This window comes from Sulfuricella sp., from assembly GCF_035531155.1.
GTDB lineage: Bacteria > Pseudomonadota > Gammaproteobacteria > Burkholderiales > Sulfuricellaceae > Sulfuricella.
In genome coordinates this window covers 114,096-171,766 of record NZ_DATKTK010000056.1, presented here as the reverse complement: position 1 = coordinate 171,766, position 57,671 = coordinate 114,096, and the positions used below count along the sequence as shown (strand labels likewise).

Sequence of the window (57,671 nt, the reverse complement as noted above, 5' to 3'; positions counted from 1 at the left end):
GCGCGGCAGACTGGTCATCCCCGCCAACAGCACCAGCGTAAGAACGATCAGCGCCCCCCGCAACAAACCGAACAGCGCGCCCAGACCTTTGTCGTAGACGCCCAGTTTCAGGGTTTTTACCAGTTCCGCCAGAGCAATCGTCACCAGGCTCATCAGCAACAGCGCGCCGAGAAACAGCAGAACAAAAGCGGCGAAAAAGCGCACCGACTCGGTCGGAATCGCCTCCGGCAGCAAGGGGGCGATTTCCACCGTATAGGCATTGGCTACCCAGAATGCCGCCACCCACGCCAGCAGGTTGAGCGCTTCGCGCACCAGCCCGCGCAACACGCCGAGCAGGATGGAGATGCCGACAACCGCCAGCACCGTGTAATCAAAAACCATCATCTTGTAGTTCGGGGATGGGTAATGGGGGATGGGTAATGGGCAAAACCCATACCGCGCCGCTTTTGACTTTTCTCATCCCTCATCACCCTTAACCCATCACTTTTTTTCCGCAACCACGCCGTCCTGGATGCCCGCCGCCTTCAGTTTCGCCTGCACCCGCTCGGCTTCCTGGCGGGTGGCGTAAGGACCGGCGCGCACGCGCAGTTTGTCGCCGCTCGGCGTTTTCACCGTTTCCGTATAAAACTTGACCTTCAGCACCGCCAGCTTGGACTGGCGCTCTTTGGCGTTGGCCACGTTGGCGAATGCGCCCAGCTGAATCACGAATGGTACGCCTTCCTGCTTGGAGATAGCTGCAGCGGATTTCTCGTCCTTGTGTTTCGGCTGGGAAGCGGGTTCCTTGACCGCCGGGGCCGGCTCGGCGGAAGCTGCTGCAGCAGGCGCTTTGACGGGTTCTTCAGCCTTGGCTGGCGGGACCGGAGGCGCAACTTGCGGGGTTTGCGTTTCGGCCGGGATCTGCGCCTGCATGGCCTTCTCTGCTTGCGGATGAGGCGAAGCGGGAGCTGACTTCGGTTGCGCGGGGGCGGGCACGGCCCTGGAAGCAAAGTTCCCGCTCGAACCCGGTTCTGGAATGTTGATGGCGATATCCTGGCCGGACTGTCTGGACTCGCCGTCCAGCACCATAGGCAGGACGACCACCATCACCGTAACCAGGGTAACCGCCCCGATCAGGCGCCGTCTTGCCCGCCGCCTGAGTTGGACTTCTTCGTCGCTCATCGCATGCTGATTCGCCATAAACCCGTCATCCCCCAGCCATAGCAGCCTGTCGGACTTAAAGGAAATCGGCTGCAAAATGACCTGGCCGGTGCATATTTCCCCGCTTTCCTGCGCCAATATGAATAACTATTGGCTTGAAAATCGTGAAAATCTACCCTCGACCAGCTCATTTTTCGCATTGATTCTTTAAGTCCGACAGGCTGCTAGCCAATATCATCGCTTCCGCGACGGTGTAAAAAGAACCAAAGACGAGAATTTTATCATCTTCGGCCGCCTTGGCACAGGCATGGCGATAAGCTTCCGCCACCGACGGAAACGCCTCGGCATGTTTCACCAAGCCCTCCTGTTCCAGTACGCGCAGCAGCTCCTCGGCGCTCGCGCCGCGCGGTTGGCCGATCCCGGCTACCAGCCACAGGTCCACTTGTTCCTTCATCGCCCGCACGACGCCGGCGATATCCTTGTCGCGCAACATGGAAAAAACAGCAAAGGTCTTCCCCGTCGGCGGCATGGCACGAAGATTTTCGGCCAGTGCCTTAGCCGCATGGGGATTATGCGCCACATCGAAAATCCGCTGCGGTCGCCCCGGCAGCACCTGAAAACGGCCAGGAACTACCGCCTCCAGCAAGCCGCGTCGAATGTCGTCGTGAGCCACCGGCAGCCGCGATCTGAGCTGCTCCAGCGCGGCCAGGCAGGCCGAGGCATTGCCCAGTTGATAGGCGCCGCGCAAGGCGGGATAAGGCAGCATCAGGCGCAACCCGTCCCTGCTCGTAAAACGCCACTGGTTCGGCTCCAGGCCGTCATACCCGAAATCGGGACCGATCCGGCGCAGGTCCGCACCAATTTTCTCGGCATGGGCCAATACGCTGTACGGCACGTCAAACTCGCCACAAACAGCCGGCTTGCCGGCACGGAAAATTCCGGCCTTTTCATAACCGATCGCCAAGCGACTGTCACCGAGATAATCCATGTGGTCAAAGTCCACGCTGGTCAGCACCGCGCAGTCAGTATCGAAAGCATTAACCGCGTCCAGCCTGCCTCCCAGACCCACTTCGAGTATCACCGCATCCAGTCCGGCGCGGGCAAACAGCCATACTGCGGCCAGAGTACCGAACTCGAAATAGGTCAGCGAACCCTCTCCGCGTGCCTGCTCGACTGCGGCAAATGCTTCACACAAGGCTTCATCGCTCGCCTCTTCGCCATTAATCCGCACCCGCTCGTTGTAGCGCAACAGGTGCGGCGAAGTGTACAGGCCAACGCGGTACCCCGCAGCCAGCAAGACCGCCTCCAGCATGGCGCAGGTCGAGCCTTTGCCGTTGGTGCCGGCGACGGTGATGATGGGGAATGAGGGGTTAAGGTCGAGACGATGCCTGACCTCGGCCACCCGATCGAGGCTGAGATCGATGGTTTTGGGGTGCAGGCTTTCGAGGTGGCGCAGCCAGTTGGGTAGGTCGGGCACGCCGTGCCCGACGTTATTTGAGGTCATGCCGATTGCCATCATGTTGGGCTCGGGGAGCCCAACCTACGAAATATCAAGCCGCCGCCGGCGGCAGCCGCATCATCATGGTGATCAGGTTGGCCAACCGGTCGCGCAGTTCGCGCCGGTCCACGATCATGTCAACCGCACCATGCTCAAGCAGGAATTCGGAGCGCTGGAAGCCTTCCGGCAATGTTTCGCGCACCGTCTGCTCGATCACGCGCGGGCCGGCGAAACCGATCAGGGCATTGGGTTCGGCAATGATGGTATCGCCGAGCATGGCAAAGCTGGCGGAAACACCGCCCATGGTGGGATCCGTCAGCACCGAGATGAACGGCAGCTTGGCTTTGGCAAGCTGGGTCAGCGCAGCGCTGGTCTTGGCCATCTGCATCAGCGAGGTCAGACCTTCCTGCATGCGCGCACCGCCACTGGCGGCAAAGCACACGAACGGCAGATTCTGTTCGACGCAGACCTGAACGCCGCGCACGAAGCGTTCGCCCACCACCGACCCCATCGAGCCGCCCATGAACTTGAATTCGAACGCCGCCACCACCAGGGGCAAGGTTTTAACACTGCCCTGCATCACCACCAGCGCATCGGATTCGCAGGTATCGCGCTGCGCTTCAGTCAGGCGGTCGGTGTAGCGCTTGCTGTCCTTGAACTTGAGAAAATCCACCGGCTGCAGTTCCGCGCCGATTTCGAAACGGCCTTCCGGGTCGAGCAGCAAATCGAGCCGAGTCCGTGCCGACAGGCGGTTGTGATAGCTGCACTTTGGGCACACCTCCATGTTTTTTTCGAGGTCGGCGCGGTACAGCACTGCCTCGCAGGAAGGGCATTTGCTCCACAAGCCCTCGGGCATGCTTTTCTTGGTGCCCTCTACCTTGCGCTTGATCTTGGGGGGTAATAGTTTCTGGAACCAGCTCATTTTCTATTCCTCATTTGTTGCCATCCATGGCGTCCCGGAAGCTCTTCACCAGGTTGTAAACATTATCCAGCAACGATTCAGCCGTCGAATTCTCGATTTCCTCCACGATGCGGCTGCCGATCACTACCGCATCGGCCATTTGCGACATGGTTCTTGCCGTCTGACCATCCCGAATGCCGAAACCGATACCCACAGGCAGGTTTGCGGCCGCCCGGATCTGCGGGATTTTCCTCGCCACTTCGGCGCTGTCGAGAGTAGCCGCACCCGTCACTCCCTTGAGCGAAACGTAATAGATGAAGCCACGTGCCAGTTTGCCAACCTGCGCCATGCGCGCTTCCGGCGTAGTCGGCGACAGCAGGAAGATCGGATCGATGCCATGGTGGCCAAGGTGCGCCACGAACGCAGCACTCTCCTCTGGAGGATAGTCCACCGTCAGAACACCGTCCACTCCGGCCACTGCCGCAGCGGCTGCGAACTGCGCATAGCCCATCGCCTCGATCGGATTGGCATAGCCCATCAGCACTACTGGCGTAAGCGCGTCCTTCTTGCGAAACTCGACCACCATGCCGAGCACATCGCGAAGGCTGACGCCATGCTTGAGCGCCCGCTCGGACGCGCGCTGGATGGTCGGGCCATCCGCCATCGGGTCGGAAAACGGCACCCCCAACTCGATGATATTCGCCCCCGCCTCCACCAACCGGTGCATCAGCGGCACCGTCCTGTCCGGCTGAGGATCGCCGGCGGTAATGAAGGGGATCAGGGCTTTTTTGCCCTGCGTTTTAAGTGTGCTGAAAGTGGCTGCAATGCGTGACATAGCTTTCCTAGAACTTGATTCCCGACAACTCCGCCACCGTATTCATGTCCTTGTCGCCGCGGCCGGACAGGTTGACCAGCAGAATCTGGTCGCGCGGCAGGGTGGGGGCGAGTTTGGCGGCGTAGGCCAGCGCATGGCTCGATTCCAGCGCCGGGATGATGCCCTCGAAGCGGCACAGGTCGTGGAAGGCCTGCAATGCCTCGGCGTCGGTCACCGCGACGTACTCGGCACGGCCGCTATCCTTGAGCCAGCAATGTTCGGGGCCAACGCCGGGATAATCCAGCCCGGCCGAGATGGAATGGGTTTCGATGATCTGACCGTTGGCATCCTGCATCAAATAGACCCGGTTGCCGTGCAGCACGCCGGGCGTTCCGGCATTCAGCGGTGCGGCGTGCTTGCCGGTTTCCAGACCGAGTCCGGCCGCTTCGACGCCGATCAGCTTGACGCTGTCGTCGGTGATATAGGGGTAGAACAGGCCGATGGCGTTCGAACCTCCGCCGACGCAGGCAATCACCGCATCCGGCTGGCGCCCGGTCATTTCCGGCATCTGTTTCCTGGCTTCCTCGCCGATGACCGACTGGAAATCGCGCACCATCATGGGATAGGGATGCGGTCCCGCAGCGGTGCCGAAAATGTAGAAAGTGCTTTCGACGTTGGTGACCCAGTCGCGAATCGCCTCGTTGCAGGCGTCCTTGAGGGTCTTCGAGCCGGATTCGACCGGCACCACGGTGGCGCCCAGCAGCTTCATGCGGTAGACGTTGGGCGCCTGGCGCTTGATGTCCTCGCTACCCATGTAGACCACGCATTCCAGTCCGTAGCGTGCGGCTACGGTGGCGGTCGCGACGCCGTGCATGCCGGCGCCGGTCTCCGCAATGACGCGCTTCTTGCCCATGCGGCGGGCGAGCAGGGCCTGGCCGATGGCGTTGTTGATCTTGTGCGCGCCGGTGTGGTTGAGATCCTCGCGCTTGAGGTAGATTTGCGCGCCGCCGAGGCGTTCCGTCCAGTTTTTTGCATGATAGATCGCGCTGGGGCGGCCGACATAGTGCTTGAGCTCGTAGGCGAATTCAGCCTTGAATTCCGGATCGTCGCGATAACGCAGGTATTGCTGGCGCAACTCCTCGACAGCCGTCATCAGCGTTTCCGCCATGAAAATCCCGCCGTAAGGCCCGAAATGGCCGGTCTGATCCGGCAAATCATACATCTGCACTGCGTACTCCTTCGATGAACGCGGCGATCTTCGCCGCATCCTTGATTCCTTTTGACGCTTCCACACCGCTCGACACATCCACCGCCCACGGCCTCACCCGGCGAATCGCAGCCACGATATTGGCAGGCCGCAATCCCCCGGACAAAATCACCGGCAGCGACAATCCAGACGGTATCAGTTCCCAGTCAAAGGACTGGCCGGTGCCGCCCGGCGTACCTTCGACATAGGCATCCAGCAGCAGGCCTTGGGCTGCCTGATAACGAATTGCACATTGTACCAAATCCACCCCGGCTTTGACGCGAATTGCCTTTAGATAAGGAACACCGAAGCCGGCGCAGAATTCCGGCGGCTCGTCACCGTGGAATTGCAGCACATCGAGATGCACCTCGCTAAGCACTGCTTCCACCTGCTCCACCGCAGGATTGACGAACAGGCCGACGGTGGTGATGAAAGGCGGCAGGGCACGGGCAATCGCCGCGGCCTGTGCCGCCAGAACGTGGCGCGGGCTGGACGGGTAGAACACCAGTCCGATGGCATCAGCGCCAGCCTGGGCGCAGACCAGCGCATCCTCGCTCCGGGTGATGCCGCATATCTTGATTCGGGTCATGCTTGTTTTCAACCTATAAAAAGCTTGAACCACTGAGAGTATCGTCTCGTTGGAAACAATATTACATTAATTCGGATAATCCATTAGCGTAAAACTTGCGATTCTAGGCGCGCCTTCAGCATCCACATTCCCTCCCCTTTTTAGGGGGAGGGCTAGGGTGGGGGTTGGATGTTTCGCCAGAGAGTCAGCATGTTAACCCCCATCCCAACCTTCCCCCTGCGAGGGGGAAGGGGCAATAGCGAAAGGCGCTTGTTTATATTTGCAGCTCAGCCAAACGCAAAATTTGGCATTCTCGAAACATTGGGAATAGCCCATTTCGGATCGTAACCGATGCCCGCCAGGTACAAACCATCCGGCGCGAAAGTGGGCGCAGAGTGTGTACGGTTCCGGTTTTCCAATAGCTCCAGCATCCAGGCCGGCGAATGCTTGCCCTTGCCGACATAAACCAGGCTGCCGACCAGATTACGCACCATGTGGTGAAGAAAGGCATTGGCGGTGAAATCAAATAAAATATAGTCGCCGCTTGGTTCAATCCCGATTTTCTGCAGATCTTTGATCGGCGACTTGGCTTGGCACTGGGCGGCGCGAAAAGCGGAGAAGTCATGCTCGCCCAAAAGAAACTGAGCCCCCTGCCGCATCGCCTCCATATCCAGTGGCTGGTGAAACCAGCCCACCTTGCCGGAAAGCAGCGCGGGACGCACCGGGTGGTTGAGCAGAAGGTAGCGGTAACTTCTGGATACCGCGCTGAAACGGGCATGGAACTCCTCGCTCACCGGGTGCGCCCACTGTACGCCAACACTGTCCGGCAGCAGGGCATTAACACCGCGAACCCAGGCGCTGTCCGGCCTGGCTACGTCAGTGTCGAAATGCACGACCTGGTGCAGCGCATGCACGCCGGCGTCGGTGCGCCCCGCCGTCACAACCCGGATCGGTTCCCCGGCGATGCCAGAGAGCGCACGCTCCAGGATATCCTGCACGCCACAGCCGGAAAGCTGGCTCTGCCAGCCACAGAAACGGCTGCCATCGTATTCCACGCCGAGTGCGATTCTCAAGTCACCCCCCGCGCCAGCAGCAGCCCGAATGCCAGGGCAGAGCAGAATAATGCCGCGTAATCCGGCCGGGATAAGCGCCCGACTTCCAGTTCGATCCTAACCATTTCATGCCCCGAGCCATGCAGCGCCGCTTGCAATCGTTCGCGCCATTCGCCGGAGCGGCGCGGCCCGGCCTGCTCGCCCTTCTCCGCATAGTGCAGGGTTAGCCAGATGCGCGCGGCAACCCGGTCGATATCCACCCCGATCAAGACGAAAGGCCGCAGCAGAAAATACAAGCCCGCCAATATCCGGTCGCGGGAAGTCGTCGCCAGCAATAGTGCCAGCGTAGCCAGCAGCGAAATCAAGCGCAGCGCCTGGAGGCCGCCCGACAGCAAGCCCTCCCGGCTGGGGCTATAAGCACCCAGGACGGCAATCGCCGCCGCGCCGGGTGTAACGAAGGCATACACCAGAATCAGGGAAATCAACAGCCAACGGCTGCGACGCAACAACCTGAGGTACTGGGCGGAGTGCCGCAGCAGCAGCGGCAGGGAAAACAGGAAAACAATCGCTGACAGTTCGGCGGGTCGCAGCCAGGGAATGCAAAAAGCAAAGGCCAGCCAGATCAGGATCAGGCTGGCCGGATGCAGGAACTCACCGCCTGCCTGCGGTGATTTTTCTACAGACACATCACCCCAGTTCAGCGAGCAGCTTCCGTGCTTCTTCCTGTTGCTCGGCTGCGCCTTCTTTCAGCACTTCCTGCAGGATATCCCGCGCACCTTCCACGTCGCCCATGTCGACATAAGCTCTCGCCAGATCCAGCTTGGTCGAAACTTCCTGATTGCCGAAATCATCCGGAAAATCGGTGGGCGCCGCCTTTGCCGAACCAGGCTCGCTCATATCCAGGCTGATACCGGAAAGGTCGAGATCTGGAACAGCCACTCCTTTTGATTCGGCGGGCGCAGGGGTTTCTTCCTGATCCAGGTTGAAATCGAAATCCAGCGGAGCCTCTTCAACGGGAAGCGCGGCAAGCTCGATGGATTCCATCTCTTCACCCGCAGATGCAGCTTCTTCGCCAACAGAGAAATCGGGCATAGCCAGTTTGTCCCCGACTTTCGCCATCTCATCCTCGGCGCCGGGTGCCATTGTCAATCCGCCGACAGCGAGCCCCATCACTTCATCTTTCCAGCTCTCGGCGCTAATCAATTCCTCGGCAGGTATGGCAGGAGCCGCCTGAGTCAGCGCGAACTCCATCGCGCTCTCATCCGACTCCATGGTTGCCGCAGCCGGTCCTGGCGCAGCTTCAACCACAGTGGGAGCACCCAGATCCAGATTAAAATCCAGCCCCATGTCGGCAACCGACGCTTCTGTCTCGACAACCGGCGCAGCCGCAGGTTGCTTAGCTTGAGTACCCGCTCCAGCAAGCGCACCCAGATCGAGGTCGAACCCAAGATCGGTAGCGGCTTTCTCAACAGGCAGGTGCTCCTCGGCCGGCTCCGGCAACAGAACATCAGGAGCGGCTTCGGCCGCCGGCGCTGCGATGTCGAGATTAAAATCCAGGTCCGACCCGGCGACTTCCGTAATCTCCGGGCCACCCAGATCTAGGGTGACACTATGCTCTGCCGCCGCGACCAGACCCGCGGTGCCACCCGCCGCAATCATGGTCTTTTCGAATACATTCTCATCACCGCGGGCGGCAGGCTCGGTCGCAACCGCAGCTTTCGGTTTCTCACCATAGAGCGGGTTCTGCGGATCCAGCGCACGACCCATTTCGGCCGCCTTGTCCCAGACCGGGCTGGCTTGCCCGCCAAGCGCGGCATAAATTTCTCCTGCCACGGCTTCAAAGGCATTCAGATTCTTGCGCCCGGCATAGATTTCCAGCAGCTTGAGGCGAATCTCGTGACGGTTGGGATCCTTGCTCAGCGCTTCCTTGAGGATTTCCTCCGCCTGTGCATCGCGACCGTAGGCCATGTAGACCTCAGCCTCGGCGATGGGATCAACTTCGTTGGTATCGATCGACCCCAGTCCGGATTGACTGAAATCGGTCAAAAACGAGGTATCGCTGGTGTCGATCTTGCCGCCGCTGGTACCGCCCATGATCGTGTTGGCCTTGAGATCGCCATGGGTCATGATGCTGTCTTCGAAGCTGGCGACGTTTTTTCTGCGTCTAGCCACAACCGCTTTCGCACCCAGCAGGCCTAGCAGCAGGATTGCCGCTGCGCCGCCACCCAGATAGAGCGGATTATCCATCGCTTCATCGAGGAAGGATGCTTCCTGCTCCTTCTGCTCAACGAGCACCGGTTGGGGTTTCTTCGGCTTGGCCGCCGGTTTTTCGTCAACCGCGAGCGCTTTCTCAGCGACCGCAGCGGGAACGGCAGGCTTTTCTTCAGGCTTGGCCGTTGCTGGCACAGCTGGCGCGGGGGCGGGCGAAACCGACGGCGCCGTCTTGGTTGCGGCAGCTTGTTTCTGCAGATCCGCCAGGTTCTGATTTTTCAGCTCCAGCAGCTTCTGCATTTCCTTGATATTCTTTTCCAGGTCAGAGATGCGCTGGTTAGCCTCCTTGATCGCCTTTTCCTTGGCCGTGGCTTCTTCCTGCATGGCCTGGATCTGCCCCTTCATCGCCTGCATGTCCTTGCCGCCGCCAACTGCTGCAGCCGGCTTTGCGCCACCCAGGCCTTCACTCCTGGACAGCTTGAGAACATCCGTGGCGGATTCTTTCGCTGCGGCTGCCTTGTCTTCCACCGCGGTGGTGATCTTGCCGCTCACCACCTGCCTGGCCGCGTCTTCCTGTTCCGGCTTAGCCTCGGCCACGGCCGCCGCCAGCTTCTGACGGTAGGCATGCCAGTCGGCGGAATGGGCTTTCACCTGCTTGGCTGCCTCGTTCGTTTTCACCTCTTCGGCTTGTCCGGCCTCAGGCACACGCAGAATCTGGCCCGCCTTCAACCGGTTCATGTTGTTGCCAGCAAACGCCTGTTTGTTGGACTGGAACAATGCGACCAGCATCTGCTCCAGGCTGACACCCTCCGGTTTCAGAGCAGAGGCGATACCCGCCAGATTCTCACCTTTCCTGACCGGACCATAGGTCTCCCGGGCAGGTTTACTCTCTCCAACAACTTTCGCTTCTTCTTTTGCCTGCAGCTCCTTGTCCAAGGGAATATTCGCCCTGATTTCCGGCTTTACAGCACCATTCGACGTATCGGCCGGCTGAGCCGAAACCGCCGCCTGTGCGGGTACAGCTGAAACAGGTTTGACCGCCGGGGCGACTTCTGTCGGCTGCTCACCATAACCGGGAGGGTCAAGCAGGACGGTGTATTCACGTACCAGACGACCGGCGGGCCAATCGAGCTCGATCAGCATGTCCAGGAAGGGTTCGTCTACAGGTTTTGAGGAGGTAATCTTGAGATAGGGATCGCCGTTCTTTTTCTGTTCCACACTCAAGCGCATGGCAGAAAGGACTGGGGAGCGCTCTATTTTCGCTTCCTTAAAAGCCTCGAAGGAGGCGAAACGGGCATGGATTGAGCTGAGATCTTTCTTGTCCACCGCAAATAGGTCAATTTCCCCCCTGAACGGTTGCCCCAAGGTCGACGTCACCGTCAGCTTGCCAAGTCCGGCCGCAAAAGCGGGAAGAGATGCCATCAGCATCAAGCCGGCAGTCAACCAAGCCGTTTTTTTATAATATTTTCGATCCATGCCACCCTCAATAGATTTTTTTGGCTAGGTTAACTAAATTAACATCATGGAGTTAGTGATGCAAGCCAATCTTGCATGTTAAATTGGGTTGTAAGTGAGTAGATTAATTACAAGTTTGTAACCTCGCCACAGCGAAATCGAGAGGAAAAAGCGAAGCCCCGGCCGGCACGAGGATACCCGTACCGGCCGGGGCTTAAATATCGCCAATTTCAGTCTTCGATCAGGATACGCAGCATGCGGCGCAACGGCTCGGCAGCCCCCCACAGCAGCTGGTCGCCGACGGTGAAAGCCGACAGGTACTGCGGCCCCATATTGAGCTTGCGCATGCGGCCTACGGGCACGGTCAGCGTGCCGGTCACTGCCGCAGGGGTGAGCTCCTTCATGGTAATCTCACGGTCGTTGGGCACCACTTTCACCCAGTCGTTGTGCGCCGCGATGATGCCGTGAATTTCGTCCAGCGGCACATCCCCGGTCATCTTGATGGTCAGCGCCTGGCTGTGGCAGCGCATCGCGCCGATGCGCACGCACAGGCCGTCGATCGGAATCTGGCTGTCGGAACGACCCAGTATCTTGTTGCACTCCACCTGTGCCTTCCACTCTTCCTTGCTCTGGCCTGATTCGAGCGCCACGTCGATCCACGGAATCAACGAACCGGCCAAGGGCACCGGCCAGGCGTCCACGGGATAGCGGTCGGAGCGGATGAAATCGGCCACTTTCCGGTCGATCTCCAGAATCGCCGAGGCCGGGTCGCTCACCAGCGCCTTCACTTCATTGTCGATCGCGCCCATCTGCTGGATCAGCTCGCGCATGTTGCGCGCGCCGGCACCAGAGGCAGCCTGATAGGTCATCGGGCTGATCCACTCGATCAGGCCCTTGTCGAACAGGCCGCCGATCGCCATCAGCATCAGCGAGACCGTGCAGTTGCCGCCGACGTAAGTCTTCACTCCCTTGGCCAGACCTTCCTTGATCACGTTCCTGTTGACCGGGTCGAGAATGATGATGGCATCGTCTTTCATGCGCAGCGTGGAAGCCGCGTCGATCCAGTAGCCGTGCCAGCCGGCTGCGCGCAAATCACCATACACTTCCTTGGTGTAGTCACCGCCCTGGCAGGAAATGATCGCGTCCATCACCTTGAGTTCGGCGATATCCTTGGCATCCTTCAGCGGCGGAACGTCCTTGCCGATATCCGGCCCCTTGCCGCCCGCATTGGAGGTGGTGAAGAACACCGGTTCGAAATGGTCGAAATCCTTTTCCTCGCGCATCCGCTGCATCAGCACCGAACCCACCATGCCGCGCCAGCCAACCAAACCTACTTTCAACATCATTCAATTCCTCTAATAAAAACCAATATTCACCGCAGAGACGCAGAGGCGCAGAGATTATTTCGAATTTCTCCGCGCCTCTGCGTCTCTGCGGTTCAATCCAGAATCACAATGCCGCAACCACCGCGTCGCCCATCTCGCTGCACGACACCTTGCGCGTCCCTTCGGTCCAGATGTCGGCGGTGCGCAAACCGTTAGCCAGCACCTTTTTCACCGCGCCTTCGATGCGCTGTGCGACTTCCTCCCGGCCGAAGGTATAGCGCATCATCATCGCCGCCGAAAGGATGGTGGCCAGCGGATTGGCGACATTCTGGCCGGCGATGTCCGGCGCGGAGCCGTGGCTGGGCTCGTACATGCCCTTGTTGTTGCTGTCCAGGGAAGCCGAAGGCAGCATGCCGATGGAGCCGGTCAGCATCGACGCCTCGTCGGACAGGATGTCGCCGAAAATATTGCCGGTCACGATCACATCGAACTGCTTGGGCGCGCGCACCAGCTGCATCGCCGCGTTGTCCACATACATATGGGACAGCTCGACATCCGGGTAGTACTGTGCCACCTCGATCATGACTTGGCGCCACAGTTCGGTGGTTTCCAGCACGTTGGCCTTGTCCACCGAGCAAACCTTGCAATTGCGCTTGCTGGCAATGCCGAAGGCGACATGCCCGATGCGGCGGATTTCCGACTCCGAATAGCGCATCGTGTTGAAGCCCTCGCGCTCGCCCTTTTCATTGACATGGATGCCGCGCGGCTGGCCGAAGTAGATATCGCCGGTAAGCTCACGCACGATCATGATGTCGAGGCCCGACACCACTTCCGGCTTGAGGCTGGAAGCGCCGGCCAGTTCAGGATAAAGCAGCGCCGGGCGCAGGTTGGCGAACAAATTGAGTGCCTTGCGGATGCGCAGCAAGCCTTGCTCCGGACGCATCGGCCGCGGCAGTGTGTCGTATTGCCAGCCGCCGACCGCTCCCAGCAGCACGGCATCGGCATCCTGCGCCAGCTTCAGCGTCGCCGCCGGCAACGGATCGCCCGCTGCGTCGTAGCCCGCCCCGCCGATCGGCGCTTCTTCCATCTCGATTTTCACGCCATCGCTGGACAGCGCCTTCAGCACTTTGACCGCCTGCGCGACGATTTCCGGACCAATGCCGTCACCCGGCAAAACTGCGATTTTCATTTAATTATTCCCTAGTTCAAAACCTTCTTGAACCGCAGAGGCGCGGAGGCGCAGAGAAAACCAAAAATCTCTGCGCCTCTGCGCCTCTGCGGTGAAATCAATCCCTAACTAAACACCCACGGCTCCGACTGGCGCCGCCGCTCTTCGTATGCCTTGATCTTGTCCGCGTTCTGCAAGGTCAGGCCGATATCATCCAGGCCGTTGAGCAGGCAGTATTTGCGGAAAGCGTCCACCTCGAAGCGGATGCCATGCCCACCGGGTGTGGTGACCAACTGTTTCTCCAGGTCCACCGTCAGGCGGTAACCCTCGGTCGCCACCGTTTCCTTGAACAGGCGGTCGACTTCTCCGGCATCCATCACGATCGGCAGAATGCCGTTCTTGAAGCAGTTGTTGAAGAAAATATCGGCAAAGCTGGGCGCGATGACAGCACGGAAACCGTAGTCCAGCAACGCCCATGGGGCATGCTCGCGGCTTGAGCCGCAACCGAAGTTCTCGCGCGCCAGCAGGATTTGCGCGCCCTGGTAGCGCGGCTGATTGAGCACGAAATCCGGGTTGAGCGGACGGTTTCTGCAATCCTGTCCCGGTTCGCCGTGGTCGAGATAGCGCCACTCGTCGAACAGGTTCGGCCCGAAGCCGCTGCGCTTGATGGACTTCAGGAACTGCTTGGGGATGATCGCGTCGGTATCGACGTTGGCACGATCCAGCGGTGCCACCAAACCTTCCAGCCGGGTGAATTTTTCCATTTATTTAACCGCCTTCTGAATGGCTTCGCCACCCTTCTCGATATCCTGGCCGACGCCGCGCATGGTATTGCAACCGACCAGCGCAAACATCATCCCGATGGACAGCAATGCAATCAGTTTCTTCGCCATTGCGATCTCCTTAAACGTGTTGTTACAGCCAATCTCGAATATCGACGAAATGCCCGGCAATCGCCGCAGCCGCGGCCATCTCCGGACTGACCAGATGGGTTCTTCCACCCGGCCCCTGCCGTCCCTCGAAATTGCGGTTGGAGGTGGAGGCGCAACGCTCTCCCGGTTCCAGCCGGTCGGCGTTCATCGCCAGACACATCGAGCATCCGGGATCGCGCCATTCGAAACCGGCCTCGATAAAAATCTTGTCCAGGCCTTCCGCCTCAGCCTGCTGCTTGACCAGACCGGAACCCGGCACCACCAGCACTTGCTTGACGTTCGCCGCCTTGTGCTTGCCCTTGGCGATTTTCGCCGCGCCGCGCAGGTCTTCGATCCGGGAATTGGTGCAGGAGCCGATGAACACCTTGTCCACGGCGATCTGCGTGATCGGCGTATTCGCCTGCAAGCCCATGTAGGCCAGTGCCCGTTCCATGCCGGAACGCTTGACCGGATCAGACACCTGCGCCGGATCGGGCACCTTGTCGTCCACGGTAACCACCATCTCCGGCGATGTGCCCCAGGTCACGCTGGGCTTGATCGCCGCAGCATCGACTTCGACCACCGCATCGAAATGCGCGCCCTCGTCGCTCACCAGCGTGCGCCAGTTGGCTACCGCCTTGTCCCACAGCTCGCCCTTGGGTGCAAAGGGGCGGCCCTTGATGTAATTGATCGTGGTGTCGTCCACCGCCACCATGCCGGCACGCGCACCCGCCTCGATCGCCATGTTGCACAAGGTCATGCGCCCTTCCATGGAAAGCGCGCGGATCGCCGAGCCGACGAACTCGATGGCGTAGCCGGTACCGCCTGCGGTGCCGATCCTGCCGATCACCGCCAGGGCGATGTCCTTGGCCGTGGCGCCTTTGCCCAGAGCCCCCTCCACCTTGACCAGCAGGGTTTTGGATTTCTTCTGCAGCAAGCACTGCGTAGCAAGCACATGCTCGACCTCGCTGGTACCGATACCATGGGCCAGCGCACCGAACGCGCCATGCGTACTGGTATGCGAATCCCCGCACACCACCGTCATCCCCGGCAGGGTCGCGCCCTGCTCCGGGCCGATGACGTGAACGATGCCTTGGCGCACATCGCCCATCTTGAATTCGGTAATCCCGAAAATGGCGCAGTTGTCGTCCAGGGTTTCCACCTGAAGACGCGAAATCGGGTCGGCGATACCATGACTGCGGTCGGTAGTCGGCACGTTGTGGTCGGCCACCGCCAGATTGGCAGACAAACGCCACGGCTTGCGCCCAGCCAGGCGCAGCCCCTCGAATGCCTGCGGGCTGGTCACTTCATGCAGCAAGTGGCGGTCGATGTAAAGCAGCGTAGTGCCATCCGACTCGGAGTGCACCACATGGGACTGCCATAACTTGTCGTAAAGGGTTTGTGCGCTCATGACTGACTAATGACGGCGAAAAACAGAAATTATGGCATATTTTTAGCCCGGATATTCCATAAATTCGCGTGATGATCGCGCAGGATTTTGCGAGTTGGGCCATAAAGCCGCCCATCCCTGCTTACCCCATTTGATTGATAGGGAAGTTTTGAGAAGGAGTGTCGTAGTTATTCATACGACCGACTGTCTCGCCGTGGTCGACGCGTAGCGGCGGGAACCCGGTGGGGACACTCCTTGCGGGTGAGAAAAATATTTCCTATCAATCAAAAGACTAGCGATGGCGCGTGTTAATTTATGGAATATCCGGGCTTAGTAAATCGGATAGTTGCACAAGGAAAACGGGGCGCGCCACGTTTCCTTTACAAGCTACAACCTCAACTTCCAAGCCACCAACCCAAACGCCGCCAAGGCAAAAGCCGCCGCAATGGTAAACGTGACATTCGGCCCCAGCGTTTCCCAGGCCATGCCGCTATACAGCCCGCCCAGCGTCCCTCCCGCCCCGAACGACACGCTGTTGTAGAGCGCCTGCCCCTGGGCCTGATGCCGGCCTTTGAAAAAGCGGTGCACCATTTCCACCGCCGCCGAATGGTAGGCGCCGAACGTGGCGGCGTGGAGCAACTGGGCCGCCACGATCACGGCAATCCAGCCCACCCCCCAGCCGATCATCAGAAAGCGCAACACTGCGAGGGCGAGGCTAGCCAGCAACACCTGGCGCAGTGTGACACTGCGCAGCAGGCGCGGCATCCACAGGAACACGCCGATCTCGCACACCACCCCGAGCGACCACAGCAGCCCCACGCTGCTCTTGGCATAACCGTGATCGACCAGATAAATCGAGTAGAACGTGTAATAAGCGCCATGCGCCGCCGCCATCAGGAAGCCGGCGCCGATGAAGGCCAGCACTTCGGGGCGACGGATGATATGCCAGATCGGCAAATGGTCGGTGTGATGAGGCAGCACCTCCGCCTCCGGAATGTGGCGCGAAAACAGCAGCAACGCAATCACGATGCCCAGCACTGCCGACAGCAGCCAGCGAATCGCCACAAAGTCGAACAGGAAGCCCAACCCGATCACCGCAATGATGAATCCGACCGAGCCCCACAGCCGGATGCGCCCGTACTTTGCAGTCTTCTCGCCGAGATGGCTGAGCGTGGTCGCTTCCACCAGCGGCAGGGAAGCACTCCAGAAAAAGCTCATCAACGACATCGCCACGAACAGCCAGGCAAAGCTGGAACCGAAGAACACAGGAATAAAGCTCAGCAAGCTCAAACCGACAGCAATCTGGACGATGGCGACGCGCTTGCCGGCACGGTCGGCCACCCAGCCCCAGAAGTTGGGCGCAAAAATCCGCATCACCTGCAGCAGCGACATCAGCACGCCGATCTGGAACGCATTGAATGCTAGCGATTTGAGATACAGCCCCCAGAACGGAGCCATCGCGCCGACAAAGGCAAAATAGAAGAAATAAAAACCGGAGAGTCGCCAGTAGGGTAGGGAACGCATGGACGGAATTTTAACACGCCGCAGAGGGGGTGAGGGGTGATTGGGGGACTTGAAACTGACACCCCTGTTTTAATTCCAACTCGCGAGAATTACCGTTCCCGACCCTCACCGGTCTGTCAGCGAGATTGTCATGACGGTCCGCTCCTCGGCCATTACGGACAGTCATCGAATCACAAAACCGTGGTCTGTCCCCAATTGTCCCATTACGGACAGTCATCGAATCCCAAAACCGTGGTCTGTCCCCAATCGTCCAATCAATTGTTAGGATTTGGCGTCACGCGGGGGATACTAATAAGGTCAAGACCTGACTAGCCACCGCCGAGCAGCAGGCAGTCATCTCGCTGGACTGGCTTGCCTTGGCACGGACCTTGATCGACCTGGACGTACCTAAAGAAGCCAGGCGCTGCCTGAGGCAAGCGGAGAATCAAGCGGACGGGACCGCGTGATGTGCCAATGCGCGTTGCGATGGCTGGATTTAGGGCATGCGATGATTTCACATCGCCTACTGAAAAGTGCGGAAGCCATAGCGAGAAATGCCGAGGATTGGCTCTACTTTGCTCTGCCGAGCAGAAGATGGAAGCACTGAGATTGGCCGCTTAAGTGGCCACTAGGACAACCTCAGCCATGGCCTTTTTGCACAACTTGACGGACACAACCACCCTTAGTGGATGCCCAGAGTGCTAGGACCAGCTGGTAATTATCAGTTCGTGCGGCTGTCACCCCCCTTATGGAAGGGGGGTCGCACCATCGCCCTAAAGCCTCATGGTCTAGCCATGGGGGCCGGGCGCCAAAGATCCCCGCGCCAGCATTGTCCCAGCGTCTATAGTGAAAGTAATTCTATTTCAGGACAGGAGGAAGATATGACCACGCGCAAGATCCCTGTTTGGAGCCCGGCGGAACTTCACCGTCATCTGAACGAGGGTAGCCGGTTATCCATTCTGGACGTACGCAATCAGGACGAATTCGATACCTGGAAAATCGAGGGCAAGGGTCCGATCCAGACCCTCAACATACCCTACTTCGATCTGCTGGACCTGGAAGAGGAAGACGAAGAAATCGCCGCAGCGGTTGCCCGCGCGGTCCCGGATCGGCTAAAGGACAGCTTGCCCCGGAGCGGGCCGATCCTGGCGGTATGTGCCAAGGGCGACACCTCGGCCCATGTTGCCGAGGGGCTGCGGCGGCTCGGCTATCAGGCGTTCAACCTGGAAGGCGGCATGGCGGCCTGGGGCGACCACTACGAAATGCGCGCCGTGGAGGAGACCCCGCGGTTCACCCTGCTCCAGATCAGCCGACCGGCACGGGGCTGCCTCAGCTACCTGCTGGCCAGCGGCGGCGAGGCCATGGTAGTCGACGCCGCGCGCCACATCGAGGTCTACACCCGAATCGCCGCCGAGCGCGGTTGGCGCATCACGACCGTGTTCGACACCCATCTTCAGGCTGACCATCTGAGCGGCGGGGTGGCCCTGGCGAAGTCGATGGGGGTGGACTACTGGCTGCATCCTTATGACAGCATCCATCCTGATGACCTGCTTCCGGCGACTTTTTCCTTCCGTTATCTGGAGGATGGAACGGCATTTACGCTGGGTGAGGTGAACGTCCGCGCACTCCATCTCCCCGGCCACACCCTCGGCATGACCAATCCGCTGGTGGACGACCGCTTTCTGCTTACCGCCGATACCTTGTTCATCGGCTCGATTGGCCGGCCCGATCTGGGCGGACGGGCAAAGACCTGGGCTCCCCTTCTTTATCGTTCGCTGCAACGTGTGCTGACCTTGCCCGACCACACCGTCGTGCTTCCGGCCCACTTCAGCCACATGCAAGAGGCAGATGATCAGGGCTGCTACTGCGCCACCATCGGTGCGCTGCGCAGCCGCAACGAGGGTTTGCGCATGTTGAGCCAGGGACTGGAGGTGTTCACCGCCTACATCCTGGAACACCTGCCGGAACATCCGCCGTCCTACGACGACATCCGGCGGGTCAACACTGGCCTGCTTCAGGTAGACGAGGCGAAGGCCAGCGAACTGGAGCTCGGAAGAAACCAGTGCGCCCTCTCGCACGGGAAGACAGGGTAGCGTCTGGCGGGGGCGGTGATACAGAAGCGGCTGCAACACGACGGGTCAAATTTGCATGTTTGGTCAGGCGCATTGCCGATAGAATGTCATGGCACATCCTTGCAATTCATGGAATGAAAATCCGTAATTGCAAACATGATAGACAGAATACTCAGCACTCAACTTGCCGATGCCATAGCGCATTCTCCCGCCGTGGCACTGCTAGGGCCGCGCCAATTGGGCAAGACCACGCTGGCTTTGGAGATAGGCAACGGCGCCGCCTGCCACTCTGGCATGCCAATTTAGGTAAGCGGCTAGTCAAATCCCCCAAGGTTTATGTGCGCGACAGCGGCCTGGTTCATGCCCTGCTTGGCATTCCAGACAAGGAATCCCTGCTCGGTCACCCCGTGGTCGGCCAAAGTTGGGAGTGCTTTGTCATTGAGAACCTGATCGCCGCCGCGCAAGGGGGCGGCAAAGTCGACGTACAAGCCTATTTTTACCGCACCAGCGGCGGTGCCGAGATCGACCTGCTGCTGGCCTGGCCGGATGGCCAATTGTGGGCCATAGAAATCAAGCGCAGCCTTGCTCCAAGGTCGAACGCGGCTTTTATGCCGCCTGTACCGATCTTAAACCCGCAAGAAAATTCGTCGGTTATCCTGGCCAGGAGCGCTATCGTTTAGCGGAAGATGTCGAAGCCATTTCGCTTGCCGATATGGCGCAGGAAGCTCGTGATTGATTAAAGAAAAAACAAATCAAAGCTGCATTTCACTATTTCACTGCCTTGGAGAAATGCGGCCGATGTCCGCTTTGGAGGGCCATGACCAGACGGGCGCTTTGTGCCAGTTTCGGTCATTCGTCCCACATTAAATGACAGTCAGAAAGCTGCCGAACTACAGACATTCGTCGTTGGAATTACTGAAAGAGTTTTTCTAAAGCCTCAACGTTTAAATTAGGGGGGCGCGGGTTAGCGCGTCCCGCTTGAATGATGGGGTTAAGTATATTCATTGAGCGAATGGTGTGTTGAGTGTTCGCTTTCCGTCCCGTTTTTTCTTCTCAATGAGTTCCATATTGTTCATTCCAGAAAACATAGATTCATCGTTCTCGAAGGCGGCGTGGCTTTGGCGTTCATCGTTAAATTGGGGATCTATTTCATAGAGATAACCACGGAGGCCGTCGAAGGCCTCAAGAACGAGGTCTAGTTTTTGGTGCACATGCTTTAACCGTTCGTTTAGATACCAGCCATGAGCAAACCAAAGAACAATAGCTGTAGTAACAATTGTTTTTTCTATGCCGGTTTCAAACATCATTCCCCCCTTAATATGCCCATCGTCTGAATAACCGGCCTGCGCGGCTTTTCGCGCAGGCCCGGTTGACTTGCCGGGTAAGCCCACTGGATAGGCAAGATGATCTGACTATAATGCACGTTGGTTCCAAACCGACGGATAGTTGGCCTTGATGTAGGACAGGAATTCCGCACCATGCTGGGTAATGCGATAGCGTAGGATGTCCGGCGGGCCTTCGGCGGACAAGACCCCAAATGCAACCAAAAAATTGACGTAGTCTCGCAACTGATATTCGGTGCGACCCACAAGAGCTTGGTGTGCAGAGTGGAACGGAGCTACTTCTGGAAGCGTAATGCTCTCAGTTGGACGGGATGCAAGGAACTCTAGAAGAGAGATCTGAGTGCCGTAGACGGAATTAAAGAGGCGCTCATAGTTGTAACTTAAGAAGAGCCTCTTATATTCAACTACCGTTTGAATGGGGTTATTCTTTACGTAGGTAATCGCCAGTTGGGCCTGCGGGTCATTTTGAAGCTCAGGCGGCAGAGTTGCATGTTCTGGGGTTGCTGCGCCTGCAACCTGCGTCGATTGAACCTTGGCTGCTTGAGTAAGACGATCCTCTGTGCTGCCCTTTACTTCTCGCTGTAGCTCAATCGGAGGGGCTGCCTTAACAGTTTGCCCCAGAACATTGGCCTCAGTAGCGCGATTCAGAAAGCCCTGAATGGCCAACCGAAACCGCGCAAGGATTACGAGTGCAATGACGAGCGCGATGGGCGGCCAAGAAAAAAGAACTTTGGCGTATTCGAGGAGAAGTAACCAGTTGAGTTCACACATGGCGGCTATAGCGGTTCCGAAAAGTGGGCTAACGTTCAAAGTCACCGGCCTGCGCGGCTTTTCGCGCAGGTCCGGTTGAATGATTGGTTAGCTGCGTTGTAGTGGTGCATCTAGCCTTCACCTTGCAACGCACTAAAGCGCACTGAGGACAAGTGTAGGGCGTGCTCACGACTTGTTCCCCAAGAGTGCGGAGGGCAAGACTCCAAAAGGGTAGGAAGTGATGAAATTGTGATCTGCGCGATACGGCTAACATTTTCTGCAAGAAGGTATTGCGGCAGAGACTCATTGGACCATACCGCAGCACCGTGAACGAACGCCTTACCGTTTGATTCCCGTGTGTGGCAAAGAAAGCCGACATCATTTGCAGTCAGATCGCGGTCAAGTTCTGCTGGCGTACGCCACTTGGATGAAATGGAGAAATGAAGCTCAATCTCGGACAGGGGCTCCCCTCCGGACAAGTGAATTCTTGTGTCGCGATCAGCGAGGAGGACCAGCTTGAGACTGTTGATTGCACAGGGAAGGCCGCCATGCACTTCAATCTCGGATGACATTGATGCCCGCAATACGCTGAATGAGACAAGCATTGGAAACTGAATCGTCATGGCGCACCTTTTTGTGAAGCGGCTAACAGTTATTTTACTGCCCCACCGGTCAGTACTATTATAAGTTATAAGGCGGGCTGATTATTGATGGGCTGTTGATTCATAGCAACCCCATAAATTTCTTTGTCCGCATATGATGTAATAGTACAGCCCGATATATCTCGATGTCTGTTTTATGATGTTGAACTGACATTGGAGAGCAATGTGATGACGGTCTCTTCGGGGTCGGGAGTACGCATTGGCAATTTTAGAAAGCGGCCGCTTGCGCTGCCTTCAACACAGCACCGCCAAGGAATATCTGAGCGGCGGCTCACGGCACGGTCCCGCGCAAGGCAGGCCACCCGAGCTACCACATCAAGTCGTCCGGGATCTGGAAGGCGGCATACGGATCGTTCGCATCGATTTCGGTGCTGGTCTTGTTCACCCGAATGACGAGCGAGGCATCGCGCTCGGCGATCTTGTCGGCGATAACCCTGGGTACCAATTCGGTGGTGCCGCCCTGGCAGACGATCACCAGGCGGCCGGCCGTTAAATGCGCCTGAACCGCGGCCGACACATACAACCGTTCGATCTTATTGTCGCGGGTAAAATTATAGGCGATGTCGCCGTTGCCCTTGCTTTGGCGATTCTCTTGCACCATCTGTGCAATTTGCGCCACGATCGCCTTCTGGGTGGCGGCCGCATCGCGCTGGGCGTTGAGTTCGCGGGCCCGCTCGGCATTCTTGCGTTGCGTTTCGAGTGCGGCCAGGCGCACTTCATCGACACTGTGCGTACCGGTCCGGCGCTCGACCTTCTTCTGCTTGCTCTTGTCTTGGTTGGCCAGTTTGACTTTGTTTTTGTCGACTAGGCCGGCTTTCAAAAACTGATCTTGCAAAGAGGCCATATGTGCTACTCCGTAGAGGGTCCGCTGGCCCAGACAGCGGCGCCGACTTGGCCAGTGAAAAGACGCTATCATAGCAAAAGTCGACTCTGCATATCTGTCGGCTTTTTAAGGCGATCGGTTGTAGTGTCTTCGGTAACGAACGCCCGGTTTGTAATCGATAGCAGCCAAATTCAGCCATGAGCCCCACCGGCGGCTATGGCCGAGGAACGGTCACTTCCTGCGGCAGCCTTGACCGGCATGGCACACTGCCACCAGATAGTTTTGACATTACGCTGCCCTACAGCGGACGGTCACGAATACCTCATCAGACAAGGCCAGTGTTTAAGATCACAATTTACGACCTTGAAAATTCTACAAAAATGAAAGCCTCGCATCCCTGCGAGGCTTTCATTTTTGTGTGCTTGCGTCTCAATGGTGCAGCGCTTTATCCAGCGAATGGAGAAACTTCTCGGCGTCGTGTTGTGTGACGTGATATTTCACGGTTGGGCCGGTCATCAATTTGGCACAGGAGTTCACCAGTTCCATGGCGATCGGATATTTGCCGATGGCGATGGCTTCTTTTAGGGCGGTGAGTCTATTGCCTGCGTCTTCCAATGTAATGCAGAAGTGGTGCGCGTCATCGGTGATGCTGATGCTTTTGATGCCTTCGTGAGTAACCACTTGGCAGTGGAACCGTTTCTTGGACATTCTCTTCTCCTGTGGTGCTACATGGTTTGGGAATGCGCGGCAGTCTGCGCCCCGTCAACTTGTGTGTCAAACCGCGGCTCTGGAGCGTTGGTATCCAGTCACTTTGGTTTGTTGCAGCGGCTACAGTGCCGGGTGTTCTTCGGCGAGCTTAAAGAGACGTTTACTATGCCGAAAAGCGATGCAGTAAAGGCGCCACTATATGCACCATTCTTCAGTGCCGGCCGTTGGTGCATCTGGATGCCACCGGCAGCTAAGGCAGAACTCCAGCCCATTCGAGTAATCCCGGCGCCCTTCCGGTCCTCTGCCAAAGCCGCTGCTTGAGTTCATACCTGTGTCAGGCTGCTTCGGACAGTGAATCGGCCATTCGAAAACACCTAACGTGGGCCTAAGCGATTGCCAGGTGAATCAATACCTACGCCCCGCTTCTTGGCGGGCCAGACCGAGCTTGGCCGAGCGCTCGATTTTTTCCAGGAAGGTGGGAAAGTCCAGTCCGTACTTGGACCGCAATTCCTTGGCCAAGCCTCGCAGCCGACGCCAGTTGGGCTCGAACATCGGATCCCTGAAGGCCAGCAGTACATGGTTGTGGTCCTCCCGCACCGGGAACACGATGACCTGATCGTCGAAGACCTGCATGACCACCCCGATCAGGCCCGCATAGGTCTGCGCGTCTCCCGCCAGATTCACCACCAGCATGCCGCTTCCCGTCAGCTTGGAGCGGGCTCGTTCGAAAAATTCCTGGTTGGCGAGACTGGGGGCGAAACCGGTGCTGTCGAAGGCATCCACCAGCAACACGTCGATTCCTTTTTCCGTTTGCTCCAGATACGCTGCACCGTCAGCCTCCTGCACCTTGAGATTGGGCCCATCAGGTGGCACCAGAAAAACGTCCCGCAATGCGATCACGTCAGGATTGTTTTCCAGCACGGTCATGTGCGTAGCCGGCAGCCGATAGTGGCAGAACTTGACCAGGGAGCCACCACCGAGGCCGATCAACAACAGCCGACGCGGCCTGGAGCAGAACAGCAGGAAGGACATCATCTTTTGCGTGTAGCGCAGGTCCAGGTCGTTGGGCGCGGCAAGACGCATGGCGCTCTGGGTCAAGCGTTCGTTGAAATGCAGAAAACGCCGCTCGCCGTCGTCCATGACGTAGGGCTTGGTGTAAGTCTCGTCAAGCAACTGTGATCGCAACGCCTCCGCACAGGCCCAAGGCGGCTCCAGCATTAGCACCCGGCCACCGTAGGAATCGAAGGGGCTGGGCATTTCAAACCAAGTAGAAGCGGCTGACATGGAGGTCGATGGGTAGTGAGGTAAAGACAAGAATCATACGGCGCAATGCGCTACGCTTATTGGCGCCCTACTCGTGCCATCCCAACGCTCGAACCAGTCGGTCAACGAGCGGATTTCGCCAAGACCTGCAAGCTGGTGATCAATGGCATCGTGATTACCCCACACTACGGCGATCAAGGCGCCGTCGGCTACCCGAGATTCGATGTCGTGGCAATAAAGCCCCAGATCGCGCTGCACGTAGAAGCCGTAGGTGCGACACGCTACTGGACGCTGAGCATAGACAGGGCAGGCGCCGGTAGAAAGATCCAACAGTGGGCAGATAATGGGGTGAGGCCGCTGATTGCTCAAGGCGGCCATGTTCCTGCGAATTTCCTGGAATCGTTCCGCCGATAGATCGGTCAAGCCCTCCCGCAGCAGGTTCCATTCCGCTACCGTCAGTTGTGGCACGTCGGCGAGCCGCCGGCAACAACTGTCGCAGCCTTTCCCGCACTGCCAGTCGGGACGATCCCCCCGGATGGTTTGTACGCGCACGTCAATATCGGCATGAAGTTGGGTTAACGTGGTCATATTTATCACTTAGATATGTATCTGTGGCTGTGTCGCCTTCGCGCGTGTTTCCATGAGCGGCATACCCAGGAAGATCGGGCCAAAAGTGGAATTCATTCCGCCTGGCCGAACCGCTCGCACAGGCCCTTCACAGCCTCGCTCTCGCCGCGTATGCGCAGGAACGCGCCTTCGCCGTCGGCACGCTCCTCCAGCACCTCGCAACTCGCGAAGATTTCGCCGCGCAGTTGCTGTGCCGACCAGGGCAGGAAAAGCTCGGCCTCAACGAGGCCCTGCCGGAAAAACGCGACTATCGCCTCGCGCAGTTTTGCGACGTCGGCTGTGCGGCGCGCGCTCATCACGAGGCAATCGGGGTACTGCGCGCGCAGCGCCGCTTCGCGTTCGGCTTGCGCTGCTTCGTCGCCGACGTGGTCGATCTTGTTGAAGACGCGGATGCGCGGCACGTCCTTCGCGCCGATCTCGGCCAGCACCTTGTCGGTGACCTCGAGTTGCCGTTCGAAACCGGGATCGCTCGCATCGATGACGTGGAGCAGCAGCGACGCATCGAGCGCCTCCTCGAGCGTCGATTTGAACGAGGCGACGAGCCCGTGCGGCAGGTTCTTGATGAAGCCGACGGTGTCGCTGACCAGCACGCGCGGCCGGCTCTCTGGCTGGAGGGCGCGCACGGTGGTGTCGAGCGTGGCGAAGAGTTTGTTTTCGACCAGCACCTCGCTGCCGGTGAGGGCGCGCATCAGGGTGGACTTGCCCGCGTTGGTGTAGCCGACCAGCGCCACGTTGGCGAGTCCCTGGCGCTCCTGCCGCCGCGCGCGCTGCGTCTTGCGCTCGACGTCCATCGCAGCGATCTCCAGCTGCAGTTCGGCGATGCGGTCGCGGATCTTGCGTTTGTCCAGCTCGGTGTGCGATTCGCCGGCGCCGCGGCCGCCGGTGCCGCTGCGCTGCCGCCCTTGCGGCCCGGCGAGCTTCGCCGCCTCGCGCAGGCGCGGTGCCATGTAGCCGAGGCGGGCGATTTCCACTTGCGCGCGCGCGGCGCGGGAGCTGGCGTGACGGTGGAAGATTTCGAGGATGACCATGGTGCGGTCCATCACCTCGCAGCCGACCTCGATTTCGAGGTTGCGCGCCTGCGACGGCGAAATTTCGTGATCGACGAAGACGGCGTCGATCCTGCCGGCATTGGGGTCGGCGGCGGCCTGTGGCGTATGCTCGAAGGCGACGGGCTCGGGCACGTTGTCCACGAATTCGCGGATCTCCTGCCGCTTGCCGGCGCCCAGGTAGGCCGTGGTGTCGAAGCTGGAGCGCTTCTGCGTGAAGGTGGCGGTGATCTGGTAACCCAGTGTCTTTGCCAGATCGCGCAGCTCGGCCAGCGACGACTCGAACTCGACGTCGCTTACGTTCGGCAGTTGCACGGACGCCACGACGGCGTATTTGGGCTTCTCTTTGACTTCTTTTCGCATTCGGGGATGGCTGCTCTTGAGTGGGAGAAGCCGGATAGTATAGTACCTGACTATGCAATAGTCGCCGGCATTGAGCATGCACAGCCCAAGCCTTCGGCCCGGCGTCATTCCCGCGAAAGCGGGAATCCAGAGAGATAAAAATTCCACGTAGCGGACAAGACCTCGGTCTGTCCCGCTACGCGAGGTCATTCAAACAAACTGGATTCCCGCTTTCGCGGGAATGACGAAACTAACGGATAGCCTGGTTTCAAATCGTATCGCCCGCTCACACAATGATCTGATGTACAGGCAGCTTGCTCATGTGCCATTCACCGGTCTTTGCGTCGTATTGCGACGCGGTGAAGGCATGCCAGTCGGCATCGTTCAGTTGCGGATAATCGCCACGGTAATAGTATCCTGGCCATCGGGTTTCCTGCCGGTACAGCGTGTGCCTGAGCACCGCCTCCGCAGTCCAGACCCGGTGGTTGAGCTCCCATGCCCGCTGGAGTTGGTGGAGATCCTCGGCACCGATATGGTCTAGATCCTCCTTGAGCATGGCCAGCAGCTCCATGCCCCGGTTGAGCATCGGTTCGCTGGTCACGTAAATGGTACTGATGCCCCCGGCGTACTCATCCATGATCTTCTCCAGCCTCTGCAGGCCGTGAAGAGGCGATATGTAGCTCGGCGCCACGCTCCCGGCGACGATCTCGTTCCTGCCGATTTCATAGTTTTCCAGCGGCTTGAATATTTCTTCCTGGAGCATCCTGATCTGCGCTTCGTCCACCTGCGGCGTGTTCCCGGCCATTTCCATGACATACCTGACCGCCGCTTTCCCCGCTATCCGGCCCTCCGTAAAGGAACCGGACGAAAACTTGTGGGCGGAACCGCCTATCGTGTCGCCGGCGCCGAAGAGACCTTCAACCGTCGTCATCCTGTTATGTCCCCACTGGTAGTCCGCCGGGGCGCAGTCCTCCGGCCCGCTGGCCCATGCGCCGGAACAGGTGGCGTGGGAGCCCATGACGTAGGGTTCGGAGGTGATCAACTCCGACGATTTCTCCTTGGGGTCGATGTTCTGCGATGCCCAAACCACAGCCTGGCCGACCGTCATGTCGAGAAAGTCTTCCCAGCCGATCGCCTCCTTCTCCTTGGTATCGAGAACCGGCTGGGTGTGCATGTAGATGGGGCCCTTGCCGGCCTTCATCTCCTGCAGCATGGCATGGTTGCGCAGGCAGGTCGGCATCGGCTTGGCCTCCGCATATTTGCCGACCAGGGATTTCATTTCCTCTAACCGGGCGGCGATGTAGTTATCCCCGTAGGCGTTGGTGTCAGTCGCACCGAGCAGCAGGAACCAGGCGCCAACCGGGCCGTAACCATCCTTGAAGCGGGCGAGAACGACGCGATTCTCCATCTGGATCATTTTGGCGCCTGCGCGCAAGACGAGGCCGTAGGCCGAAGCGCTGCTCCACGGCGCATACCAGGTCCTTCCCGCGCCTTCGCCTATCGACCTCGGCTTGAAGATGTGCGAAGCGCCGCCGGCGGCGACGATGACCGCTTTCGCCCTGAACACGTAAAAACTCCCATCCCTGACGTTGAAGCCGACGGCACCTGCGACTCGGTTGGGGCGAACCTTGTCCATCAGCAGATGGGTCACCATGATCCGGTTGTGCACTTCGCTGGCGGACTTCCTGGCGGCCTCGGCGATGATCGGCTTGTAACTCTCGCCGTGTATCATGACCTGCCATTTTCCTTCTCTCAGATACCTGCCGGTCTCCGGGTTCTTCATGATCGGCAGGCCCCACTCCTCGAACATGTGGACAGTAGCATCGACATGCCGGGCGATGTCGAAGATCAGATCTTCCCTCACCAGCCCCATCAGGTCGGCGCGTGCGTAGCGGACAAAGTCCTCCGGCTGGTTCTCGCCCCAGCGCATGCCCATATAGCAATTTATCGCCGACAGGCCGTGGGCAACGGCACCGCTCCTCTCGATGTTGGCCTTTTCGACGAGGGTGATCTTCAAGTTCCGCCCCCAATATCTGGATTCGTAAGTGGCGCCGCAGCCGCCGAAGCCGCCGCCTATGACCAAGATGTCAGTATCCACGAACTTGGTTTTTCTGCGTGAAAATAGGCCCATGGCATCTCCCAGCGGCGGTTAGTGTTGCGGCTCGACAGGCGGCAGTGCAGGAAGCACATCCACCTTGAGTGCCGCAGGCTCGTGCGCGAGCATCTGAGAGCTCAGCGCATTTGCGTCGGGCGCCTCATAATCGGATGGCGGCTTGATGGAACCCCAGGGGGTTGTCCTGATCGGGAAGGTGAATTCCTTCACCCGCCCGTCCCGGTACCTTATCTTCCATGAGATGGATCCATTGGCCTCTTCCCTGAGTACCCTGACGCTGTGGCCCAGCGGGGCGAAGTCCGCAAATCCTCGAACGTCTATCGCATGCTGCGGGCATGCCTTCACGCACGAGTAGCACTCCCAGCAAAAATTTGGCTCGACGTTGTAAGACCTTCTGTAGACCGGGTCTATGTGCATGATGTCGGAAGGGCAGATATCCACGCACTCTCCGCAGCCGTCACATCGCGTCATGTATGTGAATGTGGGCATCGCTCACCTCCCGCCGTTGTGGGCGTTGGTAGATCGGAGGAGCCGTCTGCTTCCTCCACCCTTCTCTGGAAGGCCACTACGGGCTTGTAGAACATATGGGCGAACTTGGACCAGGGAACGGAAACAAAGAGCAGCGTCGTGAAGAAGAGGTAGATGCCGGCGAATACCTTGGTCGCAGCAGTGTTCTCCGCCATCTCCACGACTTCCAAAAGAAGTGCAAACGTTACACTTGCGAGGAGCGTGACGATGAATAGGTCTGCACGCACCAGCCGCCAAGGTGAATGGCCGTCGTGGACTACGTTTACCCTGAGAAAGAAGAAAAACCAGTAACCCCCAACAAGCGTCATCAGGACGCCGATGTTCCACAGGATCGGGAAGATAACCGGCGTACGCGTGTCTGTTGGATAGACGAATACCAGCACGATGGTCGTGATTAAATAGAGCACGAAGCCATAGAACATCAGGACATGGGAAATTCTTCTGTACCTGTTGCAGAATTCGCCGAAAGTGGCGATGTCGTTTACGAGGGTCCTGGTCGCGATGGCGGCCATACCCACGGTGCTGAGTTGCTGCTTTGCGGCAGCCTTTGCTCGCTTCCTCTCTTGCAAGAAGAATTTGGCCTTCTTCCCATGAAGAAGGTCGAATGCTGTGCCAATGGCAACCGCGATTATCATCAGAATGATATAGCCCTGCATGACGGCAGGGGACACGAAGGCTGTCAGCGGGGTGAACGGATTGGTAGTGAACACATTACCTCCCAATGCCAGCCGGCGTCCTCCTGAAGAGGCAGAGGCGCCTTGTCTTGCAGGCGAAGCCTGAGTTTGGATGTTGCGGCGCTATGGTTGCCTGGAGTTCCAGTCCCTGCGCCAAGGGTAAGAAAAGTGGACCACTTTATTAAAACTAGCACTTATAGAGGTCATGTCAATCCCCAATCAGTTAACGCAGGGAAAGGCAACTCGCTACCATGTAACGAGTGTCTGGTAAGGCAGAATTGCGTTGAAAAACGCGCTTTCAATTTTGGCGCTGAGCCAACCAACCTGGTTTTTTCTGAGAATTTCTTCTTCGCGAAAGAAATATGTTCGGATTTAGAGATTTTTCTACTGATTTTCTGTTTAACTTACCGCTAATTTCCTTTCTTGCATTTCTAAGAACAACCACACCAGTAGGCGAGACACGTTATTGGGCAACCGGAACGGTGTCCCCTTTGTGTTGGTGGATTGCCGGATCCGCGCGAATCTGGACCCTGGGTGTTGATGGCGCCCAATCCGCCGCTCGATTGGGCAAGGATATGGGGGGGCGATTCAATTCGTACAAAAAAAAGCCTTGGCCGCAGCCAAGGCTATATTCGAGAGATCCTGAATTTGTTATCTATCGGGTGACCATCACCCGATTCAGCGTTTAGCAGGTGTCGCCTTGCGATGGCCGCAATGCCCATGGCGGTCGCTGACTAGATATTATGACTTTCTCTTTTCTGATCGAGCGGCAGGTTGAATTACGGCACCAGAGTAAAGTTCTGCGTTGCGTCCGCCGCGGGAATGTCCTTGATGACTGACTGGGTCTGGTAGCCGGTCGCGGATGCTTCAACGGTGTATTTGCCCGCCACGCCAGCTTGTGCAACAAGCTGAATCGGCAGCGTGCCCGTACCGTACTGGCCGAGCATCGGCGCGCCAACGGGCAAGGTTAGCGTATAGGCGCCGGGTGGTGACGTTGAATCATCGGCGGCCACGAACTTCACCGTCACGATCGGGGCGGTACCGAAGGTTTGCTTCGCTGCCACATAGGCGGCTTCAGTCGAACTTGTTGGATTCAAGGTTGCCGTGCCGCTGACGATGTGGGTGGAAGACACGGGCAAAGTAATCGGCATGGCGGTGTTACTAAGGATAGCAATACTGGTGGTGCTCGCGACTGGCACTGAGGCAATCACTGCAGTGGCATGGCTGCCCGCGGTGAGAACGACATCGTAATTGCCGGGCACAAGACGGCCTAGGAAAAACTCGCCGGTTTGCGCGTTCGGCGCCGTGGATTGAACTACAGCGCCGTTCTGCTGCGCCGTCACCAAGACGCTGTTGCCGAGCAACGCGGTATCGACAAAACCGTCAATGCCGTTCAGCACAAAAGGGACTACTTTGATCACTGGTTTCAGCGCATAGGTTCCGTTGCCACGCTTCACAACAGACTTGCAGGCGTCGAAATCCAGCACCAAGTCGACACGCTGTCCGGATGCCACGTCGAACTCGTTAATCAGCTTGATCCCGCTTTGCACAGCGCTTGGGGTGACGAGCGCGGTCTCAACCCCGCCCGAAGGGACAACCGAGTTGGTTAGGCCCGCTGAGGTGTTCGGGTCCAGCACCAGGCGCAGTTGCGTGTAATGCCCTGCTGCCAACGGTGTCTCGCCTAGGTTGTCGAGCACGCCGTTGTTCAGATTGAGCAAATTGATTTTCCGCGCCGGGTTCAGCGTAATATCGGTCCAGCCGGCATCGGTGTCGGAGGCCGAACTGCTTTGGTGCACCCGAACCTTGTTCACTGTTACATTTACCGCGTCAAAGCCGCAGGCTGGCGCATCGGTGAGGGAAACGCCGAGCGTACCTGTGGCGGCGCCACCTCCACCGCCGCCGCCGCATCCGGCTACAAGTAACGCTAATGATGATGCCATCAACCACGCTATTGATTTGGACTTGAAATAATTGTCGAATTTTTTCATTTTATTTTCCTTCTAAGAGTGACCGCGAAATGCATTGGTGGGAACTATGAGTTGAGTACCGATGTACATCACTCGCACAAGTCATCGCGAGCATCATGAGATCGCAAAATGCGCTTCTAAAAGTGGTTCGTCTGTGCGGAAACACACACAGTGCGATATGTCGCGACGCGAAGGAATCAAGATAAGTTGTATTTGCGGAACACTTGGGCGCGGATCGCGTAACGTACGCTATGAACAACGCGCTTCAGGCTGTTGAACAAGCTCTCGGTCGGCGCGTGACCGTACCTATTTCTTTCTTGCCTGAAGGGACGGACATTCATTTGATCATTCTCAACGAATAAATTTCAGCTGGCGCGACCGACTGCTATGGCCGAACAAGAGACGGTCGTGCCGCTCAGCCTGAACTTCCGCTCTTGGCAGGCACAAAGCAGCCCAAAGAGTACAGACTTCAGGCATTACATGTCAGATCAAGTCGGTACTTTTCCAGGTTAGTGAACCAACCTGCGACTTCTACTTCTCCCCGCCGGGCATATCCTCCCGCACCCGCATGAAACTGGCGAACCGGGGAATGCCGCTGCCTTCGTTCAGTCCGATATAGCGATAGGTCACCCAGCTTCCCGGCGCAGGCGGGTTTCGCCGCTCAGCGTCGGAAAATCCCGTTCCGATGCGGAATCGCAGCCCCTCCGCCGTTTCCACCAGCAAGGCGCCGAGCACGCCCAGGTGTCTGCCCTTGCCCGGCAGATGCGCAATGACCCTCGCTTCAGCGTCCTGGTACGGCTTCAGCTTGAGCAAGTCGTCGCTGCGCCCGGCCTGGTAAAGGGACGCGGTGCGATGGAGCATCAGCCCTTCACCCCCATTTTTGACCACCCGATCGAACGCGACGCGCAATCCGGCCCGGTCGGCCACCTTGAACTGCTCGACCGGACGTACCCAGGGAAGCGCAAGCCCGGCAAGCAAGGACTTCAGCGCCGCGTTACGTTCAATGAAGGGTCCGGGATGGCCCGGCAGATCGAACACCATGAAACGCAGCGTACGCCATGCGGCGTCATCCGGCGTTTTCTGCCGGACGATGGAAACGGCACTGGCAAACCGCCCTCGCCCGACCCACAACTCGCCGTCCAGGGGGAAATCAGGCCACCCTGCGGTGAACCATGCGGGTGCCTCGATTCGTTCACCGCCACGCGTCAGCAGCTTTTCGCCGTCCCAGTAGCCGCGCACCCCATCCAGCTTCTCACTGACCAGATAGTCGGCCAGCGGCGTACCACTGCGATAGACGTTCGCCAACATCGCCGGCGGCGGTGGAAAATCCACTGCGCGAGCTACGGGCGACTGCATAAAAAGCTGAAAACATAGGGAAAAAAGAACAAGCACCGGCAACGCCCAACCGCGACCACGGCGGAAAACACCCGCAATACGCTCCCACACTCTCATGGAGAGAACGGATCCAGTCCGCGTAGGAAGGAAAAGCGTAGCGCCTTCCGCCGTATGGGATTGCCGCACATCATTTCGGTGGATTGAACATTCGGCGGATAACGCTTCGCTCATCCGCCCTACAGGGCGCATGGCGGCAATCATAAGGAGCCAGCAATAACGTCGGCAAGACCAAGGATTAGCTGCCGGCGCTAGCCGGAATTCGCGGCGTATCGCAAACCACGTCGGCATTCTGAGCGCGGTGGCGCAAGGCATGGTCGATCAGCACCAGCGCCAGCATCGCCTCGGCGATGGGCGTGGCGCGGATGCCGACGCAGGGGTCGTGCCGACCATGAGTCTCCACCATCACCGGCTCGCCTGCCTTGTTGATCGAGTGGCGCGGAATGCGGATGCTGGAGGTGGGCTTGATGGCGAGGTGGGCAACGATGTCCTGGCCGGTGGAAATGCCGCCGAGGATGCCCCCGGCGTGGTTGGTAAGGAAGCCCTGCGGCGTCAGCTCGTCGCCATGCTCGCTGCCCTTCTGCGCCACCGAAGCGAAACCGGCACCGATCTCGACGCCCTTGACCGCATTGATGCTCATCATGGCATAAGCGATCTCGGCGTCGAGCCGGTCGTACACCGGCTCGCCCCAGCCCACCGGCGCGCCTTGCGCCACCACGGTGACTTTTGCGCCGACCGAGTCGCCGGACTTGCGCAGGGCGTCCATGTATTCCTCCAGTTGCGGCACGTAGCTGGCATCAGCCACGAAGAAGAGATTCTCGCCCACGTCCGCCCAAGACTTGAACGGCACCTCGATCGGGCCGAGCTGGGAAAGGAAGCCGCGAATTTCCACGCCATAGCGCTCCTTCAGCCACTTCTTCGCCACCGCCCCCGCCGCCACCCGCACCGCGGTTTCGCGCGCGCTGGAACGCCCGCCGCCACGGTGGTCGCGAATGCCGTACTTGTGCCAGTAGGTGTAATCGGCGTGGCCGGGACGGAAGGTCTCGGCGATGTTGCCGTAGTCCTTGCTGCGCTGGTCCTCGTTGCGGATCAGCAGGGCGATGGGAGCACCGGTGGTCTTGCCCTCGAACACGCCCGAGAGAATTTCCACCGTATCCGACTCGCGCCGCTGGGTCACATGGCGCGAAGTGCCGGGCTTGCGCCGGTCGAGCTCGCCCTGGATATCCGCCTCGCTCAAGGCCATGCCGGGCGGGCAGCCATCCACCACGCAGCCGATTGCCGGGCCGTGGCTTTCGCCGAAGGAGGTGACACAAAAAAGTTTACCGAGGGTATTGCCGGACATTTTATTTCATCTCGCAAAATCAACCTGCTAAGTTTAACATAAGTGCCCATAACCGGCTTTTGGCCATGAAAATCCACCACCTCACCGTCGAAGACGCGATCAGGAGTCTCAACAGCCGCCCCGAGGGGCTGTCCGCTCGCGAAGCCGCACGCCGACACAAGGAATTCGGGCCAAACCGGGTGGAGCGGGTCAAAAAGGAGCCGCTGGCGCTGCGCTTCCTCAAGGAGTTCACCCACTTTTTCGCCCTGATCCTGTGGCTGGCCGCGGCGCTGGCCTTCGTCGCGGAATTCAGCGACCCCGGCAAGGGCATGGCGATGCTGGGCTGGGCCATACTCGGCGTGATCCTGATCAACGGCATTTTCTCCTTCTGGCAGGAGTACCGCGCCGAAAAAGCCCTGACCGCACTGGAAAACCTTCTGCCACACCAGGTAATGGCGCTCCGCAGCGGAATCATCGAGCAAATCCCGGCCGTCGAACTGGTTCCCGGAGACATTCTTATCTTGCAGGCAGGCGACGACATCCCCGCCGACTGCCGACTGGTCGAAGCTTTCGGTGTGCGCGTCAACAACGCCACGGTCACCGGAGAATCCCTGCCCAAAGCCAGAAATACCGAACCCTGCAAGGAGGAGGACCTGCTTCTTGCACGCAACGTCCTGCTCGCCGGCACCTCGCTGGTATCCGGCGAGGCACGGGCGGTAGTGTTCGCCACCGGCATGCATACCGAATTCGGCAAAATCGCCCACCTGACCCAGACTGCGAGGGAAGCGCCATCCCCATTGCAGCGCGAGATTGCGCGCGTAAGCCGCCTGGTAGCAGCCTTGGCCAGCCTGCTCGGTGCAATTTTTTTCCTGATTGGCCAGGCGATCGGACTCCCTTTCTGGGAAAGCCTGATTTTCGCCATCGGCATCATCGTCGCCAACGTGCCCGAAGGCCTGCTGCCCACCGTCACCCTGGCGCTGGCCATGGCCACCCAGCGCATGGCCAAACGCAACGCCCTGGTGCGCCACCTGCCCGCGGTGGAAACGCTGGGCTCCGCCACCGTGATCTGCACCGACAAGACCGGCACCCTCACCCAGAACCGGATGGCGGCGAAGAAGGTCTTCCTCGCCGGCGAGTTACGCGCCGCCACCGACTTGACCCTTGACCCCGCACTGGCGGAAGACAACCGCTGCTTTTTCGAGACTGCGCTGCACTGCCACAACCTCCAGACCACCGAAAGAAACGGCGCCCCCGAACTGCTCGGCGATCCGATGGAAATCGCGCTGGTGCGCATGGCACAGGGCGTGTTGCTGAAGCCCCCAAGTTACGCCAAGGTGGGCGAAGTGCCCTTCGACACCGACCGCAAACGGCTTTCCACCCTATGCCGCACGCCGACAGGACTATCTCTCTACACCAAGGGCGCCCTGGAAATGGTGCTGCCCTTGTGCACGCGGGTGCAGATTGGCGCGAAAACCCTGTCTCTCACCCCGGAACTGCGCGAAAAATTTGCCGCTGCGCAGGAAGCCCTGGCGGAAAAAGGACTGCGCGTGCTCGCCTTCGCCTGGCGCACGGTGGCGGAAGAAGAGCCGAAGGGGAATCCAGAACACGACCTGATCTTGCTCGGCCTGGTGGGGCTGGAAGACCCGCCGCGCCCGGAAGTGCCGGATGCCATCCGCAAATGCTTTGACGCCGGCATCCGCGTCATCATGGTCACTGGTGATCACCCCCATACCGCCCGAGCCATCGCCCGCGAAATCGGCCTGATCCGTGGCGAAGCCCCGGTTGTCATCTGCGGCGAGGAACTGCGACGGCTGTCCGATATCCAGTTGCAGCTTGCGCTGGATGCGCCGGAAATCATTTTCGCCCGGGTCGGCGCCGACCAGAAGCTGCGCATCGTCACCGCGCTGCAAAAAAAAGGGGAAACCGTCGCCGTCACCGGCGACGGCGTCAACGACGCACCGGCGCTGAAAAAGGCCGACATCGGCATCGCCATGGGTCTTTCCGGGACCGATGTGGCGCGCGAAGCCGCCGACATGGTGCTGCTCGACGACAACTTCGCCAGCATCGTCGCCGCCATCGAGGAAGGCCGCGCCGTGTTCGAGAACATCCGCAAGTTCCTCACCTACATCCTCACCTCCAACATCCCGGAACTGGTGCCCTACCTCGCCTTTGTCCTGTTCAGGATTCCCCTGCCGCTGACCATCATCCAGATCCTGGCGGTGGACCTCGGCACCGACATGCTGCCGGCGCTGGGGCTGGGGATGGAGAAGCCGCATCCCGGCGTGATGCAGCAGCCGCCGCGCGCCCGCCGCGAACGCCTGCTCAACTGGCCGCTGGCGGCGCGCGCCTACCTGTTCCTCGGAATAATGGAAGCGGCAGCGGCAATGGCGGCGTTCTTCTTCATGCTCAACAATGTCGGATGGCGCTACGGCGAGATGCTTTCGCCACTCGATCCCATCTATTTGCAGGCCACCACCGCCACCCTCTCCGCCATCATCGTGATGCAGGTGATGAACGTGTTCCTGTGCCGCAGCGGCACGGAATCGATTTTCAGCCAGGGGCCGCTCGGCAACTGGCTGATCCTGTGGGGTGTCGCTGCCGAAATTTCCCTGATCCTGGCCATCGACTACACGCCCTGGGGCAACCTGGTATTCGGCACCGCGCCGATCGGCCTGAATGTCTGGCTGTTCGTGCTCCCCTTCGCTTTTGCCATGCTCGCGCTGGAGGAAGTGCGGAAATGGGTGGCGAGAAAATATATACTTCGGGCATGAAAGCCAACGAACAATTGAAAAAACTACTGGCGGAGAAGCAGGAAGCGCTACGCCGCAAGCAGGTCCAAAACCCCGCCAACAAACTGATGGACAAACAAAACCGCTGGCAACGTTTCAACCGCTTCGGCTGGGACAAGCGGCAAGGCTAAGCCAGCCGCGGAAACGCAGAAGTTTTTTTCAGGAGAACATATGAAAGCCATGCTGATGGCCGCCCCCGGCGGCCCCGAAGTCCTGCAAATCGCCGAGTTGCCCCTGCCCGAGCTGCCCAGCCCGGTGCATCTGCTGGTGCGCCTCAAGGCCGCCGGCGTGAACCCGATCGACACCAAGCTGCGCAAGGACGGCACCTACTTCCCGGACAGGCTGCCCACGGTGCTGGGCTGCGACGGCGCCGGCGTGGTGGAGAGCATAGGCAACGCCGTGACCCGCTTCAAACCGGGCGACGAGGTGTACTTCTTCAACGGCGGCATCGGCGGCGAACCGGGCAACTATGCCGAATACGCGGTAGTCCATGAAGACTGCGCCGCCGCCAAGCCGAAAAACCTGTCCATGATTGAGGCCGCCGCATTGCCGCTGGTGCTGATCACCGCCTGGGAAGCACTGCACGACCGCGCCCAACTCAAGGAAGGCCAGACCGTGCTGATCCACGCTGCCGCCGGCGGCGTCGGCCATGTCGCGGTGCAGCTCGCAAGAGAGATGGGCATCCGCGTGGCTGCCACCGTCAGCAGCGCAGAAAAAGCGGCCTGGGTGAACAAGCTGGGCGCGGAGAAAGTCATCCTCTACACCCAGGAAGATTTCGTCCATGCCGCCCTCGACTGGACCGACGGCCAAGGCGTGGACGCGGTGTTCGACACCGTGGGCGGCGACACCTTCTGCCGCTCCTTCGCCGCCGCCAAGCTCTACGGCAAGATCGTCACCCTGCTGCAATCCGACTGCACGGCCAGCCAGATCAAGCTGGCGCGGCTCAGGAGCCAAAGCATCCATTTCGAGCTAATGCTCGGCCCGGCCTATTTCGGCGCGCACCAGGCGCGCATCGCGCAGACCCGCATCCTCGAAGCCGGGAAGAAGCTGTTCGAGGCGGGCAAGCTGAAGATCGAGGTCAGCAAGACCTTTTCGCTGGATCAAGCGGCGGAAGCACACCGCCTGATCGAGGAAGGGCATACTGCCGGCAAGATCGTGCTGACTATCGATTAACCAGCCAACAACAGCGGGGCTTAACGTTCGAGTTCAGGAGCGCGCCGCTTGCTGCGCGTCCGTGTGGAGGCGGCCATTTGCAAAGCACTGCGGCTAGACCGCTCAGCGCACCCACTAGGCCAGCGAGCGCCGCAAACCATATCCAACTCCGCTCGGCATTAGGGAAAAGCGGGTTAAATCCGCTCGGCCTGAGCCCAAACGGAGCGAATAAATCAGCGCTTCCTTAGCTGTTCATAAATCAAGCCGGGGAATGACGAATTTCCCGACTTTTTTATTTCAAACCGCGTAGCAGCGCCATCCCCCAGCCCACACCGAATCCGTTGACATCAGACGCCACCGCGCCCAAGCCACCCTTGCAGTTGCTGGAGGAAAGATCGACGTGCAGCCACGGCGCATCCTCGATGAAGCGCATCAGGAAACGCGCTGCAAGGATATGGTCGGCCTCGCCCTCCATGGAGCACTGCTTGATGTCGGCGATCTGGCTGTCCAGCCCCTCTTCGTAGTCCGCGTCGAGCGGGAAGGCGCAGACCCGCTCACCGGAAATTTTCCCGGCCGCCACCGCCTGCTCAACAAACTTTTCACGGTTGGAAAAGATGCCGCTGTAACGCGCACCCAGAGCGGTAGCCATGCTGCCGGTGAGGGTGGCGAAATCGACGATCAAATCGGGTTTCTCGCGCGCCGCCAGGGTCAGGGTGTCGGCCAGCACCATGCGCCCTTCGGCGTCGGTGTGGATGATTTCTATAGTGGTACCGTTGAGCGCGGTCACCACATCGTTCTGCTTGTAAGCCTTGGGGCTGATGTGGTTCTGCGCCAGAGCCAGCCAGCAGTCGATGTTGAGCGGGAGATTGGCGCGAGTGGCGGCAAGCAGTATGCCCAGGCTGACCGCGGAGCCATTCATGTCTTCGTGCATGCCGTGCATGTAGCGGGCAGGCTTGAGGTTGTGGCCACCGGTATCGAAGCAGATGCCCTTGCCGACCAGGGCGATGTTTTTCCTGGCTTCGGGATGGCGATAGCGCAGATGAACGATGGCGGCATCATCCTCGCTGCTGCCCTGAGCCACGGCAACGAACGCCCCCGCCCCGATCTTGCGCAGCTTCTTCATGTCGTATTCAGCGCATTTCCATCCATTCTCCTTGGCCAGCTTGCGTATGCGTTCGCGGTACAGTCCCGGGGTCAGTTCGTTGGCGGGCAATATGGTCAGTTCCCGTGCCAGCTCATTGCCTTCGGCCTGGCCGCGCAGCAGGATGAAGTCGTCTTCGGCTTTGTAACCGTGCAAGGCAATTTTTTGCAGCGGGCGGCGCTCGTCCTTTTTCTTGCGCTGCGGCAGCACGGCGCTGTTAACCAGGGCCGCATAGATTGCCGCTTCAGCTGCCAGGCGGCGTTCCTCCGCACCGCCCAGGACGACGATGGCAATTTCCTTGGGGTGCTCATCCAGCAATGGCTGCAGTGCCTTGCGCATCAGCGTGTGCCGCTCGAATGTCGTCTGCCCGGTATCCAGCATCACCCAGATGGCCAGCGTGCCCGGTTTCAAGTCGCCGCTCAACGGTGTTTTGGCCAGCTCTTCCGGCTTCATATGGCGGCGCGCCAGGCGTGCCTGCAGGGTGTCGACTCCGGGCATGGTCACGGCAAGGCTTTTCGTCTTCGGCATGACGAACAGCACATGGGATGCCTTGGCAAGTGCATTGTCCGACACCGGGGATGGGTTTTGTACTATCTTTATCATTTCCGCTCCAATAACTATCCTGACTGTTTAACCATTATCGCCGGAGTTGATCAATCAAGAAAAAAATTAATTCACTTTCCAGCCCGGGTAAAAGATAATACGCTCTTACCCAAGTCTAAAAATCTCAAGAAAAGCTATAAGACTTACAGATAGAAAAAATATTACGCTGTTTAATCAGGAGATTACAAAATGTCAGAAATTCCGGACATCGATCAGCAGGAGACGCAGGAGTGGCTGGATGCCCTCGATGCGGTGCTGGAACGGGAAGGCGCGGAGCGCGCCCACTTTCTGCTGGAAAAACTGACCGAAAAGGCCCGCCGTTCCGGCGCGCACCTGCCTTTTTCCGCGAACACAGCTTACCTGAACACCATCCCGGTGCACCAGGAAGACCGCTGCCCCGGCGACCTCGCCATGGAGCGCCGCATCCGTGCCTTTATCCGCTGGAACGCCATCGCCACGGTGATGCGCGCCAACAAGCAAAGCCCCGGCGTCGGCGGCCATATCGCCAGTTACCAGTCCGCTGCTACGCTCTACGAAGTTGGCTTCAACCATTTTTTCCGCGCTCCAACGGAAGACCACGGCGGGGATCTGCTGTATATCCAGGGTCACCTGGCCCCCGGCATCTATGCCCGCGCTTTCCTCGAAGGCCGGATCACGGAAGACCAGCTCCTCAACTTCCGCCAGGAAGTGGGCGGCAAGGGCTTGCCCTCCTACCCGCATCCCTGGCTGATGCCGGATTTCTGGCAGTTCCCCACGGTGTCGATGGGCCTCGGTCCGCTCACGGCGATCTATCAGGCACGCTTCATGAAGTATCTGCAGGACCGCGGCCTGGTCAAAACCGAGGGGCGCAAGGTGTGGGCTTTCCTCGGCGACGGCGAAACCGACGAGCCGGAATCGATGGGTGCGATTTCCCTGGCCTCGCGCGAGAAACTCGACAACCTGGTGTTCGTCATCAACTGCAACCTGCAGCGACTGGACGGCCCAGTGCGCGGCAATGGCAAGATCATCCAGGAGCTGGAAGCGGACTTCCGCGGCTCCGGATGGAACGTCATCAAGGTGGTCTGGGGCCGCCACTGGGACTCGCTCCTGGCGATGGACAAGAAAGGCCTGCTGCGCAAACGCATGGAAGAATGCGTCGACGGCGACTACCAGAACTACAAATCCAAGGACGGCGCCTACGTGCGCCAGCATTTCTTCGGCAAATATCCCGAGCTGCTGGAAATGGTTGCCCACCTGTCGGACGAGGACGTCTGGCGCCTCAACCGCGGCGGTCACGATCCGCTCAAGGTCTATGCTGCCTACTCCGCGGCGATGCAGCACACGGGACAACCGACCGTGATCCTGGCGAAGACGGTCAAGGGCTACGGCATGGGCGAATCGGGCGAGGGCATGAACATTACCCACCAGGCGAAGAAAATGTCTGAAGCGTCGCTCAAGCAGTTCCGCGACCGTTTCAACCTCCCCATTCCCGACGACAAAGTCGCCGAGGTGCCTTTCTACAAGCCGGCCGAAAACAGCCCGGAAATGCAGTACCTGCGCGAGCGCCGCATGGCGCTGGGCGGCTACCTGCCGGCGCGGCGCAAGGCCGCTGAGGCGCTTGCCGTGCCCGACCTGTCTGCCTTCGAAAGCCAGCTTGCCGGCACCGGAGACCGCGAAGTTTCCACCACCATGGCCTTTGTGCGGGTGCTTTCCACCCTGCTCAAGGATAAGGCGATCGGCAAGCTGATCGTGCCGATCATTCCGGACGAGGCGCGCACCTTCGGCATGGAAGGCATGTTCCGCCAGCTCGGCATCTATTCTTCGGTCGGCCAGCTCTATGAGCCGCAGGATGCCGATCAGGTGATGTACTACAAGGAAGACAAGAACGGGCAGATCCTCGAGGAAGGCATCAACGAGGCCGGCGCCTTCTCCTCCTGGCTGGCTGCAGGCACCAGCTACAGCAACCATGGCCAGGCCATGATCCCGTTCTATACCTTCTACTCGATGTTCGGCTTCCAGCGCATCGGCGACCTCGCCTGGGCGGCGGGCGACGCCCGCGCACGCGGCTTCCTGATGGGCGGCACGGCGGGGCGCACCACCCTGAACGGAGAAGGACTGCAGCATGAGGACGGCCACAGCCACATCCTGGCCTCGACCGTTCCCAACTGCGTCACTTACGACCCGACCTATGCCTACGAACTGGCGGTGATCATCCAGGATGGCCTGCGCCGGATGTACAAGGATCAGGAAAGCGTCTACTACTACATCACCATCATGAACGAAAACTACGTTCATCCGCCGATGCCCAAGGGCGCCGAGGAAGGCATCCTGAAAGGGATGTACCTGCTCAAGCGCGGCGCACCGAAGAAGAAGATGAAGGTGCAACTGCTGGGTTCCGGCACCATACTGCGCGAGGTGATTGCGGCAGCCGATCTGCTGGAAGCCGATTTCGGCGTGTCTGCCGACATCTGGAGCGTCACCAGCTTCAACGAGCTGCGCCGCGAGGGCCTCGACGTGCAGCGCTGGAACATGCTTCACCCGGAGCACACCCAGCGCACGACCTACGTCGAGAAATGCCTGAAGGACGGTTCCGGCCCGGTCATTGCTTCCACCGACTACATGAAAGCCTACGCCGACCAGATCCGCAACTTCGTGCCGCGCCACTACGTGACGCTCGGCACCGACGGCTTCGGCCGCAGCGACAGCCGCGAAAACCTGCGCCGCTTCTTCGAGGTCGACCGCTACCATGTCGTGGTGGCTGCGCTCAAGGCGCTGGCCGACGAGAACGTGATCCCCGCCGCCAAGGTGGCCGAAGCGATCGCCAAATACGGCATCGATCCGAACAAACCCAACCCCGTAACGGTTTAGGGAGGAATTTATGCCCACAATAAAAGAAGTCCGTATTCCCGACATCGGCAATTTCGACTCCATCGACGTGATCGAGGTACTGGTCAAGGAAGGTGACATCGTCAAGGCCGAAGACGCGCTGATTACGCTGGAAAGCGACAAAGCCACAATGGACATCCCTGCACCCTGGAGCGGCAAGGTCACCGCCGTACGCACCAAGGTGGGAGAAAAGGTTTCCGAAGGCAGCCTGATCCTGTTGATGGAAGTCACAGAAGAGGGCAAGGCTCCGGCAGCAAAACCGGCAGCCGCCGCACCGCAACCGGCAGCTCCTGTAACCACAGCACCGGCGGCCGTTGAGCCTATCAAGGACGTGGCCCCAGTTGCGCCTGCCGCATCGGTTGCCCCGGCACCGCATGCCGATATCGGCGAAAATACAAAAGTACACGGCAGCCCGTCGGTGCGTGCCTTCGCCCGCGAACTGGGCGTCAACCTCGCCCTGGTCAACGGTTCCGGCCCGAAGCGCCGCATCCTGAAGGAAGACGTGCAGGCCTTCGTCAAGGCCGAGCTGTCGCGCCCGCGTGGCGGCGCTGCCGGCGGTACCGGTCTGTCGGTGCTGGAAATGCCGCAGGTGGATTTTGCCAAATTCGGCGCGATCGAAGTCAGGCCGCTCACCAAGATCAAGAAAGTATCCGGCGCCAACCTGCACCGCAACTGGGTCACCGCGCCCCATGTCACCCAGCACGAGGAAGCCGACATCACCGAACTGGAAGCCTTCCGCAAGGCGATGAGCGACGAGGCACAGAAACAGGGCGTCCGCCTCACCCTGCCGGCCTTCCTGATCAAGGCCATGGCAGCGGCGCTGAAAGCCCATCCCAACTTCAACACCTCCCTCTCCGCAGACGGCGAGAGCCTGGTTTTCAAGCAATACATCCACATCGGCATGGCCGTGGACACGCCGGACGGACTGGTGGTGCCGGTGATCCGCAATGCCGACCAGAAAGGCGTGCTGGATCTGGCGCGCGAGCTGATGACCATCAGCCAGAAGGCGCGCGACAAGAAGCTCACCCCCGGCGAAATGCAGGGTGGCAGCATCAGCATATCCAGCCTGGGCGGTATCGGCGGCAGCTTCTTCACGCCCATCATCAACCTGCCGGAAGTGGCGGTGCTCGGCATCTCCCGCGCCACCATGAAGCCGGTGTGGAACGGCAAGGAATTCGTGCCGCGCCTGATGCTGCCGCTGTCGCTGTCCTACGACCACCGCGTCATCGACGGCGCCCAGGGCGCGCGCTTCATCACCGATCTGAGCCAGATGCTGGCGGACGTGCGGCGGCTGTTGCTATAACCTTTCTGAACCGCGGAGGCGCAGAGACGCAGAGAAAACCGTAAGGATCTCGCCGTGACTGTATTGCCTCTAATGAGATTTTCTCTGCGCCTCCGCGCCTCTGCGGTGAAAAGATTTTAAGGAATCCAGAATGCCAAAAATTATCGAAGTGACCGTGCCGGACATAGGCGACTTCAAGAGCGTCGACGTCATCGAAATTCTGGTGAAGCCGGGTGACAGAATCCAGAAGGACGACTCGCTGATCGCGCTGGAAAGCGACAAGGCGACGATGGAGATTCCTTCCTCCCACGCCGGCGTGGTCAAAGCACTCAAGCTGAAAGTCGGCGACAAAGTTGCCCAGGGATCGCTGATTCTTACCCTGGAAGCCGAACAGGAAAGTGCACCAGTCCAGCAGCCGAAAGCCCCTGAACAGCCTGCTGCCGAAGCGGCCACTACGATATCCGCAGCGGAAATCCAGGCCGACGTGGTAGTACTGGGAGCCGGCCCGGGCGGCTACACCGCCGCCTTCCGCGCCGCCGACCTGGGCAAGAAGGTAGTCCTGATCGAACGCTATCCAAGTCTCGGCGGCGTCTGCCTCAACGTCGGCTGCATTCCCTCCAAGGCGCTGCTGCATGTCGCCAAGGTCATCTCCGAGGCGGAAGAGGTCAGCCACCACGGCGTCAGCTTCGGCAAGCCGAAAATCGATATCGACCAGATCCGTGCCTGGAAAGAAAGCGTGGTCACCAAGCTCACCGGTGGGCTGGGCTCCTTGGCGAAGCAGCGCAACGTCCAGGTCATTCGCGGCGTCGGCCAGTTCGTCGCCCCCCATCACATCCGTGTCGAAACCGCTGATGGCGAAGTCACGGTGGCCTTCGACAACGCCATCATCGCTGCCGGATCGCAGGCGGTGAAAATCCCGACCTTCCCGGTCGACCCGCGCGTGATTGACTCGACCGGTGCGCTTCAGCTGGCTGACATTCCGAAAAGAATGCTGGTCATCGGCGGCGGCATCATCGGCCTGGAAATGGCCACCGTCTACCATGCGCTCGGCGCAAAGATCACCGTGGTTGAGCGCGGCCCGCAACTCATGCCCGGCGCCGACCCGGACATCGTCAAGCCCCTGCAGAAGCGCATCGAGAAACTCTACGAAGCCATCCTGCTCGATACCAGCGTGGCGGCACTGGAGGCGAGGAAGGACGGCATCCTCGCCACCTTCGGCGGAGACAACGCACCGGCACCGCAGCTGTTCGACCGTGTGCTGGTTGCGGTGGGCCGCAGCCCCAACGGCAAGCTGATCGGCGCCGAAAACGCCGGCATCCGGATCGACGATCAGGGCTTCATCCCGGTGGACAAGCAGCAACGCACCAACCTTCCGCACATCTTCGCCATCGGCGACATCGTCGGCCAGCCGATGCTGGCGCACAAGGCGTCGCATGAAGGCAAGGTAGCAGCGGAAGTGATTGCCGGCCACAAGGCCGCATTCGACCCCAGCACCATCCCCTCGGTCGCCTACACCGACCCGGAAGTGGCGTGGATGGGGCTGACCGAGACCGAAGCCAAGGCGCAGGGCATCGCCTACGAGAAGGCGTCGTTCCCCTGGGCAGCCAGCGGCCGTGCGCTCTCCATCGGCCGCGACGAGGGCATCACCAAGCTGATCGTCGAGAAGGAGTCCCGCCGCATCCTCGGCGCCGGCATCGTCGGCAGCAATGCCGGCGAGCTGATCGCTGAAGCCGTGCTGGCGCTGGAAATGGGCGCGGACGCGCAGGATCTCGGGCTGACCATCCACCCCCACCCAACCCTGTCGGAAACCTTGGGTTTCGCAGCGGAAATGGTGGAAGGTTCGATTACCGACCTTTACATCAAGCGCAAATAAACCCGCCAACCCTTATTCCACCTAGGGTTTTACCTGATTGACGGACAGAACGGATAAGGACATTATCCGTTCTTATGTCCGATAGCCTCCAAGACATCTTTCTCGGCCGCCAGCCTATCCTCGACCGCAATCAGCATATCGTTGCCTACGAGTTGCTGTTCCGCTCTTCCAGTCAGGGCCTCAGCGCCAACGTTACCGATGACATGCTGGCCACAGCGCACGTCATTACCCACGCCTTCAGCGAACTGGGGATCGCCAGCGTGCTCGGGGACAAGAAAGGTTTCATCAATATCAGTGCCGACCTGCTGCTGTCCGACATGATCGAACTGCTGCCGCAAGATAAAGTCGTCATCGAGCTGCTCGAAACCATCCGCGTCGACAATCAAATCATCAGCCGCTGCCGGGAACTCAAGGCGATGGGCTTCAGCCTGGCGCTGGACGATTTCGCCGGCGACTCACAATTCGAGCCGCTGCTCGATATCGTGGAAGTGGTCAAGTTCGACCTGCCGCAGATGGGGCAGGAGGCACTGGAAAAATACGTCAGCCATATCAAGCGCTGGCCGGTGAAACTGCTGGCTGAGAAAGTCGAGGATATCGATCAGGCCGTTCAATGCAAGGGGCTCGGCTTCGACCTGTTTCAGGGCTACTATTTTGCCCGCCCGGTGGTGCTGAGCGGCAAACGCGCCGATTCCTCCAAGCTGACGCTATTGAAGCTGGTAGAGCTGATTCTGGGTGATGCCGAAACGCAGGAAATCGAACAGGCTTTCAAACGCGACCCCTCGCTCAGCTACAACCTGTTGCGCCTGGTGAATTCGGTCGCGGTCGGGACGCGCCACAAGATCAGCTCGCTCAAGCAGGCTATTGTCGTGCTGGGGCGGCAGCAGCTACAGCGCTGGCTGCAGCTACTGCTGTTCGTCAACCAGGGCGGCGACATGCAAAACCCGCTGCTGGAACTGGCCGCCACCCGCGGCAAGCTGATGGAGCTGCTGGCCGTAGCGCAGTCTGAACGGGACAAGGATCACCACGACCGCGCCTTCATGACCGGCATCATGTCGCTGCTCGACACCCTGCTCGGCATGCCGATGGGGGAAGTGGTCAAGCAGGCCAACCTGGCAAGCGATGTCGAAAACGCGCTACTGAAGCATGAGGGAAAACTGGGGAATCTGCTGCTCCTGGTGGAGAAAATTGAGCAGAACGATTTCGGTGCCGCAGAAGGCTTGCTGGCGGACATGCAGCTTAACCAGGGCAACCTGGTGCAAGCCCAGATCGAAGCCATGCGCTGGGCAAACCAGCTCAACGAAGCGGCAGAAGACTAGAAACTCACAACCGTCCGGCCACCCAATCCCTTACCGAAGCCAACGCAGCAGGCAGTTTGTCCGGCTCGGTGCCACCCGCCTGGGCCATGTCCGGCCGTCCGCCACCCTTGCCGCCCACCTGCTGGGCAACGAAATTGACCAGTTCGCCCGCCTTCACTTTTGTAGTCAGGTCGGCAGTTACGCCGGCGATCAACGTCACCTTGCCGCCCTCCACCGCCGCCAGAACGATGGCCGCCGATTTGAGCTTGTCCTTGAGCTTGTCCAGGGTTTCACGCAGGGTTTTGGCATCGCCGCCTTCGATGGCCGCCGCCAGCACCCTGGCGCCCTTGATATCCGCTGCCTGAGCGGCGAGATCGTCGCCCTGGCTGGAAGCCAGCTTGGATTTGAGCCGGGCGAGTTCCTTCTCCAGGGCCTTCACGTGATCGAGAACCTGGATGGCACGGGCTTCCACTTCCTGCGGCTGGGCCTTGAGCGCCTCGGCCACGCCCGCCAGCAGCATCTGCTGCTGCTGCACCAGTGCCAGCGCGTTATCACCACAGACCGCCTCGATACGCCGCACTCCGGCGGCCACGCCGCTTTCCGCCACCACCTTGAACAGGCCGATGTCGCCGGTGCGGGCCACATGGGTGCCGCCGCACAGTTCGCGCGAACTGCCGATGTCGATCACCCGCACCTCGTCGCCGTACTTTTCGCCGAACAGGGCCATGGCACCCAGTTTCTGGGCTTCCTCAATGGGCAGGACGCGGGACTGCGTAGCTACGTTGGCAAGAATTTCAGCATTGACGATTTCTTCCACCTTGCGGATTGCCTCGGCCGTCACCGGCGCGTTGTGGGCGAAATCGAAACGGGTCTTGTCCGGGTCGACCAGCGAGCCTTTCTGCTGCACATGGCTGCCCAGCACTTCGCGCAGCGCCTTGTGCATCAGGTGGGTGACGGAATGGTTGCGCTGGGTGCGGGCGCGGCGGGCGCCATCCACGCGGGCGGTGACGGCATCGCCAAGCTTGAGGCTGCCGGATTTGAGTTCGCCGTGATGGCCAAAAACATCAGCCTGGATCTTGTGAGTGTCTTCCACTGCGAACAGGGTGGTACAGACAGCGCCGGAAACCAGCTCGCCAGCGTCGCCGACCTGGCCACCGGATTCGGCGTAGAACGGGGTATTATCGAGCACCACCACGCCATGCTGGCCGGCGGTCATTTCCTTTACCGGGCTGCCGTCGACGTAGAGGCCGGTGATCTTGGCACCGGCCACTTCCAGCTTTTCGTAACCGTGGAAGGTGGTGGGCTGGCCGCTGTATTCCAGGGCGGCCGCCATCTTGAATTTGCCGGCGGCGCGCGACTGTTCCTGATCCTTTTTCAGTTCGGCATTGAAACCAGCTATATCAACCGTGACACCGTGCTCGCGGCATACGTCCTGCGTCAGGTCGAGCGGAAAGCCATAGGTAGCGTGCAGCTTGAAGGCAGTCTCGCCGTTGAACACCTTGCCGCCGAATAACGAGGCGGCCTCGCTCACAGGTTTAGCCAGTTCCGCCTCCAGAATTGCCATGCCGTGCTCGATGGTCTCGAAGAAGCGCTCCTCTTCCTGCTTCAGCACCTCGGTGACGCGAGCCTGGCTCTGCTTCAGCTCCGGGTAGGCGTCGCCCATCTCGGTCACCAGGTCGGCCACCATCTTGTGGAAGAAGGCAGCGCGGGCGCCCAGCTTGTAGCCGTGCCGGATGGCGCGGCGGATGATGCGGCGCAGCACGTAGCCGCGGCCCTCGTTGCCGGGGATGATGCCGTCGGCGATGAGGAAGGAGCAGGCGCGGATGTGGTCGGCCAGCACTTTCAATGAGGGGCTGTCCAGGTCGGCGCAATGGGTTTCCCGTGCGGCGGCCTTGATCAGGGCCTGGAACAGGTCGATCTCGTAGTTGGAATGCACATGCTGCAGCACGGCGGAAATGCGTTCCAGGCCCATGCCGGTGTCCACCGATGGCCTGGGCAGGGGGTGCATGACGCCCTGTTCGTCGCGGTTGAACTGCATGAAGACGTTGTTCCAGATTTCGATGTAGCGGTCGCCGTCCTCGTCCGGGCTGCCGGGCGGGCCGCCGAAGATGTCCGCGCCGTGGTCGTAGAAAATTTCGGTGCAGGGGCCGCAGGGGCCGGTGTCGCCCATCATCCAGAAATTGTCGGAGGCATAGCGGGCGCCCTTGTTGTCGCCGATGCGGATGACGCGCTCGGCGGGCACGCCGATTTCCTTGGTCCAGATGGCGTAGGCTTCTTCGTCCTCGGCATAAACGGTGACCCACAGATTGTCCTTGGGCAGCTTGAACACGTCGGTGAGCAGTTCCCAGGCGTAGTGGATCGCCTCGCGCTTGAAATAGTCGCCGAAGCTGAAGTTGCCCAGCATCTCGAAGAAGGTGTGGTGCCGGGCCGTGTAGCCGACGTTTTCCAGGTCGTTGTGCTTGCCGCCGGCGCGCACGCACTTCTGGGAGCTGGCGGCACGGGTATAGGGACGCTTGTCGAAACCGAGGAACACGTCCTTGAACTGGTTCATCCCGGCGTTGGTGAACAGCAGGGTGGGGTCGTCGTGAGGCACCAGGGAGCTGGACGTCACCACGGCATGGCCCTTGGAAGCGAAATAATCGAGAAATTTCTGGCGGATTTCACTGCTTTTCATTCTTGCTTTCCCAAAACACAATATCCTTAAATGCGCGCATTACGCGCCAACTACGCTAAAGCCGCTTCGTTTCCTTGATACGCAGACCAATCGACTCGCCACCCATGATTGCCATACTTTCGACGACACCCTTGAGTGAAACGGTTTCGTTTACAGCCGGCAAACTCTCCCGAGTCACAACCGTCACCTCGCCGCTACCGTCATCCAGCACATACATCTTAAGGTCGACCAGCGGAACTTTAATAATGTCTTTGACCTTGCCTTTGACTCTAACTTCCTTGCCTTCGAACTGGCCGGGAGAGGTCACGATCTCCTTCACCGGGGTGAATCCGAACGGCAAATAGTCGCAGCCGGACAATGCCAGCAGACCCGCACAAGTCGCAGCCAACAGTATTTTCTTCATTGCATACCCTCTTCAATTTCCAACCGGCACAGATTTCACCCGTCACTGCCATTCAGCAGCTTGCCGATCACATCCAGACCGAACCCCCTGCTTTGCAAAAAACGCATCTGCTTCGCACGTTCTTTGGCATCCTCCGGCCGTTTGCCGAATTTTTTCGCCCAGACCGTGCGGGCGGTTTCCAGATCGTTTTCCTTCAGCTGCGGCAGGGCCTGCGCGATCAGTTCTTCGGCGACCCCCTTTTCCCGCAGTTCGTGGGCAATATACCGGCTTCCGTAGCGGCCGCTACGCGCATGAACCACCTGCTCGACAAAGCGCTGCTCGGATAGCCAGCCGCGTGCCTTGAAATCAGCCAGAAGGTCTTCGAGAGAGTCCGATTCCTCGGTGTAAGGCAGCAGCTTGCGATACAGCTCATCGCGGGTATATTCGCGCCGCGCGAGGTAATTCAACGCCCGCTGCCTGACGGTCAAGGCGTCACGCGCCATGGCCGGTTCCCTGCATCAATCGGCTGGGTTCAGGCATCCACCGTATCGGGATCGACCGTCGCCGGCAGGCCGCTTACGCCGACCGCGGCGCGCACCTTGGCCTCGATCTCGGTGGCGATGTCCTTGTGCTCCTTCAGGTACTCGCGCGAGTTGTCCTTGCCCTGGCCGATCTTCTCGCCCTTGTAGCTGTACCAGGCGCCGGATTTCTCGACGATCTTGTGCTGCACGCCCAGCTCGATGATCTCGCCTTCGCGCGAGATGCCCTCGCCGTAGAGGATGTCGAATTCGGCCTGTTTGAAGGGCGGCGCCACCTTGTTCTTGACCACCTTGACGCGGGTTTCCGAGCCGACGACTTCCTCGCCCTTCTTGATCGCGCCGGTGCGGCGGATGTCCAGGCGCACCGAGGCGTAGAATTTGAGCGCATTGCCACCGGTGGTGGTTTCCGGGTTGCCGAACATGACACCGATCTTCATGCGGATCTGGTTGATGAAGATCACCAGGGTATTGGTGCGCTTGATGTTGCCGGTGAGCTTCCGCAGCGCCTGAGACATCAGCCGGGCCTGCAGGCCCATGTGGGAGTCGCCCATTTCGCCCTCGATCTCGGCCTTGGGGGTGAGTGCCGCCACCGAGTCGATCACCACGATATCCACCGAGCCGGAACGCACCAGCATGTCGGCGATTTCCAGCGCCTGTTCGCCGGTGTCGGGCTGGGAAATCAGCAGGTCGGAAACTTGCACGCCGAGCTTCTGTGCGTACTGCGGATCGAGCGCGTGCTCCGCGTCGATAAAGGCGGCGGTGCCGCCGAGTTTCTGCATTTCTGCGATCACTTGCAGGGTCAGCGTGGTCTTGCCGGAGGATTCCGGCCCGTAGATCTCCACCACCCGTCCGCGCGGCAGGCCGCCCACGCCGAGGGCGATGTCCAGCCCCAGCGAACCGGTGGAAACCACCTGGATATCCTTGACCACTTCGCCATCGCCGAGGCGCATGATAGAGCCCTTGCCGAACTGCTTTTCGATCTGGGATAGTGCGGCAGCCAGCGCCTTGTTTCTGTTTTCGTCCATGGTATTTCCCTTAAAATCAACCGCTCAATTATGTCACAAGTATGCAGCGCAGGTAAGCGGATCCGGATGCGCCTGCTTGACCCTCAACAGCACGTTATCAATGCTTCATACCCCCTTCATCACGCCCTCTTTCCAGGCACTCCAGCAACCCCTGCAACGCTCTTTCCACCGCCTGTTGCCGCACTTCGCGCCGGTCTCCGGCAAATACCCGTTTTTCGCTCGCCACTGCACCGTTTGCAAAAGCCCAGGCGATCCAGACCGTGCCCACCGGCTTTTCCGCCGTGCCGCCGCCGGGACCCGCGATGCCGCTGATCGCCAGCGCCGCCTGGGCGCGGCTGTTGTTCAGCGCCCCGGACGCCATCTCCCGCACGGTCGGCTCGCTGACCGCGCCATGCTGCTCCAGCGTCGCCGCGGCAACGCCCAGCATCTCCCGCTTGGCTTCGTTAGAGTAGGTGATAAAGCCCCGGTCGAACCAATCGGAGCTGCCCGGCACCGCCGTCACCGCTTCTCCGACCCAACCCCCGGTGCAGGATTCCGCCGTAGCCAGCCTCATGGCGCGAATTTTGAGTGCCGCACCGACCTGTTCAGCCAGCTCGAACAGCGCGCGCTCGGCTAATGGGTGATTATCCATAACGCCCCTTTCAAGACGATCACGGCATACAACGCCGCCAGCAGATCATCCAGCATCACGCCAAAACCGTTCTTGATCCGCTCGTCGAGCTGACGGATGGGAAACGGCTTCCAGATATCGAACAGGCGAAACAGCAAGAAAGCCGCCGCGTACCAGCCCAGCGTCGGCGGGGTGACGCAGAGCACCAGCAGGAAGGCCACGATCTCGTCCCAGACGATGCCGCCGTAATCCGGCACGCCCAGCGCCTGGCCGGTGTGCTGGCAAGCCCACACGCCCACCGCGAACATCAGCAGAATGACCGCCAGAATGGCCGTCCCGCTGAGCCAGTGCAGCATCAGCCAATACAGCGGAAACGCCACCAGCGTTCCAGCGGTGCCCGGTGCCACGGGGCTCAGCCCGCTGCCGAAACCGAAGGACAGAAAATGGGCCGGATGGCTGAATACGAATTTAGGCGAAATGGTCAAATCCGGTCGCCTTGATGGTCATGGTCTGGCCGGCCCGAAGGACGCTCAACCCTGTCGTACCCTTAATAATCCCGATGCAGGCAAGCGGCAAGCCGATTCGCTGCGCGATGGACAGAACCTCGGCATGTCTTTCAGGCGGCGCGGTAAAGCACAGCTCGTAATCGTCGCCCCCGGCCAGGACGCAGTTTTGTACCGCTTCCTGCTCGATATAGCGGCTTGCCACTTCGGACAGCGGCAATGCCTCAAAATGGATTTCCGCGCCCGCTCCGGAGCATTCCAGGATATGCCCCAGATCGGCCAGCAACCCGTCGGATATATCGATGGCAGAGCTGGCCACGCCGCGCAGTGCCAGGCCCAGTGCGACCCGCGGCTGCGGCACGCGCAGCCTGGGCAGGCAGGATGCAGCTTCTAGCGGCATCAGCTCGACCCGGCGCTGCAAGTGGGCCAGCGCCAGTGCAGCGTCACCCAGCACACCGGACACCCATATCTCGTCACCACCGCGCGCACCATCCCGACGCAACGCTAGTCCCGGTGGCACTTCGCCGATGATCTGCACGCAGATGTTCAGTGGTCCGCGCGTGGTATCGCCCCCCACCAGCTCCACGCCGAATTTTTGCGCCAGACTGAAAAAACCGCCGGCAAAACCGCGCAGCCAGATTTCATCCGCCCCCGGCAAGGCGAGCGCCAACGTCACCCAGCGCGGCGTAGCCCCCATGGCCGCCATGTCGGACAAATTCACCGCCAGAGCTTTGTGGCCGACCGTTCCGGGCCCATCCTGGGGGGCGAAATGCTGCCCTTCCACCAGCATGTCGGTGGACACCGCCAGTTGCATGCCGGGAGTAGGCGCCAACAGCGCCGCATCATCCCCCACGCCGAGCACGGCACTGGGCGTTTCGCGGGTGAAAAAACGGCGGATCAGGTCGAATTCGGACGGCATACTTCTGCTTTACCGCAGAGGCGCAGAGGCGCAGAGGACTTCAAAAACCATTAATCCCAGAAAATAAATTTCATTCAAACTGGCGCACCTAAGCTCAAAATAAGAAAGGGCCCGGCTTTTCTCCGCGTCTTAGCGTCTCTGCGGTTCAAGTTTTGCGTTAACCTCCACCGCCCGCACCTGAGCGGCGAGCTTGTCCAGGACGCCGTTGACGAACTTGTGGCCATCCGTGCCGCCGTAGGTCTTGGCCAGCTCGACCGCCTCGTTGATGATGACGCGGTAGGGAATTTCCGGGTGATGCTTCATTTCGAAGGCGGCCAGCAGCAGGATGGCATGTTCCACCGGGCTCAGATCGCCGGTAGGCCGATCGATGTAGGGCGCGATCAGCACATCCAGTTCCTGCGCCTGACCGATTACCCCATGCAGCAGGACTGCCAGGTGTTCTTCGTCGATCTTCGGGTATTCCTTTTCCTCACGCAACTGGCTCAGGATGGTATTGGCGTCTCCACCCGTCAGCTTCCACTGGTACAGGCCCTGCACCCCGAATTCCCGCGCCTTGCGCCGGCTTTTTTTCGGTGCCTTGTCGACTCTTTTTTCGCTGCTCATAGTCTCTTCAGCAGCTTCGCTACCTCAATCGCCACCAGCGCGGCATCGCTGCCCTTCTCGCTCATCCGCTCCAGTGCCTGCTCGTCGGTATCGGTGGTGAGAACGCCGTTGGCGATGGGAATGCCGGCATCCAGCACGACGCGGGTCACGCCGCTGCCGGCTTCGTTGGAAACCAGCTCGAAATGGTAGGTATCGCCACGAATCACCGCGCCGAGCCCGATCAGCGCGTCGAATTTGCCGCTCTTGGCCATTTTTTGCAGCACCAGCGGGATTTCCAGCGCGCCTGGCACGGTTGCCAGAACGATGTCCTTCTCCGCCACACCCTGCTTCAGCAGCGTCGCGGTGCAGGCGCCAAGCAGCCCCTCGCACACGTCGATATTGAAGCGGCTCATCACGATGCCGATCCTGAGGCCTTTGCCGTCGAGATCTTTCTCGTACTCGAAAATATTGTCATATCTTGCCATGTCGTTGTCCTTGTTGATTTCAGTTCATGCGCCGGTCTTGGGCGAAACATATCCCGTTACTTCGAGATCGAAGCCGGTCATGCTCGGCATCTTGCGCGGAGTGGCCAGCAGCCGCATTCGGGTGACATTGAGATCGCGCAGAATCTGCGCGCCGATGCCGTAGTTGCGCAAATCGACCTTGGCGGGCGCCTTCGGCTGGGTGCGCTGGATGCGCTCGAGCAGATCCGCGGAAGTTTCCGGGCGGCGCAGCAGAACGATCACGCCGCTGCCCGCTTCGGCGATGGTCTTCATCGCCTCGTGCACGCTGAAGGTGTGTTCGAGGCTGGCCACATCGAGGAAATCCAGCGTCGACAACGGCTCGTGCACCCGCACCAGGATCTCCTCGCCGGGTTTGATTTCCCCCTTCACCAGGGCAAGATGAGCCTCGTTGGCGGTCTTGTCCAGATAGGCGATGAGCTTGAATTCGCCGTAGCAGGTTGTAACCGCACGCTCGGAAACCCGCTCCACCAGACTCTCGGTCTGGCTGCGGTAGTGGATCAGGTCAGCGATGGTGCCGATTTTGAGCTTGTGATGTTTGGCATATTCGAGCAAGTCTGGCAAACGCGCCATTTCGCCATCTTCCTTGAGGATTTCGCAGATCACTGCCGCGGGCTCCAGCCCCGCCAGGTTGGCCAGGTCGCAACCCGCCTCGGTATGACCGGCGCGCACCAGCACGCCGCCCTTCTGCGCCTTGAGCGGGAAGATATGGCCAGGCTGAACGATGTCGGACGCTTTGGCGTCCTTCTTCACCGCCGCCAGGATGGTCTTGGCGCGGTCGGCCGCGGAGATGCCGGTAGTCACGCCTTCCGCCGCCTCGATCGATACGGTGAAGTTGGTGCCCAGAGCCAGCTTGTTAGCCGACACCATCAACGGCAGGTCGAGCAGGCGGCAGCGCTCCTCGGTCAGCGTCAGGCAGACCAGGCCGCGGCCGTATTTGGCCATGAAGTTGATCGCCTCGGGCGTGACGAATTCCGCCGCCAGCACCAGGTCGCCCTCGTTCTCGCGGTCTTCTTCGTCCACCAGGATGACCATCCTGCCGGCCTTGAAGTCGGCAATAATTTCCTCGGTTGAGCTGATTGTCATGAATTTTTCCTTAGTTATCCGGGTGCAGCAGGCGATCCACGTAGCGCGCCAGCATGTCCACTTCCAGGTTGACCCTGGCACCCGGTTGAAGATGCTTGAGGGTGGTCACTTCCACGGTATGAGGGATAAGGTTGATGCTGAACACCCCATCGCGGATTTCATTTACGGTCAGGCTGACACCATTGATAGCGATCGAGCCCTTGGCCGCGATGTAGCGTGCCAGCTCCCTGGAGGCGCGAATCTGCAGCAAATAGCTCTCCCCAACCGGTTCGAATTTCACCACCTCGCCGACGCCGTCCACATGGCCGCTGACGAGGTGTCCGCCAAGCCGGTCTGACAGGCGCATCGCCTTTTCCAGGTTGACCTCGCCGGGTTCGCTCAACCCCACGGTACAGTTCAGGCTTTCCTGCGACACGTCCACGGTGTAGGCGTTGCCAGCCAAGGCGGTCACTGTGAGGCACACGCCGTTGGCGGCGATGCTATCGCCGACCGCAACATCGCTGAAATCCAGCCGCTCCGAGGCAATGGTCAGGCGCACGCCCTTATCGCGTTGCTCCACCTGCTTAATCTGGCCCACCGCCTCGATAATTCCGGTAAACATTTTATCCTTTAAACTTGGTATCTGAACCCATTAATTACGAAACATACGTCGCAGATGTAGGTTGGGTTAGGCGCGGTTTTTGCGCCGTAACCCAACAAACCCAATCTTCCTTCTAAACACCGGTCTCGCCTAGAGGCGCCTACTTTTGGTGAATGTTTGGGTTTGTTGGGTTACGCGATAAAACCGCTAACCCAACCTACATCACTTTTGTAAATTAATTCACAGGCAAGGCACGAATACGCAGGTCGCGCCCGACCATCGCCACGTCGGCAATGCGCAGCTCGCGCCGCTCGCCCATCTCAATCAATTCCGGCAGATCGAACATGCCACGCGCCCGGTCGCCCAGCAGCAGCGGTGCGAAATAAATCACGAATTCGTCCACCAGGCCCTGCCGCACCAGCGCACCGTTCAGGCCGCAC

Annotated in this window: 52 protein-coding genes (2 of these 52 cut by a window edge); 9 read left to right on the top strand and 43 right to left on the bottom strand. The window is 59.7% G+C overall.

The window, feature by feature from the left end; translation table 11 throughout:
• The 16 genes from VMV64_RS13200 to VMV64_RS13125 all read right to left on the bottom strand — a co-directional run.
• On the bottom strand, positions 1–384 hold the 5' portion of the coding sequence (locus VMV64_RS13200; protein WP_325331069.1) for a CvpA family protein. The gene continues 108 nt to the left of window position 1, outside the view; the window shows 384 of its 492 coding nt (coding positions 1–384); it begins with the start codon at positions 382–384; its stop codon lies beyond the left edge, outside the window.
• Between the two features lie 96 nt (positions 385–480).
• Positions 481–1,176, bottom strand: a complete 696-nt coding sequence (locus tag VMV64_RS13195; RefSeq protein WP_325331067.1) for an SPOR domain-containing protein — start codon at positions 1,174–1,176, stop codon at positions 481–483.
• Between the two features lie 148 nt (positions 1,177–1,324).
• Positions 1,325–2,641 (bottom strand): bifunctional tetrahydrofolate synthase/dihydrofolate synthase, encoded by a 1,317-nt coding sequence (folC, locus tag VMV64_RS13190; protein ID WP_325331065.1) that lies wholly within the window; start codon positions 2,639–2,641, stop codon positions 1,325–1,327.
• 46 nt (positions 2,642–2,687) lie between these two features.
• Entirely contained in the window at positions 2,688–3,557 is an 870-nt protein-coding gene (accD, locus tag VMV64_RS13185) for an acetyl-CoA carboxylase, carboxyltransferase subunit beta (RefSeq protein WP_325331063.1), read from the bottom strand.
• 10 nt (positions 3,558–3,567) lie between these two features.
• Entirely contained in the window at positions 3,568–4,371 is an 804-nt protein-coding gene (gene trpA, locus VMV64_RS13180; RefSeq protein WP_325331061.1) for a tryptophan synthase subunit alpha, read from the bottom strand.
• Between the two features lie 7 nt (positions 4,372–4,378).
• The gene (trpB, locus tag VMV64_RS13175) at positions 4,379–5,578 is read right to left on the bottom strand and encodes a tryptophan synthase subunit beta (RefSeq protein WP_325331494.1); all 1,200 of its coding nucleotides are present in this window, start codon (positions 5,576–5,578) and stop codon (positions 4,379–4,381) included.
• A complete protein-coding gene (locus VMV64_RS13170; RefSeq protein WP_325331059.1) occupies positions 5,565–6,185 on the bottom strand; it encodes a phosphoribosylanthranilate isomerase in 621 nt (206 codons plus the stop codon). Before VMV64_RS13170 ends, trpB begins: the two co-directional genes overlap by 14 nt.
• Positions 6,186–6,451: 266 nt before the next feature.
• Complete coding sequence (truA, locus tag VMV64_RS13165) at positions 6,452–7,237, bottom strand: tRNA pseudouridine(38-40) synthase TruA (protein WP_325331057.1); 786 nt, start codon at positions 7,235–7,237, stop codon at positions 6,452–6,454.
• Entirely contained in the window at positions 7,234–7,902 is a 669-nt protein-coding gene (locus VMV64_RS13160) for a CbiQ family ECF transporter T component (RefSeq protein ID WP_325331055.1), read from the bottom strand. The genes truA and VMV64_RS13160 overlap by 4 nt, the downstream gene beginning before the upstream one ends.
• A 1-nt stretch (position 7,903) precedes the next feature.
• Positions 7,904–10,903, bottom strand: a complete 3,000-nt coding sequence (locus tag VMV64_RS13155; RefSeq protein ID WP_325331053.1) for a FimV/HubP family polar landmark protein — start codon at positions 10,901–10,903, stop codon at positions 7,904–7,906.
• 209 nt (positions 10,904–11,112) lie between these two features.
• Positions 11,113–12,225, bottom strand: a complete 1,113-nt coding sequence (gene asd, locus VMV64_RS13150) for an aspartate-semialdehyde dehydrogenase (RefSeq protein WP_325331492.1) — start codon at positions 12,223–12,225, stop codon at positions 11,113–11,115.
• A 106-nt stretch (positions 12,226–12,331) separates the two neighbouring features.
• Positions 12,332–13,396, bottom strand: coding sequence for a 3-isopropylmalate dehydrogenase (gene leuB / locus VMV64_RS13145; protein ID WP_325331051.1), 1,065 nt, complete (start codon positions 13,394–13,396; stop codon positions 12,332–12,334).
• Between the two features lie 104 nt (positions 13,397–13,500).
• On the bottom strand, positions 13,501–14,139 hold the full coding sequence (gene leuD, locus VMV64_RS13140) for a 3-isopropylmalate dehydratase small subunit (protein WP_325331049.1): 639 nt from the start codon (positions 14,137–14,139) through the stop codon (positions 13,501–13,503).
• Positions 14,140–14,268: an entericidin A/B family lipoprotein gene (locus tag VMV64_RS13135; RefSeq protein WP_325331047.1), complete on the bottom strand. Its 129-nt coding sequence runs from the start codon at positions 14,266–14,268 to the stop codon at positions 14,140–14,142.
• Between the two features lie 22 nt (positions 14,269–14,290).
• The gene (gene leuC, locus VMV64_RS13130) at positions 14,291–15,697 is read right to left on the bottom strand and encodes a 3-isopropylmalate dehydratase large subunit (protein WP_325331045.1); all 1,407 of its coding nucleotides are present in this window, start codon (positions 15,695–15,697) and stop codon (positions 14,291–14,293) included.
• A gap of 366 nt (positions 15,698–16,063) precedes the next feature.
• Positions 16,064–17,200, bottom strand: coding sequence for an MFS transporter (locus VMV64_RS13125; protein ID WP_325331043.1), 1,137 nt, complete (start codon positions 17,198–17,200; stop codon positions 16,064–16,066).
• 860 nt (positions 17,201–18,060) lie between these two features.
• Between VMV64_RS13125 and VMV64_RS13120 the strand changes: the two genes are divergently transcribed.
• Positions 18,061–19,272: an MBL fold metallo-hydrolase gene (locus tag VMV64_RS13120; protein WP_325331041.1), complete on the top strand. Its 1,212-nt coding sequence runs from the start codon at positions 18,061–18,063 to the stop codon at positions 19,270–19,272.
• 83 nt (positions 19,273–19,355) lie between these two features.
• Positions 19,356–19,931, top strand: a complete 576-nt coding sequence (locus tag VMV64_RS13115) for a DUF4143 domain-containing protein (protein ID WP_325331039.1) — start codon at positions 19,356–19,358, stop codon at positions 19,929–19,931.
• Between the two features lie 321 nt (positions 19,932–20,252).
• On the opposite strand, the gene VMV64_RS13110 is transcribed toward VMV64_RS13115, so the two are convergent.
• The 14 genes from VMV64_RS13110 to aroC form a co-directional block, all read right to left on the bottom strand.
• Positions 20,253–20,642 carry a hypothetical protein gene (locus VMV64_RS13110; RefSeq protein WP_325331037.1) on the bottom strand — a complete coding sequence of 130 codons (390 nt, stop codon included), beginning with the start codon at positions 20,640–20,642 and terminating at the stop codon, positions 20,253–20,255.
• Positions 20,643–20,663: 21 nt separating this feature from the next.
• Positions 20,664–21,365: a hypothetical protein gene (locus tag VMV64_RS13105; RefSeq protein ID WP_325331035.1), complete on the bottom strand. Its 702-nt coding sequence runs from the start codon at positions 21,363–21,365 to the stop codon at positions 20,664–20,666.
• Positions 21,366–21,475: 110 nt separating this feature from the next.
• The gene (locus VMV64_RS13100) at positions 21,476–21,967 is read right to left on the bottom strand and encodes a hypothetical protein (RefSeq protein ID WP_325331033.1); all 492 of its coding nucleotides are present in this window, start codon (positions 21,965–21,967) and stop codon (positions 21,476–21,478) included.
• Positions 21,968–22,313: 346 nt separating this feature from the next.
• A complete protein-coding gene (locus VMV64_RS13095; RefSeq protein WP_325331031.1) occupies positions 22,314–22,850 on the bottom strand; it encodes a DUF2058 domain-containing protein in 537 nt (178 codons plus the stop codon).
• A gap of 408 nt (positions 22,851–23,258) precedes the next feature.
• A complete protein-coding gene (locus VMV64_RS13090; protein WP_325331029.1) occupies positions 23,259–23,537 on the bottom strand; it encodes a hypothetical protein in 279 nt (92 codons plus the stop codon).
• Positions 23,538–23,942: 405 nt separating this feature from the next.
• The gene (locus tag VMV64_RS13085) at positions 23,943–24,794 is read right to left on the bottom strand and encodes a spermidine synthase (RefSeq protein WP_325331027.1); all 852 of its coding nucleotides are present in this window, start codon (positions 24,792–24,794) and stop codon (positions 23,943–23,945) included.
• A gap of 60 nt (positions 24,795–24,854) precedes the next feature.
• Positions 24,855–25,388 carry a YkgJ family cysteine cluster protein gene (locus VMV64_RS13080; protein ID WP_325331025.1) on the bottom strand — a complete coding sequence of 178 codons (534 nt, stop codon included), beginning with the start codon at positions 25,386–25,388 and terminating at the stop codon, positions 24,855–24,857.
• A 92-nt stretch (positions 25,389–25,480) separates the two neighbouring features.
• Positions 25,481–26,836, bottom strand: a complete 1,356-nt coding sequence (hflX, locus tag VMV64_RS13075; protein WP_325331023.1) for a GTPase HflX — start codon at positions 26,834–26,836, stop codon at positions 25,481–25,483.
• 265 nt (positions 26,837–27,101) lie between these two features.
• A complete protein-coding gene (aprA, locus tag VMV64_RS13070) occupies positions 27,102–28,946 on the bottom strand; it encodes an adenylyl-sulfate reductase subunit alpha (protein WP_325331021.1) in 1,845 nt (614 codons plus the stop codon).
• Positions 28,947–28,964: 18 nt separating this feature from the next.
• Positions 28,965–29,417, bottom strand: coding sequence for an adenylyl-sulfate reductase subunit beta (aprB, locus tag VMV64_RS13065; RefSeq protein ID WP_325331019.1), 453 nt, complete (start codon positions 29,415–29,417; stop codon positions 28,965–28,967).
• The gene (locus VMV64_RS13060; RefSeq protein WP_325331017.1) at positions 29,396–30,166 is read right to left on the bottom strand and encodes an adenylyl-sulfate reductase; all 771 of its coding nucleotides are present in this window, start codon (positions 30,164–30,166) and stop codon (positions 29,396–29,398) included. The genes aprB and VMV64_RS13060 overlap by 22 nt, the downstream gene beginning before the upstream one ends.
• A 743-nt stretch (positions 30,167–30,909) precedes the next feature.
• Complete coding sequence (locus VMV64_RS13055) at positions 30,910–32,118, bottom strand: DUF4382 domain-containing protein (protein WP_325331016.1); 1,209 nt, start codon at positions 32,116–32,118, stop codon at positions 30,910–30,912.
• A 510-nt stretch (positions 32,119–32,628) separates the two neighbouring features.
• Positions 32,629–33,453: a DNA ligase gene (locus VMV64_RS13050; RefSeq protein WP_325331014.1), complete on the bottom strand. Its 825-nt coding sequence runs from the start codon at positions 33,451–33,453 to the stop codon at positions 32,629–32,631.
• Positions 33,454–33,727: 274 nt separating this feature from the next.
• The gene (gene aroC, locus VMV64_RS13045) at positions 33,728–34,831 is read right to left on the bottom strand and encodes a chorismate synthase (RefSeq protein WP_325331012.1); all 1,104 of its coding nucleotides are present in this window, start codon (positions 34,829–34,831) and stop codon (positions 33,728–33,730) included.
• 65 nt (positions 34,832–34,896) lie between these two features.
• On the opposite strand from aroC, the gene VMV64_RS13040 reads away from it, so the two are divergent.
• From VMV64_RS13040 to VMV64_RS13030, 3 genes are read left to right on the top strand one after another with little or no spacing between them, the layout of a single operon-like run.
• Positions 34,897–37,581 (top strand): cation-transporting P-type ATPase, encoded by a 2,685-nt coding sequence (locus VMV64_RS13040; protein WP_325331010.1) that lies wholly within the window; start codon positions 34,897–34,899, stop codon positions 37,579–37,581.
• Between the two features lie 14 nt (positions 37,582–37,595).
• Positions 37,596–37,730, top strand: a complete 135-nt coding sequence (locus tag VMV64_RS13035) for a hypothetical protein (RefSeq protein ID WP_325331008.1) — start codon at positions 37,596–37,598, stop codon at positions 37,728–37,730.
• A 40-nt stretch (positions 37,731–37,770) separates the two neighbouring features.
• A complete protein-coding gene (locus tag VMV64_RS13030) occupies positions 37,771–38,772 on the top strand; it encodes a zinc-dependent alcohol dehydrogenase family protein (RefSeq protein ID WP_325331006.1) in 1,002 nt (333 codons plus the stop codon).
• A gap of 271 nt (positions 38,773–39,043) precedes the next feature.
• Here VMV64_RS13030 and VMV64_RS13025 read toward each other — a convergent pair whose 3' ends face one another.
• Entirely contained in the window at positions 39,044–40,495 is a 1,452-nt protein-coding gene (locus VMV64_RS13025) for a leucyl aminopeptidase family protein (RefSeq protein ID WP_325331004.1), read from the bottom strand.
• Between the two features lie 189 nt (positions 40,496–40,684).
• On the opposite strand from VMV64_RS13025, the gene aceE reads away from it, so the two are divergent.
• From aceE to VMV64_RS13005, 4 genes are all read left to right on the top strand, one after another.
• Positions 40,685–43,342, top strand: coding sequence for a pyruvate dehydrogenase (acetyl-transferring), homodimeric type (aceE, locus tag VMV64_RS13020; protein ID WP_325331002.1), 2,658 nt, complete (start codon positions 40,685–40,687; stop codon positions 43,340–43,342).
• Positions 43,343–43,352: 10 nt separating this feature from the next.
• Positions 43,353–44,663 (top strand): dihydrolipoyllysine-residue acetyltransferase, encoded by a 1,311-nt coding sequence (gene aceF / locus VMV64_RS13015; protein ID WP_325331000.1) that lies wholly within the window; start codon positions 43,353–43,355, stop codon positions 44,661–44,663.
• Between the two features lie 130 nt (positions 44,664–44,793).
• Complete coding sequence (lpdA, locus tag VMV64_RS13010) at positions 44,794–46,515, top strand: dihydrolipoyl dehydrogenase (RefSeq protein ID WP_325330998.1); 1,722 nt, start codon at positions 44,794–44,796, stop codon at positions 46,513–46,515.
• Positions 46,516–46,589: 74 nt separating this feature from the next.
• Positions 46,590–47,831: an EAL and HDOD domain-containing protein gene (locus tag VMV64_RS13005; RefSeq protein WP_325330996.1), complete on the top strand. Its 1,242-nt coding sequence runs from the start codon at positions 46,590–46,592 to the stop codon at positions 47,829–47,831.
• Between the two features lie 4 nt (positions 47,832–47,835).
• On the opposite strand, the gene alaS is transcribed toward VMV64_RS13005, so the two are convergent.
• The 12 genes from alaS to ribD all read right to left on the bottom strand — a co-directional run.
• Complete coding sequence (alaS, locus tag VMV64_RS13000; RefSeq protein ID WP_325330994.1) at positions 47,836–50,484, bottom strand: alanine--tRNA ligase; 2,649 nt, start codon at positions 50,482–50,484, stop codon at positions 47,836–47,838.
• A 55-nt stretch (positions 50,485–50,539) separates the two neighbouring features.
• Positions 50,540–50,887 (bottom strand): hypothetical protein, encoded by a 348-nt coding sequence (locus tag VMV64_RS12995; protein ID WP_325330992.1) that lies wholly within the window; start codon positions 50,885–50,887, stop codon positions 50,540–50,542.
• 35 nt (positions 50,888–50,922) lie between these two features.
• Positions 50,923–51,369, bottom strand: coding sequence for a recombination regulator RecX (gene recX / locus VMV64_RS12990; RefSeq protein ID WP_325330990.1), 447 nt, complete (start codon positions 51,367–51,369; stop codon positions 50,923–50,925).
• A 29-nt stretch (positions 51,370–51,398) separates the two neighbouring features.
• The gene (gene recA / locus VMV64_RS12985) at positions 51,399–52,430 is read right to left on the bottom strand and encodes a recombinase RecA (RefSeq protein WP_325330988.1); all 1,032 of its coding nucleotides are present in this window, start codon (positions 52,428–52,430) and stop codon (positions 51,399–51,401) included.
• 97 nt (positions 52,431–52,527) lie between these two features.
• Entirely contained in the window at positions 52,528–53,061 is a 534-nt protein-coding gene (gene pncC / locus VMV64_RS12980) for a nicotinamide-nucleotide amidase (RefSeq protein WP_325330986.1), read from the bottom strand.
• Positions 53,043–53,525 (bottom strand): phosphatidylglycerophosphatase A, encoded by a 483-nt coding sequence (locus VMV64_RS12975; RefSeq protein ID WP_325330984.1) that lies wholly within the window; start codon positions 53,523–53,525, stop codon positions 53,043–53,045. The genes pncC and VMV64_RS12975 overlap by 19 nt, the downstream gene beginning before the upstream one ends.
• Positions 53,509–54,462 carry a thiamine-phosphate kinase gene (gene thiL / locus VMV64_RS12970; RefSeq protein WP_325330982.1) on the bottom strand — a complete coding sequence of 318 codons (954 nt, stop codon included), beginning with the start codon at positions 54,460–54,462 and terminating at the stop codon, positions 53,509–53,511. The genes VMV64_RS12975 and thiL overlap by 17 nt, the downstream gene beginning before the upstream one ends.
• A 129-nt stretch (positions 54,463–54,591) precedes the next feature.
• Entirely contained in the window at positions 54,592–55,065 is a 474-nt protein-coding gene (nusB, locus tag VMV64_RS12965) for a transcription antitermination factor NusB (RefSeq protein WP_325330980.1), read from the bottom strand.
• Complete coding sequence (gene ribH, locus VMV64_RS12960; RefSeq protein WP_325330978.1) at positions 55,062–55,529, bottom strand: 6,7-dimethyl-8-ribityllumazine synthase; 468 nt, start codon at positions 55,527–55,529, stop codon at positions 55,062–55,064. The genes nusB and ribH overlap by 4 nt, the downstream gene beginning before the upstream one ends.
• 24 nt (positions 55,530–55,553) lie before the next feature.
• On the bottom strand, positions 55,554–56,651 hold the full coding sequence (ribBA, locus tag VMV64_RS12955; RefSeq protein ID WP_325330976.1) for a bifunctional 3,4-dihydroxy-2-butanone-4-phosphate synthase/GTP cyclohydrolase II: 1,098 nt from the start codon (positions 56,649–56,651) through the stop codon (positions 55,554–55,556).
• A 10-nt stretch (positions 56,652–56,661) separates the two neighbouring features.
• On the bottom strand, positions 56,662–57,252 hold the full coding sequence (locus tag VMV64_RS12950; protein ID WP_325330974.1) for a riboflavin synthase: 591 nt from the start codon (positions 57,250–57,252) through the stop codon (positions 56,662–56,664).
• Positions 57,253–57,466: 214 nt separating this feature from the next.
• On the bottom strand, positions 57,467–57,671 hold the final stretch of the coding sequence (ribD, locus tag VMV64_RS12945) for a bifunctional diaminohydroxyphosphoribosylaminopyrimidine deaminase/5-amino-6-(5-phosphoribosylamino)uracil reductase RibD (RefSeq protein ID WP_325330972.1). It continues 884 nt past the right edge of the window; 205 of the gene's 1,089 nt are visible here — the last part of the coding sequence; its start codon lies beyond the right edge, outside the window — the gene reads right to left on this strand; its stop codon occupies positions 57,467–57,469.

What these genes read in the sequence shown, in the direction of transcription:
- VMV64_RS13195 (WP_325331067.1), bottom strand. Translation starts at nt 1,176, where the DNA reads ATGGCGAATCAGCATGCGATGAGCGACGAAGAAGTCCAACTCAGGCGG.
- folC (WP_325331065.1), bottom strand. Translation starts at nt 2,641, where the DNA reads ATGACCTCAAATAACGTCGGGCACGGCGTGCCCGACCTACCCAACTGG.
- accD (WP_325331063.1), bottom strand. Translation starts at nt 3,557, where the DNA reads ATGAGCTGGTTCCAGAAACTATTACCCCCCAAGATCAAGCGCAAGGTA.
- trpA (WP_325331061.1), bottom strand. Translation starts at nt 4,371, where the DNA reads ATGTCACGCATTGCAGCCACTTTCAGCACACTTAAAACGCAGGGCAAA.
- VMV64_RS13170 (WP_325331059.1), bottom strand. Translation starts at nt 6,185, where the DNA reads ATGACCCGAATCAAGATATGCGGCATCACCCGGAGCGAGGATGCGCTG.
- VMV64_RS13155 (WP_325331053.1), bottom strand. Translation starts at nt 10,903, where the DNA reads ATGGATCGAAAATATTATAAAAAAACGGCTTGGTTGACTGCCGGCTTG.
- asd (WP_325331492.1), bottom strand. Translation starts at nt 12,225, where the DNA reads ATGTTGAAAGTAGGTTTGGTTGGCTGGCGCGGCATGGTGGGTTCGGTG.
- leuB (WP_325331051.1), bottom strand. Translation starts at nt 13,396, where the DNA reads ATGAAAATCGCAGTTTTGCCGGGTGACGGCATTGGTCCGGAAATCGTC.
- leuD (WP_325331049.1), bottom strand. Translation starts at nt 14,139, where the DNA reads ATGGAAAAATTCACCCGGCTGGAAGGTTTGGTGGCACCGCTGGATCGT.
- VMV64_RS13135 (WP_325331047.1), bottom strand. Translation starts at nt 14,268, where the DNA reads ATGGCGAAGAAACTGATTGCATTGCTGTCCATCGGGATGATGTTTGCG.
- leuC (WP_325331045.1), bottom strand. Translation starts at nt 15,697, where the DNA reads ATGAGCGCACAAACCCTTTACGACAAGTTATGGCAGTCCCATGTGGTG.
- VMV64_RS13125 (WP_325331043.1), bottom strand. Translation starts at nt 17,200, where the DNA reads ATGCGTTCCCTACCCTACTGGCGACTCTCCGGTTTTTATTTCTTCTAT.
- VMV64_RS13120 (WP_325331041.1), top strand. Translation starts at nt 18,061, where the DNA reads ATGACCACGCGCAAGATCCCTGTTTGGAGCCCGGCGGAACTTCACCGT.
- VMV64_RS13115 (WP_325331039.1), top strand. Translation starts at nt 19,356, where the DNA reads ATGTCATGGCACATCCTTGCAATTCATGGAATGAAAATCCGTAATTGC.
- VMV64_RS13105 (WP_325331035.1), bottom strand. Translation starts at nt 21,365, where the DNA reads ATGTGTGAACTCAACTGGTTACTTCTCCTCGAATACGCCAAAGTTCTT.
- VMV64_RS13100 (WP_325331033.1), bottom strand. Translation starts at nt 21,967, where the DNA reads ATGACGATTCAGTTTCCAATGCTTGTCTCATTCAGCGTATTGCGGGCA.
- VMV64_RS13095 (WP_325331031.1), bottom strand. Translation starts at nt 22,850, where the DNA reads ATGGCCTCTTTGCAAGATCAGTTTTTGAAAGCCGGCCTAGTCGACAAA.
- VMV64_RS13090 (WP_325331029.1), bottom strand. Translation starts at nt 23,537, where the DNA reads ATGTCCAAGAAACGGTTCCACTGCCAAGTGGTTACTCACGAAGGCATC.
- VMV64_RS13085 (WP_325331027.1), bottom strand. Translation starts at nt 24,794, where the DNA reads ATGCCCAGCCCCTTCGATTCCTACGGTGGCCGGGTGCTAATGCTGGAG.
- VMV64_RS13080 (WP_325331025.1), bottom strand. Translation starts at nt 25,388, where the DNA reads ATGACCACGTTAACCCAACTTCATGCCGATATTGACGTGCGCGTACAA.
- hflX (WP_325331023.1), bottom strand. Translation starts at nt 26,836, where the DNA reads ATGCGAAAAGAAGTCAAAGAGAAGCCCAAATACGCCGTCGTGGCGTCC.
- aprA (WP_325331021.1), bottom strand. Translation starts at nt 28,946, where the DNA reads ATGGGCCTATTTTCACGCAGAAAAACCAAGTTCGTGGATACTGACATC.
- aprB (WP_325331019.1), bottom strand. Translation starts at nt 29,417, where the DNA reads ATGCCCACATTCACATACATGACGCGATGTGACGGCTGCGGAGAGTGC.
- VMV64_RS13055 (WP_325331016.1), bottom strand. Translation starts at nt 32,118, where the DNA reads ATGAAAAAATTCGACAATTATTTCAAGTCCAAATCAATAGCGTGGTTG.
- VMV64_RS13050 (WP_325331014.1), bottom strand. Translation starts at nt 33,453, where the DNA reads ATGCAGTCGCCCGTAGCTCGCGCAGTGGATTTTCCACCGCCGCCGGCG.
- aroC (WP_325331012.1), bottom strand. Translation starts at nt 34,831, where the DNA reads ATGTCCGGCAATACCCTCGGTAAACTTTTTTGTGTCACCTCCTTCGGC.
- VMV64_RS13040 (WP_325331010.1), top strand. Translation starts at nt 34,897, where the DNA reads ATGAAAATCCACCACCTCACCGTCGAAGACGCGATCAGGAGTCTCAAC.
- VMV64_RS13030 (WP_325331006.1), top strand. Translation starts at nt 37,771, where the DNA reads ATGAAAGCCATGCTGATGGCCGCCCCCGGCGGCCCCGAAGTCCTGCAA.
- VMV64_RS13025 (WP_325331004.1), bottom strand. Translation starts at nt 40,495, where the DNA reads ATGATAAAGATAGTACAAAACCCATCCCCGGTGTCGGACAATGCACTT.
- aceE (WP_325331002.1), top strand. Translation starts at nt 40,685, where the DNA reads ATGTCAGAAATTCCGGACATCGATCAGCAGGAGACGCAGGAGTGGCTG.
- aceF (WP_325331000.1), top strand. Translation starts at nt 43,353, where the DNA reads ATGCCCACAATAAAAGAAGTCCGTATTCCCGACATCGGCAATTTCGAC.
- lpdA (WP_325330998.1), top strand. Translation starts at nt 44,794, where the DNA reads ATGCCAAAAATTATCGAAGTGACCGTGCCGGACATAGGCGACTTCAAG.
- VMV64_RS13005 (WP_325330996.1), top strand. Translation starts at nt 46,590, where the DNA reads ATGTCCGATAGCCTCCAAGACATCTTTCTCGGCCGCCAGCCTATCCTC.
- alaS (WP_325330994.1), bottom strand. Translation starts at nt 50,484, where the DNA reads ATGAAAAGCAGTGAAATCCGCCAGAAATTTCTCGATTATTTCGCTTCC.
- VMV64_RS12995 (WP_325330992.1), bottom strand. Translation starts at nt 50,887, where the DNA reads ATGAAGAAAATACTGTTGGCTGCGACTTGTGCGGGTCTGCTGGCATTG.
- recX (WP_325330990.1), bottom strand. Translation starts at nt 51,369, where the DNA reads ATGGCGCGTGACGCCTTGACCGTCAGGCAGCGGGCGTTGAATTACCTC.
- recA (WP_325330988.1), bottom strand. Translation starts at nt 52,430, where the DNA reads ATGGACGAAAACAGAAACAAGGCGCTGGCTGCCGCACTATCCCAGATC.
- pncC (WP_325330986.1), bottom strand. Translation starts at nt 53,061, where the DNA reads ATGGATAATCACCCATTAGCCGAGCGCGCGCTGTTCGAGCTGGCTGAA.
- thiL (WP_325330982.1), bottom strand. Translation starts at nt 54,462, where the DNA reads ATGCCGTCCGAATTCGACCTGATCCGCCGTTTTTTCACCCGCGAAACG.
- nusB (WP_325330980.1), bottom strand. Translation starts at nt 55,065, where the DNA reads ATGAGCAGCGAAAAAAGAGTCGACAAGGCACCGAAAAAAAGCCGGCGC.
- ribH (WP_325330978.1), bottom strand. Translation starts at nt 55,529, where the DNA reads ATGGCAAGATATGACAATATTTTCGAGTACGAGAAAGATCTCGACGGC.
- ribBA (WP_325330976.1), bottom strand. Translation starts at nt 56,651, where the DNA reads ATGACAATCAGCTCAACCGAGGAAATTATTGCCGACTTCAAGGCCGGC.
- VMV64_RS12950 (WP_325330974.1), bottom strand. Translation starts at nt 57,252, where the DNA reads ATGTTTACCGGAATTATCGAGGCGGTGGGCCAGATTAAGCAGGTGGAG.